The organism is Hydrogenophaga sp. OTU3427, from assembly GCF_038440225.1.
Lineage (GTDB): Bacteria > Pseudomonadota > Gammaproteobacteria > Burkholderiales > Burkholderiaceae_C > Hydrogenophaga.
In genome coordinates this window covers 109727-160114 of the sequence record NZ_JASATI010000007.1, presented here as the reverse complement: position 1 = coordinate 160114, position 50388 = coordinate 109727, and the positions used below count along the sequence as shown (strand labels likewise).

46 protein-coding genes (1 of these 46 running past the window's edge) are annotated in these 50388 nt (G+C 69.4%); 23 read left to right on the top strand and 23 right to left on the bottom strand.

Annotated elements, in window-relative coordinates; translation table 11 throughout:
- Positions 1–146 precede the first annotated feature (146 nt).
- A complete protein-coding gene (locus tag AAHB17_RS06755; RefSeq protein ID WP_342129743.1) occupies positions 147–3785 on the top strand; it encodes an EAL domain-containing protein in 3639 nt (1212 codons plus the stop codon).
- Between the two features lie 95 nt (positions 3786–3880).
- Complete coding sequence (locus AAHB17_RS06750) at positions 3881–4447, top strand: cyclic nucleotide-binding domain-containing protein (protein WP_342129742.1); 567 nt, start codon at positions 3881–3883, stop codon at positions 4445–4447.
- Positions 4448–4492: 45 nt separating this feature from the next.
- Here AAHB17_RS06750 and AAHB17_RS06745 read toward each other — a convergent pair whose 3' ends face one another.
- The 5 genes from AAHB17_RS06745 to modA all read right to left on the bottom strand — a co-directional run bounded on the left by AAHB17_RS06745 (position 4493) and on the right by modA (position 9111).
- Positions 4493–5317 (bottom strand): substrate-binding domain-containing protein, encoded by an 825-nt coding sequence (locus tag AAHB17_RS06745; protein WP_342129741.1) that lies wholly within the window; start codon positions 5315–5317, stop codon positions 4493–4495.
- 176 nt (positions 5318–5493) lie between these two features.
- Positions 5494–6567: an XdhC family protein gene (locus AAHB17_RS06740; protein ID WP_342129740.1), complete on the bottom strand. Its 1074-nt coding sequence runs from the start codon at positions 6565–6567 to the stop codon at positions 5494–5496.
- 12 nt (positions 6568–6579) lie between these two features.
- A complete protein-coding gene (modC, locus tag AAHB17_RS06735) occupies positions 6580–7662 on the bottom strand; it encodes a molybdenum ABC transporter ATP-binding protein (protein ID WP_342129739.1) in 1083 nt (360 codons plus the stop codon).
- A complete protein-coding gene (gene modB / locus AAHB17_RS06730; RefSeq protein ID WP_342129738.1) occupies positions 7659–8345 on the bottom strand; it encodes a molybdate ABC transporter permease subunit in 687 nt (228 codons plus the stop codon). The genes modC and modB overlap by 4 nt, the downstream gene beginning before the upstream one ends.
- 4 nt (positions 8346–8349) lie before the next feature.
- A complete protein-coding gene (modA, locus tag AAHB17_RS06725; RefSeq protein ID WP_342129737.1) occupies positions 8350–9111 on the bottom strand; it encodes a molybdate ABC transporter substrate-binding protein in 762 nt (253 codons plus the stop codon).
- 44 nt (positions 9112–9155) lie between these two features.
- Here modA and AAHB17_RS06720 point away from each other — a divergent pair, with 44 nt between their 5' ends.
- Positions 9156–9935 carry a TOBE domain-containing protein gene (locus AAHB17_RS06720; protein ID WP_342129736.1) on the top strand — a complete coding sequence of 260 codons (780 nt, stop codon included), beginning with the start codon at positions 9156–9158 and terminating at the stop codon, positions 9933–9935.
- 76 nt (positions 9936–10011) lie between these two features.
- Positions 10012–10842: a TIGR00266 family protein gene (locus AAHB17_RS06715; RefSeq protein WP_342129735.1), complete on the top strand. Its 831-nt coding sequence runs from the start codon at positions 10012–10014 to the stop codon at positions 10840–10842.
- Positions 10843–10855: 13 nt separating this feature from the next.
- Here AAHB17_RS06715 and AAHB17_RS06710 read toward each other — a convergent pair whose 3' ends face one another.
- From AAHB17_RS06710 to AAHB17_RS06690, 5 genes are read right to left on the bottom strand one after another with little or no spacing between them, the layout of a single operon-like run.
- Complete coding sequence (locus AAHB17_RS06710; RefSeq protein WP_342129734.1) at positions 10856–11863, bottom strand: SLAC1 anion channel family protein; 1008 nt, start codon at positions 11861–11863, stop codon at positions 10856–10858.
- A 14-nt stretch (positions 11864–11877) separates the two neighbouring features.
- A complete protein-coding gene (locus AAHB17_RS06705; RefSeq protein WP_342129733.1) occupies positions 11878–13239 on the bottom strand; it encodes a TolC family protein in 1362 nt (453 codons plus the stop codon).
- A gap of 44 nt (positions 13240–13283) precedes the next feature.
- Positions 13284–13493, bottom strand: a complete 210-nt coding sequence (locus tag AAHB17_RS06700; protein WP_342129732.1) for a YgaP family membrane protein — start codon at positions 13491–13493, stop codon at positions 13284–13286.
- Between the two features lie 38 nt (positions 13494–13531).
- Positions 13532–16774, bottom strand: coding sequence for an efflux RND transporter permease subunit (locus AAHB17_RS06695; protein ID WP_342129731.1), 3243 nt, complete (start codon positions 16772–16774; stop codon positions 13532–13534).
- A 12-nt stretch (positions 16775–16786) separates the two neighbouring features.
- Positions 16787–17866, bottom strand: a complete 1080-nt coding sequence (locus tag AAHB17_RS06690) for an efflux RND transporter periplasmic adaptor subunit (RefSeq protein ID WP_342129730.1) — start codon at positions 17864–17866, stop codon at positions 16787–16789.
- A gap of 114 nt (positions 17867–17980) precedes the next feature.
- Here AAHB17_RS06690 and AAHB17_RS06685 point away from each other — a divergent pair, with 114 nt between their 5' ends.
- The 6 genes from AAHB17_RS06685 (at position 17981) to nadC (ending at position 23037) form a co-directional block, all read left to right on the top strand.
- Positions 17981–18349 carry an ArsR/SmtB family transcription factor gene (locus AAHB17_RS06685; protein WP_342129729.1) on the top strand — a complete coding sequence of 123 codons (369 nt, stop codon included), beginning with the start codon at positions 17981–17983 and terminating at the stop codon, positions 18347–18349.
- Between the two features lie 35 nt (positions 18350–18384).
- Positions 18385–19269 (top strand): NUDIX hydrolase, encoded by an 885-nt coding sequence (locus AAHB17_RS06680; protein ID WP_342129728.1) that lies wholly within the window; start codon positions 18385–18387, stop codon positions 19267–19269.
- A 79-nt stretch (positions 19270–19348) separates the two neighbouring features.
- The gene (locus tag AAHB17_RS06675) at positions 19349–21013 is read left to right on the top strand and encodes a response regulator (RefSeq protein ID WP_342129727.1); all 1665 of its coding nucleotides are present in this window, start codon (positions 19349–19351) and stop codon (positions 21011–21013) included.
- A gap of 62 nt (positions 21014–21075) precedes the next feature.
- On the top strand, positions 21076–21936 hold the full coding sequence (locus AAHB17_RS06670) for a DUF2189 domain-containing protein (RefSeq protein WP_342129726.1): 861 nt from the start codon (positions 21076–21078) through the stop codon (positions 21934–21936).
- On the top strand, positions 21936–22145 hold the full coding sequence (locus AAHB17_RS06665; protein ID WP_342129725.1) for a DUF2788 domain-containing protein: 210 nt from the start codon (positions 21936–21938) through the stop codon (positions 22143–22145). Before AAHB17_RS06670 ends, AAHB17_RS06665 begins: the two co-directional genes overlap by 1 nt.
- A 28-nt stretch (positions 22146–22173) precedes the next feature.
- Positions 22174–23037: a carboxylating nicotinate-nucleotide diphosphorylase gene (gene nadC, locus AAHB17_RS06660; RefSeq protein ID WP_342129724.1), complete on the top strand. Its 864-nt coding sequence runs from the start codon at positions 22174–22176 to the stop codon at positions 23035–23037.
- A gap of 122 nt (positions 23038–23159) precedes the next feature.
- Here the strand turns inward: nadC and AAHB17_RS06655 are convergent, their stop codons facing one another.
- The 3 genes from AAHB17_RS06655 to AAHB17_RS06645 are packed head-to-tail and all read right to left on the bottom strand — an operon-like array spanning position 23160 to position 25995.
- The gene (locus AAHB17_RS06655) at positions 23160–23924 is read right to left on the bottom strand and encodes a class II glutamine amidotransferase (RefSeq protein WP_342129723.1); all 765 of its coding nucleotides are present in this window, start codon (positions 23922–23924) and stop codon (positions 23160–23162) included.
- Positions 23925–23926: 2 nt separating this feature from the next.
- Positions 23927–25411, bottom strand: coding sequence for a DHA2 family efflux MFS transporter permease subunit (locus AAHB17_RS06650; protein WP_342129722.1), 1485 nt, complete (start codon positions 25409–25411; stop codon positions 23927–23929).
- The gene (locus AAHB17_RS06645; protein WP_342129721.1) at positions 25408–25995 is read right to left on the bottom strand and encodes a DUF2799 domain-containing protein; all 588 of its coding nucleotides are present in this window, start codon (positions 25993–25995) and stop codon (positions 25408–25410) included. Before AAHB17_RS06645 ends, AAHB17_RS06650 begins: the two co-directional genes overlap by 4 nt.
- A 129-nt stretch (positions 25996–26124) precedes the next feature.
- Between AAHB17_RS06645 and pyrF the strand changes: the two genes are divergently transcribed.
- Positions 26125–26949 (top strand): orotidine-5'-phosphate decarboxylase, encoded by an 825-nt coding sequence (gene pyrF, locus AAHB17_RS06640; RefSeq protein WP_342129720.1) that lies wholly within the window; start codon positions 26125–26127, stop codon positions 26947–26949.
- 129 nt (positions 26950–27078) lie between these two features.
- Here the strand turns inward: pyrF and AAHB17_RS06635 are convergent, their stop codons facing one another.
- From AAHB17_RS06635 to sucC, 7 genes are all read right to left on the bottom strand, one after another.
- A complete protein-coding gene (locus AAHB17_RS06635; protein WP_342129719.1) occupies positions 27079–29463 on the bottom strand; it encodes a GspE/PulE family protein in 2385 nt (794 codons plus the stop codon).
- A gap of 9 nt (positions 29464–29472) precedes the next feature.
- A complete protein-coding gene (locus AAHB17_RS06630) occupies positions 29473–30252 on the bottom strand; it encodes a 3',5'-cyclic-nucleotide phosphodiesterase (protein ID WP_342129718.1) in 780 nt (259 codons plus the stop codon).
- A 32-nt stretch (positions 30253–30284) separates the two neighbouring features.
- Positions 30285–30896, bottom strand: a complete 612-nt coding sequence (locus AAHB17_RS06625) for an FHA domain-containing protein (protein ID WP_342129717.1) — start codon at positions 30894–30896, stop codon at positions 30285–30287.
- Between the two features lie 38 nt (positions 30897–30934).
- Entirely contained in the window at positions 30935–31723 is a 789-nt protein-coding gene (locus tag AAHB17_RS06620) for a Stp1/IreP family PP2C-type Ser/Thr phosphatase (RefSeq protein ID WP_342129716.1), read from the bottom strand.
- Positions 31724–31796: 73 nt separating this feature from the next.
- Complete coding sequence (locus tag AAHB17_RS06615) at positions 31797–32546, bottom strand: TerC family protein (protein ID WP_342129715.1); 750 nt, start codon at positions 32544–32546, stop codon at positions 31797–31799.
- Positions 32547–32680: 134 nt separating this feature from the next.
- Positions 32681–33574 carry a succinate--CoA ligase subunit alpha gene (sucD, locus tag AAHB17_RS06610; protein ID WP_342129714.1) on the bottom strand — a complete coding sequence of 298 codons (894 nt, stop codon included), beginning with the start codon at positions 33572–33574 and terminating at the stop codon, positions 32681–32683.
- An 11-nt stretch (positions 33575–33585) separates the two neighbouring features.
- Positions 33586–34746 carry an ADP-forming succinate--CoA ligase subunit beta gene (gene sucC, locus AAHB17_RS06605; protein WP_342129713.1) on the bottom strand — a complete coding sequence of 387 codons (1161 nt, stop codon included), beginning with the start codon at positions 34744–34746 and terminating at the stop codon, positions 33586–33588.
- A gap of 205 nt (positions 34747–34951) precedes the next feature.
- Between sucC and argC the strand changes: the two genes are divergently transcribed.
- Positions 34952–35863 carry an N-acetyl-gamma-glutamyl-phosphate reductase gene (gene argC / locus AAHB17_RS06600; RefSeq protein WP_342129712.1) on the top strand — a complete coding sequence of 304 codons (912 nt, stop codon included), beginning with the start codon at positions 34952–34954 and terminating at the stop codon, positions 35861–35863.
- 285 nt (positions 35864–36148) lie between these two features.
- Here argC and AAHB17_RS06595 read toward each other — a convergent pair whose 3' ends face one another.
- Both AAHB17_RS06595 and AAHB17_RS06590 read right to left on the bottom strand, forming a co-directional pair.
- A complete protein-coding gene (locus tag AAHB17_RS06595) occupies positions 36149–37063 on the bottom strand; it encodes an MBL fold metallo-hydrolase (RefSeq protein WP_342129711.1) in 915 nt (304 codons plus the stop codon).
- Positions 37064–37117: 54 nt separating this feature from the next.
- Positions 37118–37843, bottom strand: coding sequence for an FFLEELY motif protein (locus AAHB17_RS06590; RefSeq protein WP_342129710.1), 726 nt, complete (start codon positions 37841–37843; stop codon positions 37118–37120).
- 84 nt (positions 37844–37927) lie between these two features.
- Here AAHB17_RS06590 and AAHB17_RS06585 point away from each other — a divergent pair, with 84 nt between their 5' ends.
- Genes AAHB17_RS06585 through AAHB17_RS06575 form a run of 3 tightly spaced genes read left to right on the top strand, consistent with a single transcriptional unit; the run spans position 37928 to position 40984 of the window.
- On the top strand, positions 37928–38434 hold the full coding sequence (locus tag AAHB17_RS06585; RefSeq protein WP_342129709.1) for a hypothetical protein: 507 nt from the start codon (positions 37928–37930) through the stop codon (positions 38432–38434).
- A gap of 22 nt (positions 38435–38456) precedes the next feature.
- On the top strand, positions 38457–40073 hold the full coding sequence (locus tag AAHB17_RS06580) for a GMC family oxidoreductase (RefSeq protein WP_342129708.1): 1617 nt from the start codon (positions 38457–38459) through the stop codon (positions 40071–40073).
- A complete protein-coding gene (locus AAHB17_RS06575; RefSeq protein WP_342129707.1) occupies positions 40070–40984 on the top strand; it encodes an esterase/lipase family protein in 915 nt (304 codons plus the stop codon). Before AAHB17_RS06580 ends, AAHB17_RS06575 begins: the two co-directional genes overlap by 4 nt.
- Positions 40985–40987: 3 nt before the next feature.
- Here AAHB17_RS06575 and hppD read toward each other — a convergent pair whose 3' ends face one another.
- On the bottom strand, positions 40988–42103 hold the full coding sequence (gene hppD / locus AAHB17_RS06570) for a 4-hydroxyphenylpyruvate dioxygenase (RefSeq protein WP_342129706.1): 1116 nt from the start codon (positions 42101–42103) through the stop codon (positions 40988–40990).
- Between the two features lie 109 nt (positions 42104–42212).
- Between hppD and AAHB17_RS06565 the strand changes: the two genes are divergently transcribed.
- The 8 genes from AAHB17_RS06565 to gmhB all read left to right on the top strand — a co-directional run.
- A complete protein-coding gene (locus AAHB17_RS06565; RefSeq protein ID WP_342129705.1) occupies positions 42213–42692 on the top strand; it encodes an Lrp/AsnC family transcriptional regulator in 480 nt (159 codons plus the stop codon).
- A 64-nt stretch (positions 42693–42756) separates the two neighbouring features.
- On the top strand, positions 42757–43470 hold the full coding sequence (locus AAHB17_RS06560) for a GNAT family N-acetyltransferase (RefSeq protein ID WP_342129704.1): 714 nt from the start codon (positions 42757–42759) through the stop codon (positions 43468–43470).
- 88 nt (positions 43471–43558) lie between these two features.
- Positions 43559–44425, top strand: coding sequence for an HlyC/CorC family transporter (locus AAHB17_RS06555; RefSeq protein WP_342129703.1), 867 nt, complete (start codon positions 43559–43561; stop codon positions 44423–44425).
- Entirely contained in the window at positions 44425–46068 is a 1644-nt protein-coding gene (lnt, locus tag AAHB17_RS06550) for an apolipoprotein N-acyltransferase (protein ID WP_342129702.1), read from the top strand. The genes AAHB17_RS06555 and lnt overlap by 1 nt, the downstream gene beginning before the upstream one ends.
- 76 nt (positions 46069–46144) lie before the next feature.
- Complete coding sequence (locus AAHB17_RS06545) at positions 46145–46597, top strand: potassium channel family protein (RefSeq protein ID WP_342129701.1); 453 nt, start codon at positions 46145–46147, stop codon at positions 46595–46597.
- 114 nt (positions 46598–46711) lie between these two features.
- The gene (gene glyQ, locus AAHB17_RS06540; protein WP_342129700.1) at positions 46712–47617 is read left to right on the top strand and encodes a glycine--tRNA ligase subunit alpha; all 906 of its coding nucleotides are present in this window, start codon (positions 46712–46714) and stop codon (positions 47615–47617) included.
- A 10-nt stretch (positions 47618–47627) separates the two neighbouring features.
- A complete protein-coding gene (gene glyS, locus AAHB17_RS06535; protein WP_342129699.1) occupies positions 47628–49751 on the top strand; it encodes a glycine--tRNA ligase subunit beta in 2124 nt (707 codons plus the stop codon).
- Between the two features lie 107 nt (positions 49752–49858).
- A protein-coding gene (gene gmhB, locus AAHB17_RS06530; RefSeq protein ID WP_342129698.1) for a D-glycero-beta-D-manno-heptose 1,7-bisphosphate 7-phosphatase crosses the window boundary here: on the top strand, positions 49859–50388 show its 5' portion. 55 nt of this gene lie beyond the right edge of the window; only the first 530 of its 585 coding nucleotides appear in the window; it begins with the start codon at positions 49859–49861; its stop codon lies beyond the right edge, outside the window.

Below are 50388 nucleotides of genomic sequence, written 5' to 3'. Positions count from 1 at the left end.
TCAGGCTGCCAGCCACCGCGCCGACCGTGGCCAAGGCCACCCCCAAGGACGCCGACGGCGGCGGCGAATGGGAGTCGTTCTGATGTGAGGCGTGTGCCCAGGCCGCCGCGCCCGGCGCGGGCCGACCTGGGGTACATTGCGCCGGCATGTCCCGTTTGGCCACCTTCCTTCTTTTGCCCGGGCGCTGGCTGCGGCGCACCGTGTGGCTGCTTGTCGGGGTGGCCGGTGTTGTCTCGTCCACGGTGCGGGCCGCCGATGTGGCCGAGCCGGCGGTGGCGCCGGGGCCACGGGTGCTGCTGCTGGCGTCCTACGGTTTTGGGCGCATCGGTATCGAGGCTTACATCACGGCCTTCCAGCGGCGCCTGACCCAGCTGGGCCTGCCGCCTGCCCAGCTGCACGTGGAGTACCTGGGCCTGGAGGACGTGCCCCGACCCGATGTGGTGCCGCTGCGCAAGGCGCTTCTGGAATCCCATCTCCGACGCCATCCTCCCGACCTGCTGGTGGTGATGCAGCAGCCGGCGATGGATTTTGTGCTGAATCAGTTGCCCGAGTTGGTGGCGCGCACGCCGGTGCTGGCGGTGCTCGCACGCTGGCCCCAGGGCCAGGCGCTGCCTCCCCGGGGCGTGCTGTTCCAGCTGGACACGGTCGACGCCGCGGGCACGTTGGCCCAGGCCATGGCCCTGTTCCCCGACACGCGGCGGGTGCTGGCCGTGGTGGGCCATGGCGAGCAGGACCGGCTGTTCCAGCGCCAGATCGAGGCCGCTGCCCAGGCCTGGAGCGAGCGGGTCGAGTTCAGCTACACCGACCAGCTCAGCGTCGCCGAGGTGGAGGACCGCGTCACCCGCTTGTCGCCCGGCACGCTGTTGCTCATGGGCAGCGCCGTGGTCGACCGCGATGGTCACCCGGTCGTGATGCTGGAGTGGGCGTCGCGGTTGTCGCAACTGTCCCGCGTGCCCATGCTGAGCCTGTTCCGCGAAGTCACGCCGACCCGCATGCTGGGCGGATCGGTGGTCGAGTTCGACGCCGAGGCGCGCCGCGCCGCCGAGCGCGTGTGGTCCACCCTCGGCGAACGCGCGCCCTGGCCCGCACCCCAGGAGCTCATGCCGCTGCGGGCCACTCCCATCTACAACTGGGCCGAAATCGAGCGCTGGGGTGCCCGCCCGGAGCGCCTGCCCGCGCACACCCAGTGGGTCAACCGCCCGCTGTCCCTGTGGGACGAGCACCGCAGCGCCGTGGCCGCGGCCGCCGCCGTGCTGCTCACGCTGCTGCTGGCCGTGACCGTGCTGGTGCGCCAGAACGGGCAGCGCCGGGCGGCCGAGCAGGCGGCCCGCCAGAGCGAGGCGCGCCAGCGGGTGCTGACCGACTATGCCCCCGACGGGCTGCTGGTGCTGGACACCGAGACCGGCTTTTTCATCGACGCCAACCCGGCGGCCCTGGCCCTGTTCGAAGCCCGGCGCGACCAGATCGTGGGTGCGCGCCCGGTCGACCTCTACCTGCCCGACCAGCCCGTGGACGACGCCAGCCCGGAGGCCATTGCCCGCAACAACGCCCGTGTCATGGCCGGTGAACGCCTGCAGCTGCGCCGCTGGATCAAGACCGTCGGCGGCACGCGCAAGATCTGCCGCGTCGATCTGGTGCGCCTGCCGGATGAGCATCGGCGGCTGGTGCGCAGCAGCTTCACCGACATCACCGAACTCATGCGCGAGCGCGAGGCCCTGCGCGTCAGCGAGGAGCGCTGGCACTTCGCGCTCGAAGGCGCGGGCACTGGCGTCTGGGACCTGGACCTGCAGACGCTGGAAAGCCCGGTGTCGCGCCGTTTCTGCGAGATCCTCGGCTACACGCTGGACGAGTACGTCGCCCGGCGCGACGCCTGGCGGCTGCTGGTCCACCCGGAGGACCTACCGCGCATCGAACAGCGCATGCGCGACTACCTGGACGGGCGCAGCCCGCGCTACGACAGCGAATACCGCATGCGCTGCAAGGACGGCAGCTGGAAGTGGGTGCAGACCCTGGGCATGGTGGCGGCACGCGACGAACACGGCAAGCCGTTGCGGGTGGTTGGCACCATGACCGACATCTCCGAACGCCGGCAGGCCGAGGCGTCGCTGCAGTTGGCGTCCATGGTCTACCGCTACAGCGCCGAATGCATGATGGTGGGTGACGTCAACGGCGTGCTGGTGGCCGTCAACCATGCCTTCGTGGAATTGCTGGGCTACAGCGAGGCACAGGCCATCGGCACCAACGTGCGCCGCCTCTGGGTCAAGGAGCGCTGCCACGCGGCGCTGCAGGCCCTGGACCGCCAGATGCGCCTGGGCGGCAGCTGGCGCGGCAACCTGTGGGTGCGCGCCCGGTCGGGCGCGGCGCTGGAGGTGCAGATGAGCGCCTCCACCATCGTCGCCGACAGCCCGACCCAGACCCGCTACGTGGCGCTGTTCTCCGACGTCACCGAACAGCGCGCGGCCCAGCACCGCATCTGGGAGCAGGCCAACTTCGACGACCTGACCGGCCTGCCCAACCGCCGCCAGCTCAGCGCCCGCATCGAGACCCTGTTGCAGGCCGATGGCGCGCAGCTCTGCGTGCTGGGCATCGACCTCGACCACTTCAAGACCGTCAACGACACGCTGGGGCGCGAGGTGGCCGACCGGCTGCTGTGCGAGGCGGCGCAGCGCCTGCGCCGCATGCTGCGTGGCGACGATCTGGCCGCCCGCCTGGGGGCCGATGAGTTCGTGGTGGTGCTGGGCACGGCCACCGACGACGAGCAGACCCGGCATTTCGCCGGCCAGGTGGTGGAGGCCATGCGCGAGCCTTTTGTGCTGGGCGAGCACCGCATTTTCCTCAGCGCCAGCGTGGGCGTGGCCCTGGCGCCCTTGCATGGCCGGCAGGCCGAGGACCTGCTGCGCCATGCCGGCCAGGCGCTGGGCAGCGCGAAGGAGCAGGGGCGGGACCGCTTCAGCGTCTACACCGCCGACCTGCAGGCCCTGGCCGACCGCCGCATGCTGGTGGCGCGCGACCTGCGCGAGGCCGTGCAGCACGGGCAGCTGCAACTGGTCTACCAGCCCATCGTGGCGCTGGCCAGCGGCGAGGTCCACAAGGCCGAGGCGTTGCTGCGCTGGAGCCACCCCAACCACCCCAGCATAGGCCCGGCCGAATTCATCCCCATCGCCGAACAGTCCGGCCTGATCGTGCCCATCGGCGACTGGGTGTTCGCGCGCGCCGTGGAGCAGGTCGCGCGCTGGCAGCGCACGCTGGATCCTGGCTTCCAGCTCAGCATCAACCGGTCGCCGGCCCAGTTCAACGGCAGCCGCAACGAGGACGACCACCTGATGGAGACACTGCTGGCCCATGGCGTGGCCGGCAGTGGCGTGGTGATGGAAATCACCGAGGGCCTGCTGCTCGACGGCAACGAGCGCATCCGCGACAACCTGGGCCGCCTGCGCGCGGCCGGCATCGGCGTGTCCATCGACGACTTCGGCACCGGCTACTCCTCGCTGGCCTACGTGCAGAAGTTCGCGATCGACTTCATCAAGATCGACCGCGGTTTCGTGCGCCACATCACCGACAACCGCAAGGACCTGGCCCTGTGCGAGGCCATCATCGCCATGGCGCACAAGCTCGACATCCGGGTGGTGGCCGAGGGCATAGAAACGCAGGAGCAGGTTCGGCTGCTGCGCGAGGCCGGCTGCGACTATGGGCAGGGCTACTGGTACTCGCGGCCGCTGCCGGCCGAGGACTTCGAACGCTGGTGCCGCGAACGGCCGGTGCCCCAGAGCCTGTTTACGATCTGAAGGACCCCGCCGGGACCTTGAACAGGCGGCGGGCGCGCAGTGGTATTGGAAACGGGTGGTGGAAAAGCGGTGAGAATGTCCACAGGAACACCGCCATGTCCACCGACGATTTTTCCGAACTGGCCCTGCACGAGCGGGCCGCCCGCCTGCTGATCACGCCGTCCGCGCTCGAGGAATTGAGCCTGGAGGACGCGGCCCAGGTGGTCGGCTACATGAGCCTGCGCGGCATCGAGGCCGGCACGGTGTTCGTGCGCGAGGGCCAGACCGAGGGCAGTGACCACATGCTGCTGGTGCTTGAGGGCGACCTGTCGGTGGAGAACAGTTCGTTGCAGGACGACGACGACCACCTGGTGGTGCGCCTGCTGGGGCCGGGCAGCCTGATCGGCGAGCTGGGCCTGCTCGACGGCGGGCCCCGTTCGGCCAGTTGCATCGCGCACAGCGACCTGCTGGTGGCGGTGCTCGCGCGCGAGCATTTCCTGCAATTGCTCAGCGACGAACCGCGGGTCGGTGCGCGGCTGCTGCTGGCCATGTCCAAGCGCATGGCCGACACCCTGCGCGAGACCACCCGCAAACTCAAGCTGTTCGCGCAGATGAACAAGGTGCTGAGCGAGGAGCTGTCCCGGGTGGCCCGGGCCGAGGACGAGGACTGGCCTCGGGGCTGACGGGCCGCCGCGCTGCTCGGCGGCAGGGGGCGCCGGCCCACCCGGTCATTTCACCGCGTTCGGGAAGAACAGCTGCTCGCCGCCGATCCGGTAGCTGGCAATCGCCATCTGGCCGGCGGGCGACACCACCCAGTCGACAAAACGCTTGCCTTCGGCGGTGCGCACGTGCGGGTGTTTGGCCGCGCTCACCAGCATCACACCGTACTGGTTGAACAGGCGCCGGTCGCCTTCGACCAGCACCGCCAGATCGGCCCGGTTCTTGAAGTTCAGCCAGGTGCCACGGTCGGCCAGCACGTAGGCGCCGCTGGAGGCGCCGATGTTGAGCGCCGGGCCCATGCCGCAGCCACACTCCTTGTAGCCGCTGCCCTTGCGGGCCTCGTTGTCGGTCATCTTCCAGAAGCGCAACTCGGCCGCGTGGGTGCCGCTCTTGTCGCCGCGCGAGATGAAGGGCGCGTTGGCCGCCGCCACCATTTTCAGCGCGGCGACGATGTCGTTGCCTTTGGTGCCCGCCGGGTCGGCCTTGGGGCCGATCAGGATGAAGTCGTTGTACATGACCTCGATGCGGCGGTCGGCAAATCCGTCGGCCACGAACTTCTCCTCGGCCACCTTGTCGTGCACGAAGAGCACATCGGCGTCGCCGCGGCGAGCCATGTCGATGGCTTGGCCGGTGCCCAGGGCCACCACCTTGATGTCGATGCCGCTCGTTTTCTTGAACTCGGGCAGCAGGTGGCCGAACAGGCCGGACTGCTCGGTGGACGTGGTGGATGCCACCACGATGGACTGCGCCTGGGCGGCCCAGGCGGCCAGGCTCAGGCCGGCGGCCAGCAGCAGGCGGGACAGTGGTTGGGGGACCGGGGGGCACAGGGACATGCAAGGGCTCCGTCGAGGCAGGTGGACAGCAGCCGCGATGCTAGCGGCGTCTGGCCGCGCGCGCGAGTGGGGATGGCGAGCTATGCATGGGGATGCATAAGCGCGGATCGCAGGCATCGCGTCCGCTGCGCTGGTGGATGGCGTGCTCCCGGGCGGCAAGTCCCGGGGTGGTCAGGTCACAACACGCCGCAGACCGGTCCGGTGCCCCCGGCGCTGGCGGGGTCGAGGCGGTCCTTGGCTTGGGCCACGGCCATGTCGCGTGGCAGCGGGACGCCGTTTTTCACCGCCAGGATCTCGGCCATCACGCTCACCGCGATTTCGGGTGGCGTCTTGCTGCCGATGTAGATGCCGATGGGCCCGCGCAGGCGCGCCAGCGTCTCGTCGCTGAGGTCGAAGTGGACCTTCATGCGTTCGTGGCGGGCCTCGTTGTTGCGGCGCGAGCCGATGGCGCCGATGTAGAAGGCCTCGGTCTCCAGCGCTTCGAGCAGGGCCAGGTCGTCGAGCTTGGGGTCGTGGGTGAGGGCCACCACACAGCTGCGGCGGTCGGGCCGGAAGGCCTTGACCACGTCGTCGGGCATGTCGGACAGGACCACAGCGCGCGGCACCGACCAGGCACCCCGGTACTCCTCGCGCGGATCGCAGACCGTGACCGAAAAACCGCTGAACAGCGCCATGGTGGCCAGGTATTCGGTGAGCTGGCCGGCGCCGATCAGCAGCATGCGGAACTCGGGGCCGAAGGTGTTGGACAGCTGCTGGGCATCGAGTTGCAGGCCATCGCCGGCCTGCGCCGCCTGCAACTGGGCGTGGCCATCGGCCAGGCGCACGGTGCGGCGCAGCATCTCGCCGGCCTCCAGGCGCTCCACCATGGCCTGCAACACCGCGCCGTCGGGGTCAAACTCCAGCAGCAGTTCCAGCGTGCCGCCGCAGGGCAGGCCGAAGCGGTGGGCCTCGTCGGCGCTGATGCCGTACTTGACCTGCTGCGGCGGGCCGGCGGGAATGGCATGGGGTTCGCCGTCGCGGACCGCTGCCTGGCTCTGGTAGGCGCGTGTGTAGCGGTGGATCAGGTCGTCCTCGATGCAGCCGCCCGAGACCGATCCCACGACCTGCCCGGTGTCGGACAGGGCCATGATGGAGCCCACCGGGCGCGGCGACGAGCCCCAGGTGCGCACCACCGTCACCAGCATGGCGCGCTGGCCGGCCAGGCGCCAGTCGCGCAGGGTGCGCAACACAAACAGATCGAGGTTTTCCATGGGCTTATTGTCTCAGCGTGCGAGCGCGGCCGACTTGACCTGCACCCAGACCGCGCTGCCCACGGCCAGGCCCAGCGTCTGCAGCGCGCGCGTGGTGACGCGCGATTGCAGGGCGGTGGCGCCACATTGCACCTGCACCAGCACCTGCGAGGGGTGGGGCCCCGGGTGGAGCGCCGTGATGTGGCCTGCCCAGTGGTTCTGGATGCTGGTGTCGCGCGGCTCGTGCAGGGTCAGACTGACGTCGCGCGCCAGCACCCGCACCCGCACCGCCTGCCCGAGGGGCAGGCCGTCGTCGCGCATCCACAGGCCGCCGCTGTCGAAGGCCACGCGCACCAGGTGGTGGTCGGCATCGCGGTCGGCCAGCCGGCCCATCAGCAGCACGCCGTTGTCGTCGCCGCCTTGCGGTCCCAGCGTGGACAGGACGGTGTCCACCGGGCCGGTCTGGCGCACGCGGCCGGCCTCCAGCACCACCACGGTGTTGGCCAGGCGGGCCACCTCGTCGGCCGAGTGCGAGACGTAGAGCATGGGGATGGCCAGCTCGTCGCGCAGGCGCTCCAGCCAGGGCAGGATCTCCTGCTTGCGCGCCGCGTCCAGCGAGGCCATGGGCTCGTCGAGCAGCAGCAGGCCGGGCTGCGTGACCAGGGCACGCGCCATGGCCACGCGCTGGCGCTCGCCGCCCGAGAGCTGGTGCGTGCGCTGGTGCAGCAGCCGCTCTATGCCCAGCAGCGCAACGGCCTGGTCCAGCGCCCGGACCTGTGCCGCCGTGGGCCGGCGCGGCAGGCCAAAGCGCAGGTTGCCGGCCACGTCCAGGTGGTCGAACAGGCTGGCCTCCTGGAACACATAGCCCAGCGGCCGTTGCCAGGTCGGCACGAAGTGGCCACTGGCCTCGTCCTGCCAGCAGCTGTCGCCCAGCCGGACCTCGCCGGACGGCGCGCGCTCCAGCCCCGCCACGCAGCGCAGCACCGTGGTCTTGCCCGAGCCCGAGGGCCCGAACAGCGCCGTCACGCCCGAGGCCGGCAGGTCCAGCGCCACGTCCAGCGCGAAGCGGCCGCGGTCCAGCCGCAGGCGCACATGGAAGCGGTCGGACAGGCTCACGGCGCGCTCCGGCGCTGGCGCCTGTCGGCCAGGTTCAGCGCCAGCAAGACCACAAAGGCGAACACCAGCATGCCGGCCGCCAGGGTGTGGGCCTGGGCGTATTCCATGGCCTCCACGTGGCCGTAGATCTGGGTAGAGATCACCCGCGTCTGGCCCGGGATGTTGCCGCCGATCATGAGCACCACGCCGAACTCGCCCACGGTGTGCGCGAAGCTGAGGACGGCGGCGGTGAAGAAGCCGGGCCGCGCCAGCGGCAGCGCGACACGGAAGAAGGCGGCCAGCGGGCGCACCCGCAGCGTGGCCGCCACCTCCATCGGCCGCCGCCCCATGGCCTCGAAGGCGTGGCGCAGAGGCTGCACCGCGAAAGGCAGCGAATACACCACCGAACCGATCACCAGACCGGTGAAGCTGAACGACAGCGTGCCCAGGCCCAGCGCCTGGGTGAGCTGGCCCAGCGGGCCGTGAGGCCCCAGCGCCACCAGCAGGTAGAAGCCCAGCACCGTGGGTGGCAGCACCAGCGGCAGCGCCACCAACGCGCCGATGACGGTGCGCCAGCGCGACGGGGTGTGCGCCAGCCACCACGCCAGCGGCGTGGCCAGCACCAGCAGCACGGTGGTGGTCAGCGTGGCCAGGGCGGCGGTCAGGCGTACCGCCTGCCAGGTGTCGGCGTCCAGTGTGGGCATGGGGTCAGAACTCGTAACCCGAGGCGCGCATGATGTGGCGCGCGATGTCCCCCCGCAAGTAGGACAGCAGCGCCTTGGCCGCCGCGTTGTCGGCGCCGCGCGCCAGCAGCTGGGCTTCTTGCTGGATGGGCTCGTGCAGCTGCCGCGGCACCACCCAGCCCGAGCCGCCGGTGAGCGCGCCGTTGGCGTACACCTGTGACAGCGCCACGAAGCCCGCCGTGGCATTGCCCGAGGCGACGAACTGGTGCGCCTGCGCGATGTTGGTGCCCAGCACGAAACGCGGGCGCAGCGTCTCCAGCAGGCCCAGCCTGGCCAGCGCCTGCTCGGCGGCCAGGCCATAGGGCGCGAGCTTGGGGTCGGCGATGGCCAGCTTGGCGATGGCCGGGCCCTTGAGCACCGCGCCCTGCGCGTCCACGAGGCCGGGCTGGGCGCTCCACAGCACCAGGCGGCCGGTGGCGTAGACGAAGCGCGAGCCCTTCACGCCCAGGCCATCGGCCTCGACCTTGCCCGGTGTCGTGGCGTCGGCGGCCAGGAAGACGTCGAAGGGCGCGCCGTTGCGGATCTGCGCGTGGAACGCCCCCGTGGCGCCAAAGGCCAGAACGGGCTTGTGGCCGGTGTCCTTCTCGAAGGCCTCGGCGATCTGGCGCATGGGCGCGCTGAAGTTGGCGGCCACGGCCACCTGCACCTGGGTCGCCTGGGCGGCGGACCAGCACAGCGCACACACGAGGCCGATGAGGGCGGTCCAGGACAGGTGCCGGGTGGTCATGTCTTCGCTATTCGATTTGAGAATAGCGCCTAGTATAGACACCCATGACGGCACCCCCCCGCGTTCAACTGGCCCAGGCCCTGGGCGACCAGAGCACCGACAAGCGGATGGAGATCCTGCGCCTGGTGGGCGACAGCGGCTCCATCTCCGAGGCCGGCCGCCGCGCCGGTGTCAGCTACAAGGCCGCCTGGCAGGCGGTCGACACCCTGAGCAACCTGGCGGGCACCGACCTGGTGGAGCGCGCGGTGGGCGGCGCCGGGGGCGGTGGGGCGCGGCTGTCGGCGGCCGGCCGGCAGTTGTTGCACGCGGCGGACCGGATGGCCGCCGCGCGCCAACGGGTGCTGGCCGAGCTGGCGCAGGCCCCGGACGGGCAGGGCGCCCCGCCGGGCTGGGAAGCCCTGGGCCTGCGCACCAGCATGCGCAACCAGCTGCCCTGTGGGGTGGCCGCGTTGCGACCCGAGCGTGGCGCGGTCAGCGTGCGCCTGCTCACCCCCGACGGTGCGGCCCTGTGGTCGCGGGTCACGCGCGAAAGCGTCCAGCTGCTGGGCCTGGCCAAAGGCTTGGCGGTGCTGGCCTTGTTCAAGGCCACGGCGGTGGCCATCGTGCCGCGACCGGGTGATGCCCTGGCCGTGGACACCAACGTGCTGCCGGGCGAGGTCGTGCGCGTGGGGCGCGTCAGCGGTGGCGGCAGCGAGGTTGCGTTGCGCCTGCCCGGCGGTTTGCGGGTGGTGGGTTTTTGCGACGCTGGCGCGGCCTTGCGCGTGGGTGATGCGGCGTTCGCGCGGCTCGACGCCTCGGCGGTGGTGATCGCCTTGCGCGGCTGATCGGCGGCGGGCGGAAAACGCCGCACAATGCGGCGCAGGTGGCGGGCGGTCCGCCCATTTTCACAGGAGCACACAGATGGCCATGGACGTGATCGACTACCGCATCGTGGGCGATGACATGCAGTTGGTGGAGGTCGAGCTGGACCCGGGCGAGTCCGCCATCGGCGAGGCCGGCTCCATGCTCTACATGGAGGCCGGCATCGACATGGACACCGTGTTCGGCGACGGTTCCGCCCAGGAGGGCGGCCTGCTGGGCAAGCTGTTCGGCGCCGGCAAGCGCCTGATCACCGGCGAGTCGCTGTTCACCACGGTCTACCGCAACAGCGCGTCCGGCAAACGCAAGCTCGCGTTTGCCGCGCCCTACACCGGCAAGATCCTGCCCATGCCGCTGGACCAGTTGGGCGGTACGCTGATCTGCCAGAAAGACGCCTTCCTCTGCGCGGCCAAGGGGGTGAGCCTGGGCATCCACTTCCAGCGCAAGCTGGGCGTGGGGTTTTTTGGTGGCGAGGGCTTCATCATGCAGCGCTTGCAGGGCGATGGCCTGGCCTTTGTGCATGCGGGGGGCACCGTGATCGAGCGCCAGCTGGCGCCGGGCGAGACTCTGAGGGTGGACACCGGCTGTGTGGTCGCGCACACCGCCGACGTGTCCTTCGACATCCAGTACGTGGGCAAGATCAAGACCGCGCTGTTCGGCGGCGAAGGCCTGTTCCTCGCGCAGCTGCAGGGGCCCGGCCGGGTGTGGATTCAAAGCCTGCCCTTCTCGCGCCTGGCCTCGCGCATCTTTGCGGCCGCGCCCCAGCGCGGCGGCGCGCGCGAGGAGGGCTCGGTGCTGGGTGGCCTGGGTGCGGGTCTGCTGGGCGGCAGCCTGCTCGGCGGCCTCGGGGGCGACGGCGACAGCGGCGACTGAGTCTGGGCTGGGTTCAGCCGGCGGGCACGGCCACGTTGGCCGGGGCCGGCTCGGGCACCAGCAGGCTGCCCCGGCGCAGGCCCTGCACCGTGCCCAGGGCCAGGCCGGCGATGACGATGGAGGTCAGCGCCAGCAGCAGCAGGCCCAGCGTCCCGAAGGCCGGCGAAGCCCCCTCCGACAGGCGCAGCGTGAGCGCGGTGAAGGCGGCCAGCGGGAAGGACAGGCCCCAGAAGGCGATGGAAAAGGGCTGGGCCAGCACACGCTTGAGCACGCTGGCCGACCAGCAGAGGAAAAACAGACCCAGGCCCCACAGCGCCCAGCCCAACGGCGCGGGCGCACCCAATTGCAGCAGACCCAGGCCGATGACCGAGGGCGGCGCGATGGTGATGAACGTGGACGCCAGCATGCGCTCGGGCCACATGCCGATCTGGCCCAGGCGCACCACCAGCAGGGTCAGGGTGACCGGCCACAGGACCACGCCCACACCGAACTGCGCCGCCGCCCATGCGGGCATGCCCAGCGCCACGCCCGCCAGGGGTGTGAGCACGTTGCCGACGATGGGGATGAACAGCACCGGCGTGATACCGGCCCACACCATGCCACCCTCGCGATTGCCCTGGAGCCAGCGCGTCATCACCCACACGGTGACGCCAAAGTGGGCGACCGCGCCCAGCATCCACACCGCCTGCGCCAGCCGGGAGGGGCCGGCCAGCGTGGTGGCCACCGTGGCCAGCAGCAGCACCGAGGCCGGTACCGCCGCCACGAAGGCGTGGCGCACCGGGTGCCGCAGGTCCTCGGCCACGGCGTCGGGGTGGTGTTGCTGGCGCAGCAGCGACAGCACCCCCAGCAGCGCGAACACCCCCAGCGCCAGCACGCCCACGCCCAGGGCGATGGCGCCGGCCGCCTCCCCCATCGCAGGCACCGCGCGCGACCAGGCCAGCGACAGGCCACACAGGCCCATCACGGTGGCGAACCAGCCGGGCACGAGGTGTTGGAGCGGAGGTGACGGCGTGTGGGTCATGGCAGGAAGGTGCTTCAGTGGGGCGTCAGGGCCGCCTCGTCCAGTCCGCCGGCCAGGCTGAGCAGGCGCAGGCGTTCCAGAGTGAGGGTGCTTCGCCATTGTGTCAGCGCCAGGGCGGCGCCCGCGGCCTCGCTTTCGGCGTCGAGCAGCTCCAGCGTGGTGCGGTGGCCGACCTGGCGGCCCAGGCGGGTGGCGTCCAGCCGCGCGATGCTGGCGCGCTGAGCCGCCGCCAGCGCCTCCAGGCGGGCCTGCCCGGCGTCCAGCCGCAGCCACGTGGCGCGCGCCTGTTGGGTCAACTGCTGCTGGGAGCGGTCCAGCTCGGCCTGGGCCTGGGCCAGCTGACCACCCAGTTCCAGCGCACGCGCCGCGCGCTGGCCGCCGGTGTAGAGCGGCAGGTTGACCTGCACTCCCGCCATGTACTGGGTGCCCGACATCGCCGACGATCCGGAAGCCCCGCTGCCCGGGCCGTGACCGCTCAGGTGGTCGCGGCCGAGCTGGGCCACCAGGTCCACCGTGGCGCTGGCGCCACGGTCGGCCTTGCGCAGTTCCTGCTCGGCCTGGGCCACCGCCAAGGCCTGCTGGCGCAGCGACGGGTTGTGCCGCAGCACGCGGTCCAGCCAGCCGTCGAGCCCGCCCAGTGGCGCACCCGTGGTGTCGGTTGCCAGCGCGACCTTGTCCAGTTCGGCGTCGGGCCAGCCGGTGCTGTCGGCCAGGGCCCGGCGGGCGAGCTGCAGATCGACCTCGGCGGCCAGCACCCGCGCGCGCAGGCCTTGCGCCCGGGCCGTGGCCTCATGGGTGTCGGTGATGGGCTGGTCGCCGAGCTTGAACCGGTCCTGCGCCTCGACCAGGGCCTTGTCCACCGCCGCCTGTTGCTGGCGCAGCAGCTGCAAGGCGGCGGCTGCCAGTGCCACGGCGTGGTGGCGTTCTGCGGTCTTGAGCATCAGCTGCTGTTCGGTGGCCAGCCACACCAGATCGCCGGCTTCGCCCGCGAGTTCGAGCTGGCGGCCTTGCGCCTGGCGCTCGGGGCTGTAGATCGGCAGGCGTGCGCCCACGCTCCAGCGGTAGCCCAGGCCGGCGTCCACAGCACTGCGGAAGGACGCGCCCTCGACCTGGCCCAGGCCAGGCGCGCCGAAGCTGGCCCCGTCCATGCGGCTGTCTGCCCCCATGAGGCCGGCACTGGCGGTGGCGCCCACCGTGGGGCGCCACAAGGTCTGGGCCAGCTGGCGACGGGCCTGGCCGGTCTGGCGCGCGGCCTGGGCCACGGCCACGTCGGGGTCGTGTTGGCGCGCAGCCTGCCAGGCCTGCGCCAGCGTGCCGGCCGTGGCCAGCCCGCCCCAGGTCAGCAGCAGTGCTGCACCCAGTGTTTTGATGTGCATGAGCGGCTCCAGTTCAGGTGGCGCCGAAGTCGGCGCAGGGGGACTCAATCCGCGCGTTTCAGGCCGAGTTTGGCCAGGATGGATTCCATCAGGCACCATTTCGTCAGGCCACTCTGCAGCAGGTTGATGCCGACAAAGGCGGTGAAGGCCAGGAACCACTGGCTCACGAACAGCGGGCTGCCGGGGATGCCCAGGGCCAGTGAGAGGAGGATGAAGGTGCCGGCGATGACACGAACGGTTTGCCAGGTGGTCATGAGAGTGCTCCTAAAAAAGGCAGGTTGGAAAAAACGGATCAGGCCTGGGCCAGGGCCGCGTGTTGTTGGCGGTAGGCCGCGTAGTACAGCGTGGGGATCACCACCAGGGTGAGCACGGTGGAGACGAAGATGCCGAAGATCAGCGAGATGGCCAGGCCATTGAAGATCGGGTCGTCGAGGATGAAAAACGCGCCCGCCATGGCGGCCAGGCCCGTCAGCATGATGGGCTGGGCGCGGGTGATGGCGGACTGCACGATGGCGGTCTTGAAGGGCACGCCCTCGCGCAGCTGCAGGTGGATGAAGTCGACCAGCAGGATGGAGTTGCGCACGATGATGCCGGCGAGCGCGATCATGCCGATCATGCTGGTGGCGGTGTACTGCGACTGCAGCAGCGCGTGGCCGGGCATGACGCCAATGAGGGTCAGCGGGATGGGCGCCATGATGATCAGCGGCGTGAGGTAGCTGCCGAACTGCGCCACCACCAGCAGGTAGATCAGCACCAGGCCGACGGCGTAGGCGGCGCCCATGTCGCGGAAGGTCTCATAGGTCACCTGCCACTCGCCGTCCCATTTGATGGCGTAGCCGCGCCAGGGGTCGGTGGGCTGGCGGATGAAGAACTCCTGCAGCGTGCCGCCATCGGGCGTTTTCAGGCCGGCGATCTCGCTGCGCATCTGGAACATGCCATAGAGCGGGCTGTCGATCTGGCCGGCCATGTCGGCAACGACGAAGTTCACCGGCAGCAAGTCCTTGTGGTAGATCGGCTGCTCGCGCTCGCGCTCGCTGTCGCTGACGCTCACCAGCTCGCGGATCGGGACCAGCTTGCCCGCGCTGCTGCGCACGCCGAGCTGCAGCAGGGCGTCGAGGTCGCCGTGGCGTTCGGGCGGCAGCTGGATGTAGGCCGGCGCGGGGTACTTGCTGCCATCGTGCAGGTAGGTGCCGGCCTCGCCGGCGAGCCCGGCGCGCAGGGTGCTGACGATGGCGGCCTGGGGCACGCCCAGCAGACCGGCCTTGCGGCGGTCCACCACCAGCAGCTTGCGCGGCGCCGCGGCGATGCTGCTGTCGTCCACGTCCACCACGTTGGCGGTTTTCTCGAACACGGCGCGCACGGCCCGGGCCACAGCGCGGCGACCCTCGGCCTCGGGGCCATAGATCTCGGCCACGATGGGCGAGAGCACTGGCGGGCCAGGCGGCACCTCCACCACTTTCACGTTGGCGCCAAAACGCGCGCCGATCTTCTGCAGCTCGGGCCGCACGCGGGTGGCGATGGCGTGGCTCTGGGCCTGGCGCTGGTGTTTGTCGACCAGGTTGACCTGGATGTCGCCCACGGCGCCGCCCGAGCGCAGGTCGTACTGGCGCACCAGGCCGTTGAAGTTGATCGGTGCGGCGGTGCCGGCGTAGGCCTGGTAGTCGGTCACCTCGGGCACGGTGGCCAGGTGGGCACCGAGCTCGCGCAGGACGGCGGCGGTCTGTTCCACCGGGGTGCCTGCCGGCATGTCCACCACCACCTGGAACTCCGACTTGTTGTCGAAGGGCAGCATCTTGAGCAGCACCAGGCCGGTGGCCGGCAGCACCAGGGACAGGGCGATCAGGCCGGCGATGCCCAGGCCCAGGAACTTCCGGTTGCGGCCACCGCGCTGGTCGTCGAGCAGGGGTTTGAAGACACGCTCGAACAGCGGTGCCAGCTTGGCGCTGATGCCGCTGTGGACCGGCGCGGCCTGTGTGCCGTCGCTGCTCGGCAGGGCCTTCATCCACAGCCGCGACAGCCAGGGCGTGACGACAAAGGCGATGACCAGCGACAGCAGCATGCCCATGCTGGCGTTGATGGGGATGGGGCTCATGTAGGGGCCCATCAGGCCGCTCACAAAGGCCATGGGCAACAGGGCCGCGATCACGGTCAGCGTGGCCAGGATGGTGGGACCGCCCACCTCGTCCACCGCGCCGGGGATGATCTCGGCCAGGGTCTTGCCCGGAAACAGCTGCTGGTGGCGGTGGATGTTCTCCACCACCACGATGGCGTCGTCCACCAGGATGCCGATGGAGAAGATCAGCGCGAACAGCGAGACGCGGTTGAGCGTGAAGCCCCAGGCCCAGGAGGCGAACAGGGTGACGGTGAGCGTGAGGATGACGGCGGTGCCGACGATGGCGGCCTCGCGTTTGCCCAGGGCGATGAAGACCAGGGCGACCACCGAGGCGGTGGCGAACAGCAGCTTCTGGATCAGCTTCTGTGCCTTGTCGTTGGCGGTGGCGCCGTAGTTGCGTGTCTCGGCCACCTGCACCGTCTCGGGGATGACGGTGTTGCGCAGTTCGTCCACGCGCCGCATCACCGCGTTGGCGACGTCGATGGCGTTTTCACCCGGCTTCTTGGTGATGGCCAGGGTGACGGCGGCGTGTTCGCCACCGCCGGCCTGGGCCGAGAGGCCGTGCCAGACCAGCGAGGTGGCGGGCAGCGCGCCGTCCCGCACCTCGGCCACGTCCCTGAGGAACACCGGTTTGCCGTCGCGCACGGCCACCACCAGTTCGGCCACCTCGCTGGCGCGAGACAGGTACGGGCCGGCCTCGATGGCGACGCTGCGGTTGCCCCCCAGCAGCTCGCCCACCGGCAGACCCAGGTTGGCGGACTGCAGGGTCTGGCGCAGGTCCTGAACGGTGACACCGCTGCCTGCCATGCGGGCGGGATCGATCAACACCTGCACCGCGCGGCCGGGGCCGCCGATGCTGCGGATCTCGCGCGTGCCGGACACACGCTTGAGATCGGCCTCGATGCTGTGCGCCACGCGCTCCAGGTCGAAGCTGCTGCCGTCCGGGTCCTTGCTGTAGAGGGTGAGCGTGACGATGGGCACGTCGTCGATGCCCTTGGGCTTGATGATGGGGTCGAGCACGCCCAGGCCACGCGGCAGCCAGTCGGCGTTGGCGCGTATGGTGTCGTGCAGGCGCACCAGGGCCTCGGTGCGGGGCACGCCGACCTTGAACTGCACCGTCAGCACCGCCATGCCGGGGTGCGACACCGACATGATGTGTTCGACGCCGGCGATCTGCGACAGCACCTGCTCGCCGGGGATGGCGACCATCTGCTCGACATCGCGCACCGCCGCGCCAGGGAAGGGCACGATGACGTTGGCCATGGTCACGTTGATCTGCGGTTCTTCCTCGCGCGGCGTGACCAGCACGGCGAAGAAGCCCAGCAGCAGCGCCACCAGGGCCAGCAGGGGGGTGATCTGGGCGCTCTGGAACAGTGCCGCGATGCGGCCCGAGACGCCCAGGGGGGGAGGTGATGTCGTCATGGGTGCTCCTGTTCAGCGTGCGCGCGCGGCGGCCTGCGGATCGGTGGCCACGGCCTCGCCCTGGCTCACGCCGCTGAGCACCTCGACGCGGTCGCCCGTGGTCTGGCCCAGGCGCACCTGGCGCAGGCGCGCCCTGCCCTGGGCGTCCACCACGTAGACGCCCGTCATCTCGCTGCGGCGCAGCACCGCGCTGGCGGGCACGAACAGGCGTGGCGCCGCAGTGTTCGCGGGGCCGGCGGCGGGCAGCCACACACGTGCAAACATGCCGGGCGCCGCGCCCTTGAGCTGGGCCGGCAAGGCCACGCGCAGCTGTGCGGTGTGGGTGGCGGCGTCCACCGTGGGCAGCAGCTGCACCTGCTGGGCGGCTTGTGGGCCTTTGAGGTCGGCCAGGCCGGGCAGCTCGTAGCGCAGGCCCTGGAGGGCGCCGTTGCTGCCGACGCGCAGGCCGGCCAGCAGCGTCTGGGGCACGGCCGCCGTCACGCGCAGGGCCGAGGGGTCGTGCAGCGTGATCAGCGGACGGCCCGGCATGGCCATGTCGCCCAGCGTCACCGGCACCTCGCTCACCACACCGGCGTAGGGGGCGTTCAGCACAAAAAAGCCGGACTGGGTCTGCGCCGCGCGGGTCTGCGCCTGCAGCGCGTTGACCTGGGCCTGGGCCGCGCGGTACTGCGCCTGTGCGCGGTCCAGCGCGCCCTGGCTGATGTACTGCTTCTCGAACAGCTGCTTCTGGCGCTCGTACTCGGTGCCGGCCACGTTCAGCGCCGCTTGTGCCGCGTCCACCTGGGCGGCGCTGCCGGCCACGTTTTGCTGGGCCGCGCGGGCGTCGATGCGCAGCAGTTCCTGCCCGGCCTTGACGGTATCGCCGGCCTGGACCCGCAGCGCCACGATGGCGCCCGGCACCTGGGCCGACAGCGTGGTCTGGCGCACCGCCTCGACCACCGCGTCGAGCGAGACGGCCTCACCGCTTCCACCTTGCACCTGGACCGGCGCGGTCGCCAGCGGCACCGGCGTGGCCGCCAGGGCCTGCGGTGGCGTCAACAGCCAGGCCAGGGCCAGCAGGGCGGTGGGAACCGTCAGGGGAGGAGTGCGCATGGGGTGCTCCGTGGGCTGTGTTCGATTTAGCATCGATACATAATTGATTGCTTAATTGCGCAATGATACAATGAATGCCGGGCCTGCTGCAAGGCCTGCCACGAGGTTTCCCCGATGTTCAATGTTCAGCCCAGCGATGCCGCGTCCCCCAAGGCGCACCTGCCGCCCGAAGCGATTGCGGAGGTGGCGACCTATTTCCAGGCACTGTCCGAGCCCACGCGACTGCACCTGCTCAACTGGCTGCGCGAGGGCGAACACAACGTGGGCGAGCTGGCGCAGCGCTGTGGTTTTTCCGCCGCCAACATCTCGCGCCACCTGGCGGTGCTGATGCAGCAGGGCCTGGTGGCCCGCGAGGCACGGGGCACCAGCGTCTACTACCGCATCGCCGACGACACGGTCTATGCGCTGTGCGACCTGGTGTGTGGTCACATCAGCCGCCGCTTCGACCGCAGCGCCGCGCGCCGCAAAGCCTTCGGCGTCTGAAACCGCCCGGTCCGCACTGGGCCGACAATCGGGGCATGGCCCTCGACATCCACCTCACCGCCCTGGACGGCGCGCCCCTGCTTTCCGCCACCGTCATGCTCCTGCGCGATGCCCCGGAGGGGCTGGAGGTGCTGATGATGCGGCGCCATGGCGACTCGGCCGATCTGGGGGGCGTCTACGTGTTTCCGGGCGGCAAGCTGGACCCGCTGGACCTCGGCGCCCGGGCCGAGTGGCTGGACCGCGAGGCTTCGCTGCTGCAGGCCGAACTGGCCGAACCCGGCCTGGCCGTCGACACCGCGGTGGGTCTGTACCTTGCGGCGCTGCGCGAAACCCTGGAGGAATGTGGCCTGTTGCCCGGGGTGGTGCTCGCTGACGGCGTGGTGGCCGGCCTGCGCCAGCAGCTCGCGGCAGGCCAGCCGCTGGCCGCCTGCCTCTGGGCCCTGGGCCTGCGTGCGCCCACCACCAGCCTCGTACCCTGGTCGCGCTGGATCACGCCGCGCCTGGCCTCGGTCTCGCGCCGGCGCTTCGACACCCGTTTCTTCGTCGCCCGCGCGCCGGCCGGCCAGCAGGCCCGGCACGACGACCACGAGGCCACCGAAGCCGTCTGGCTGACGCCGCGCGAGGCCTTGCTGCGTTTCTGGGATGGCGCCATCGACCTGGCGCCGCCACAGATCATGTGCCTCATGGAGTTGGGGCAACACGGCGACGTCGACGCCGCCCTGCGGCTGGCCCGTGACCGTGGCCCGACGCTGGTGCAGCCCGAACCCTTTGACGATGAGGGGTCTCGCGTGATCTGCTACCCCGGCGACACGCGCCACAGCGTGCGTCAGCCGGCCTGGTCGGGGCCCACGCGGCTGGTCCACCGCAACGGCCGTTTCGAGCCCGAGGGCGGGCTGGCCGCCTTGCTGCCGCGCCCGTGAGCCGGGGCCTCTCGATTGCCTTCACGGGCCGGCGCGGGGTACAGTGCGCTCGACACAACAACCAGACGCGCCGGTTCCCATGAGCAAGCTGTCGCACGACTTCCGAGATGGCACGGCCCTGGTGGTGGATGGCAACCCGGTGTCGCGCTCCATCATGGTGTCGCAGCTGCGCGAGCTGGGCATACGCCAGGTGTCGCAGGCCTCGCGCATCGCCGACGCTCGGCGGCACCTCGAATTTCGCACCTTCGACGTGGTGGTCTGCGAGCAGCACTTTCCCAACGACAACGCGACCGGGCAGGACCTGCTCGACGACCTGCGCCGCAGCGGCCTGCTGCCCTTCGCCACCATCTTCGTGATGGTCACCGGCGAGGCGTCCTACTCCAAGGTGGCCGAGGCAGCCGAATCGGCGCTCGACTCCTACCTGCTCAAGCCCTACACCGCCGCCCAGCTGGACGACCGGCTGCGGCTGTCGCGTCGGCGCAAGGCCTCGCTGCAGGCGATTTTCTCGGCCATCGAAAAGCAAGCTTTCGCCGACGCCGCACGGCTGTGCATGGAGCGCTTCGACGCCAAGGGCGACTATTGGCTGTACGCCGCGCGGGTGGGGGCCGAGTTGCTGTTGCGGCTGGAGCAGTTCGACGGCGCGCGGCGCCTGTACGAAGCCGTCATCGAATCCAAGGCCGTGCCCTGGGCGCGCCTGGGCGTGGCCCGGGTGCAGCTCGAATCGGGCCAGGTGCAGACCGCCGCCACCACGCTGGAGGGCTTGATCAGCGCCGATCCCGGTTACGCCGACGCCTACGACGTGATGGGGCGCGCGCAGATCGAACTGGGCAACTTCGACAGCGCGCTGGTGTCCTACAAGATGGCCACCGACATGACGCCGGCGTCCATCGGTCGCCTGCAGCGCCTGGGCATGCTCGCCCATTACTGTGGCGACGCCAAGATGGCCGAGGACATGCTCTCGCGCGCCGTGCGCCTGGGCCTGGACTCCAAGATGTTCGACGCGCAGTCGCTGGTGCTGCTGGCCTACATGCGCCTGGCCAGCCAGGACCGCAAAGGCCTGCAGCGTTGCCTGGACGACCTGCGCAACATGGCCGACCGCTTCGACAAGTCGGTGCGCCTGCGGCGCCTGGTGCAGGTGGTCGAGGTGCTGATGCAGCTGCTGGACCACCAGACCGCGCGGGTGCTGGAGCTGGTGCGCGTCATGATGGCCACGGTGGGCGACGACAGCTTCGACTTCGAGGCCGCCTGCAATCTGTTGACCCTGCTGTCGCTGCTGGCGCAGCAGGCGATACAGATCGACGAGGTGGACGAGAACGTGCAGCGCATCGGCCTGCGTTTCTGCACCTCCAAGGCGCTGACCGAGCTGCTGGCCAAGGCGGCGACAGCGCACCCGCCCTACGCGGAACGCCTGTCGGAAACCCTCACCACGGTCCTGCACATGATCGAGAAGGCCATGCGTCAGAGCCTGGCCGGCAACCCGCGCGCGGCCGTGCTGGAGCTGCGTGACGACGCACTGCGGACGCAGAACGCCAAGGTCATCGAATCGGCCTGGGGCGTGCTCAAGCGCTACGAGGCCCGCATCGACGACGCGCCAGCGCTGGGAACCGAGATCCAGGGGCTGCGCATGCGCTATGCCTCGTTTGCCTCGCGCCCCGTCATTGGCGACAAGAACCTGCGCCAGTCGGGAGGCGTGAGCCTGCGCATGATGGACATCCCGGACAACGAAGCGCCGCCGGTGGGCTGAGAAGGTGTGAACGCCACAAGGGCCACGTTCGCGGGCGGCAAGGGGGATTGACTACACTCCCGATGTCCATCCCCGCCGCCATGAGCCACGCCACGCCCGCCTCCCATTCCCTGCCACCCGTGCGGCGCCTCGACGTGCTGCACCCCTTGCGCTGGCTGGCCCTCGGCTGGCGCGACATGGCACGCGCCGGTGTCATCAGCTTTGCCCACGGGCTGGCCCTGAGCCTGTTCGGCGCACTCATCATGCTGGTGGCGCGCGACCGGTTCTGGCTCATGGCCGGCGCCCTGTCGGGCTTCATGGTCGTGGCCCCCGTGCTGGCCACCAGCCTGTACGCGCTGAGCCGGGCCATCGAACGAGGTGAACCCACCGGCTGGCCGGTGGTGGTGCGCACCTGGCTGAGCTGGCAGCGCAGCCACCAGGACAAGCTGGGCAACGACTACTGGTGCCTGGTGCAGTTCGGCTCCCTGTTGGCCCTCGCCGCCACCGGCTGGGTGCTGACCTCGGCCGCCCTGATCACCTTGCTGGCGCCGGTGCCCATCCACACGCCGCTGGACTTCGTCCGCCACGTTGTGCTGGACGATGGCGGCTGGCTGTTCGAAGCCTGGCTGGCCCTGGGCGGCCTCATGGCGGCGCCCATCTTCGCCTCCAGCGTGGTGGCCATGCCCTTGCTGCTGGACCGGCGCGTGGGCCTGCGCCAGGCGGTGCTGACCAGTTGGCAATGTGTGCTCGTCAACCCACTGCCCATGGCCTTGTGGGCGGGCCTCATCATGGGCTTCACCCTGCTGGGCCTGGCCTCGCTGCTGCTGGGCCTCATCGCGGTCATGCCCATGCTGGGCCACGCCAGCTGGCACGCCTACCGCGACCTGGTGGACGTGTCGGGGCTGCCCTCGCGCGACGCCGCCGCCCGCGAAGGTGCACGCTGATGTTCGGCTACACCGAGGCGCAGATCGCCAGCTTCGGCCTCACCTTCGGGGTGGGCGCCTTCATGCTCTACATGCTGTTCATCATTGCGCAGCTGGCGTGGGAGTCCAAGGCCGGCAAGTTCGGCACCTTCGTGCTCTTTCTGGGTCTGGCCTTCGGCATGGTGGGGTTTGCCGCCAAGTTCGTCATCCAGTGGGTGCTCGAGCGCTGATTTCTTTTTCCTTTAGCTGAGTTTTGTCATGACTTCTACCACCGACACCGACCTCGCTTCCGCCGTCGCCGAGAACGTGGACCGCGCCCTCGCCGAGGACGTGGGCTCCGGCGACCTGACCGCTGGCCTCATCGACCCCGCTACCCAGGCCGTCGCCACCATCATCTGCCGCGAGGCGGCCGTGATCTGTGGCCAGCCCTGGGTCGCCGAGGTGCTGCGCCGCGTCGCGCCCTCGGCCCGGGCCCAGTGGTTCGTGCCCGAAGGCGGCCGCTGCGAGCCCAACCAGAAGATCGTCCAGATCAGCGGCAGCGCGCGCGAGCTGCTGACCGCCGAGCGCACCTGCCTGAACTTCCTGCAGACCCTGAGTGCCGTGGCCACCAAGACCGCGCAGTTCGTGGCTCAGGTGCAGGGCACCAACGCCGCCATCGTCGACCTGCGCAAGACGCTGCCGGGCCTGCGCGTGGCCCAGAAGTACGCGGTGCGCTGCGGCGGCGGCAAGAACCACCGCATGGGCCTGTTCGACGCCGTGCTGATCAAGGAAAACCACATCGCCGCCGCCGGTGGCCTGCGCCAGGCCGTGGAGGCCGCGCGCCGCGTGGCCGACCGCGCCAGCTTCATCCAGGTCGAGGTCGAGACCCTGGCCCAGCTGCAGGCGGCGCTGGACATCGGCGTCAACATGCTGCTGCTGGACAACATGCCGCTGGAACGCATCCGCGAGGCGGTGCGCATCACCGCCGGCCGCGCCAGCCTGGAGGCCTCGGGCGGCGTCAGCCTGGAGAGCGTGCGCGCCCTGGCCGAGACCGGCGTGGACCGCATCTCGGTCGGCACCCTGACCAAGGACGTGAAGGCGATCGATTTCTCGATGCGCTTCAGCGACAAGCCGGTGGAGTGAGTCTGACCCGGGAACACCGCAGATCCGGCTCTGCCGGTGTTGCCCCCTTGAGAGGGGGATGTGGCCACAGGCGGTCTCGCCCAAGGGCGATCCCGGGGCAGTGGGCAAGCGACGGGGGGTCTTCAGCCCTGCGGCAACCCGTCGACAAACACCTTGAGCTCGCCGGGCTGGAACGCCGTCCACTGCTCGTTGGTGGTCAAGGGTGTGGTCACGATGACGGCCGCGCGGTCGCCGGGCTGGTTGACCTCGGCGAAGTTCACCGTCCAGTCGTGGTCGGCCAGGGTGGCCTGGGCGAAGGGGTGCTGGCGCACCAGGTAGTGCAGGTTGGTGGAGCAATGCGCCCACAGGGCCTCGCCATTGGAGAGCAGGAAGTTGAAGTTGCCGAAGCGTGCCACCTGAGGCACGAGCTCGCGCAGGGTCAGTGTCAGCTCGGCCACGCTGGGGGTGCCGGCATGCGACTTGGCCAGCTCCTGCATCAGCCAGCAGAAGGCGCGCTCGCTGTCGGTGCTGCCCACCGGCAGGTAATGGGTGTGCAGGCGCGGGAAGTAGTCCTTGAGGTCGCCGTTGTGGGCGAACACCCAGTGCCGGCCCCACAGTTCGCGCACGAAGGGGTGGGCGTTTTCCAGGACGACCTCGCCGATGGTGGCCTTGCGCACGTGGGCAATGATGTTCTTGCTCTTGAGCGGGTAGGTCTGCAGGAAGCTGGCCATGCGCGAGTTGGCCGCGCTTTCGTGGTCGACGAAGTGCCGCAGGCCCCGGCCTTCGAAGAAGGCGATGCCCCAGCCGTCGGCGTGTTCGCCGGTGTTGCCGCCGCGCTGGCAGAAGCCGGTGAAGCTGAAGGTGGCGTCGGTGGGTGTCGCGCAGTTGAGTCCGAGCAGTTGGCACATGGTCAATTCCCTGAAGCCTTGGGTCGCAGCCGCCAGGCCGCCAGCATGGCCAGCGCGCAGGCCGCGGCCAGCATCAAGAATACATCGTTGAAGGCGTCCAGCCGCGCGGCGCCGTGCTGGGCGTCGTGCAGCGCCACGCCGTGGGCCGACAGCCGCCATTGCAGTGCCACCCCGCACAGGCTGACGCCGGCCGCGCCGCCCAGCATGCGCACGAAGCTGATGGTGCTGGAGCCTTGCGAGATGGTGGCGTGGGGCAGGCCACGCATGGCGCCCAGGTTGAGCGAGGGCAGGATGAAGCCCAGCCCGACGCGGCCCAGCACCGAAAACACGATCAGCCAGTGCACCGGCGCTTGCAGACCCAGGGTGATCATCAACGCGAAGGAGGCCGCCAGCATGAGCAGCCCGGCGCTCACCAGGCGGTGGGCCGGCTGGTGGTCGGCCAGGTGACCCACCGTGGGGATGGTCACGGCCAGGGCGATGCCGGCCGGCAGCAGGATGCTGCCCACGAAGGAGGGCGACAGCCCCAGCGCAATCTGCATGTAGACCGGCAGCAGGTAGGTGGAGCCGAACAGCGCCGCGCCGTAGATGCCCGACACCAGGCAGCCCATGGCGAACTGCTGGTGGCGGAACAGGCGCAGGTCCATCAGCGGCTGGGTACCGGCGCCGCCGCCCCCGCCGCGCCGCTGCAGCCGCCGCTGCCAGGCCAGAAAGGCCAGGAGCAGCACGCCGGCCGCGCCCAGCAGCGTGGCCGCCCAGGCCGGATGCGGGCCTTGCAGCTCGACCAGACCATTGAGCAGGCAGACCGTGCCCACCGTGGCCATGGCCAGGCCCAGCCAGTCGATGGCGCTGCTGTCCTGGCCGGCCGCCACACCGCCCGGCGCGCCCGTGGGCACGTAGCGCCGCGCCAGCCACAGCGAGGCCAGGCAGAAGGGCACGACCATGAAAAAGATGGAACGCCAGCCGAACAGGTCCACCAGCACGCCGCCCAGGCTGGGCCCCAGGGCCGGCGCCAGCACCACCCCGGTGCCGAACAAGCCGCTGGCGCGGCCCTGCTCGTGCGGCTGGAAGGCGCGCAGGATGATGATGGCCGGGATGGGCTGCACCACACCGGCGGCCAGGCCTTCGAGCACGCGCGCCAGCAGCACCAGCGGGTAGTCGTTGGCCAGCCCGCCGAGCACGCCGCCGCCCAGCAGCAGCCACATGCAGCCGTTGTAGACCCCCCGGTAGCCAAAGCGCGACAGCAGCCAGGGCGTGGTGAGCATGGAGGTGGTCGACGCCGCCATGAAGCCGGAGGTCACCCACTGCGCGCGGTCCTGGCCGAGCACGAAATGGCGGCTGAGGTCGGGGATGGCGACGTTGACGATGGTGGACGACATCACCGAGGCCACCGTGCCCACCATCACCGCCAGCAAGAGCAGCCAGCGGTAGCGTGCGCCGTGCTGCGCCTGCAACGCGGCCAGCGAGCCGGGAGCTGGGGTCTGGTTCATCGGATCAAGACCCCCTGACGCCAGTCCTGCATCAGCCGGTCGACCCGGCGCTCCTGGTCGTTCAGGTCGTCGCGCAGCCGGTCGCGGCGGCGGTCCAGCTCGCGGATGGCCTGGCGGATGCGGCTGCGTTCGCGGTCGCTCAGGCCACTCTGGCGCAGGCTGCGTTCGTGCTGATCGATCTCGTTGTCCACGCCGTCGACGGCCGAGCGCAGGCGCCAGACCTCGTAGGTGGCGGCATGGAAGCGGCGGAAGGCCGGGTCGATCTGGGGCGGGCAGACGCCGAGGTAGGCCTGGCCGGCGCGGCCCACCCGCAGGGCGTTGTCGAGCTGGCAGTAGCTCTGCAGCCCTTCGGAGCGGCCCAGCCAGTAGCGGTCGGCGTTGGGCGTGACGCCGTGTTCGGCGCAGGCCTTGCGGTGTTCGTCGAGCCGGTCCATGGCGCGGCCTTGCCGGCCGTCCGCCTGGCCGATGGCGCGCCAGTCGGCGCTGCGGCATTCCTGCTCGTTGAGGGTGGCGCAGCCACTGAGCAGCAGGCCGGCCACGCAGGTGGCCACCAGGGCCAGGCGGGGCGTGAGGTGTGGGGACATGGTCGGTTCCTTTCGGCCGTGGTGCCGACGGCCGGTAGGGCGCATCGTCGGAATCGGGGCGGTGGGGCTTCGACCATATCAAAACCGGCGGCCCACCACGGCGCCGAGGCCCCTCCCTACAATATTGGCATGAACTTCACCGACATGCTGCGCGTTGCCGGCCAGCAGAACCAGTCCATGCTGTGTGTGGGCCTGGACCCGGAGCCGGCCCGTTTTCCCCATGCCTGGCGCGGTGACGCCCAGCGCATCTACGACTTTTGCGCCGCCATCGTGGACGCCACCGCCGACCTGGTGGTCGCCTTCAAGCCCCAGATCGCCTACTTCGCCGCCCACCGCGCCGAGGAGCAGCTCGAACGCCTGATGGCCCACATGCGGGTGCAGGCGCCCCAGGTGCCCATCATCCTGGACGCCAAGCGCGGCGACATCGGCAGCACCGCCGAGCAGTACGCGCGCGAGGCCTTCGAGCGCTACGGTGCCGACGCCGTGACGCTCTCGCCTTTCATGGGTTTCGACTCGGTCCAGCCTTACCTGCAGTACCCGGGCAAGGGCGCCTTCCTGCTGTGCCGCACCTCCAACCCCGGGGGCGACGACCTGCAGAACCAGCGCCTGGCCAGCATCGACGGCCAGCCGCTGCTGTACGAACACGTGGCACGCCTGGCCCAGGGCCCGTGGAACCTCAACGGCCAGCTTGGCCTGGTGGTGGGCGCCACCTACCCGGCCGAAATCGAGCGTGTGCGCGCCATCGCGCCCACCGTGCCGCTGCTGATCCCGGGGGTGGGAGCGCAGGGCGGTGACGCGCTGGCCACGGTGCGCGCCGGCTGGCGGCCCGACGGCCCCATCATCGTCAACTCCTCGCGCGCCATCCTGTATGCGTCGGCCGGCGAGGACTTCGCCCAGGCCGCGCGCCGCGAGGCCATCAAGACGCGCGACCTGCTGCAGGCCGCGCGGCCTTGATCCAAGGGCACCGCGTGGGGGGCGAAGGCCGCCGCGCCGGGCCGCCCCAAGCAAGGCCGGCCCCCTTGGGGGGCAGCGACCCGCGCAGCGGCCGAACCCGAAGGGTGCGGAACGCAAGGGGGCCTCAGTTCACTTGATGCAGACGGACCGCACCTGCTTCAGGTCGGTCAGGCCCATCAAGACCTTTTCCATGCCGTCCATCTTGAGGGTGTGCATGCCGCTGGCCAGGGCCGCGGTCAGCAGATCGGCCACACGGGCGCGCTCCTGCACCAGGCGCTTGACGGTGTCGTCGGCGACCAGCAGTTCGTGCAGGCCGACCCGGCCCTTGTAGCCGCTGCCGTTGCAGCGTTCGCATCCCACGGCGTGGTGCATGCGCAGCCGCCCATCGGCACCCCCGTATTCGGCCCGCCAGCGTGCCAGCAGGCGTTGCTCGGCCGCCGGCGCGTCGTCGCGCCACTCGGGCGTGTGGCGCAGGTCCAGTGAAAATTCCTGCACGAAGGCCCGCAGCTCGTCGTCGTCGGGTTCGTGGACCTGCTTGCAGTCGCACAGGCGCTTGGCCAGGCGCTGCGCCAGGATGCCCAGCAGGGCATCGGCGAAATTGAACGGGTCCATGCCCATGTCGAGCAGGCGCACCACCGATTCGGGGGCCGAGTTGGTGTGCAGCGTGGAGAACACCAGGTGCCCGGTTAGCGAGGCCTCGATGCCCATGGACACGGTTTCCAGGTCGCGCGACTCACCGACCATGATGATGTCGGGGTCGGCACGCAGGAAGGCACGCATCACCAGCGCGAAATCGATGCCGGCCTTTTTGTTGACCTGTACCTGGCGCAGGCCCTTCTGGGTGATCTCGACCGGGTCCTCGGCGGTCCAGATCTTGGTCTCGGGCGTGTTCAGGTGCTTGAGGATGGAGTGCAGCGTGGTCGTCTTGCCCGAGCCGGTGGGGCCGCAGACGTAGAACAGGCCGTAGGGCTGCTCGATGGTGGGGATCAGGCGGTCTTGGTTGTGCCGGGTCAGGCCCAGCCGTTCCAGCGGGATCGGGTCGCCCGCGGCCAGGATGCGCATGACCACGTCCTCGACGCCACCGGCCGAGGGCAGGGTGGCGACACGAAGCTCGATGTCCAGCGGGCCGAAGCGCTTGAACTTGATCTTGCCGTCCTGTGGCTTGCGGCGCTCGGAGATGTCGAGGTCGCACATGATCTTGAGCCGCGTGACCATGGCTGCCCGGTACTGCGCCGGCACCTCGGTGTAGGGCGTGAGCGTGCCGTCGATGCGAAAGCGGATGCCGGTCTTGGCCTTGCCGGGCAAGGGTTCGATGTGGATGTCGGAGGCGCCCTGGCGGTGGGCGTCGACGATGATCTTGTTGACGAACTTGACCAGTTCGTTGTCTGCCGCCGCCGATACCGCGCTGTCGTCCTCGTCGCCCTCGGACTCGCCGGCGGGCAACATGTCGGCCAGCATGTCGTCGATGGAGCCGCCGCTGTCGGCGCCGTAGAGCTGGTTCAGCGTCTGGAGGAACTCGGCCTGCGTGGTGACCATGTACCGGATGCGGCCGGCCCGGGGAAAGATCTGCGGCACCATGCGGGCGCTGCGGGTGGCTTCCGGGTCCAGGCACATCACGGCCAGTCCGTCGGGGCCGTCTTCCAGCGGCAGCCAGCGTTGTTCGATGATGAATTCGCGCTTGAGCGGCGCGTGCAGCGCCTCGATGCGCAGCCGGTTGGCCTGGAACGGGGCGTGAGGCACGCCAAAAAAGTGCGACAGGGCCGCGCCGATCTGCGCCGCGCCGATGCCGTGGCTCTGTTGCAGCACCTGCTCCACGCCCTGGCCTTGGGCGCGCGCGGTGTGCACCGCCTGCGCCAGCTGGTCCAGGCTCAGCAGGCCGGCCTGCACCAGCCCGTCGTAGCGGGGTGCCACGTGGTGGGCAGGGGTGGGCGTTGGCGGGGCCGTCACCGGGGCGGGTGGCGACGGCGGGTCGCGGCGCTTGCGCAAGGCGATGGCCAGCGTCTCGCAGAGCTGGCCGGCCCCTTCGACCTCCATGGCGCCAAAAGGCCGGTCGTCGCGGTTGTTGATCAGCTGCAGCACGCCGTGCAGTTCGCCCTCGTCCTCGATCGGTACCACCAGCATCTGCTTGCTGCGGTACCCCGTGCGGCGGTCGACCTCGCTCAGGAAACTGAGTTCTGGCGAGATCGCCAGCAGCTCCTGGGTGTCGTTGACGTCGGCGATGTTCAGGCGCTGCCGGTACTGGGCCACAAAGCCGGCGATGCTGCGCCCGTTGATGGGCAGCTTGAGGTCGCGGCTGGTGTTCAGCCCGGTCTTCACGCGCGAGACGATGGACTGGCCGTCGGGGCTGACGGCGTACAGCGTGAGCCGGTCGGCGTTGAACAGCCGGCAGATGTCGACGCTGGCGTCAAGCATGATCTGCTCGACGCGGTCGGTGTTGTGGATGCGGTTGCTGACCTGCTGCAGATGGCGCAGGAACAGCGCCTCCAGCGTGTGGGTGGGGGCGGTGCTTGCCATGGGCTGGGTCTACAGCTGGAAGACCTGGCCGACGGTCAGCCAGTGCAGGTCGTGGCGGTGGGCGAGGTCCAGCGCCTCGACCTCGGCAAAAATGGCCTCGGTCTCGGCGGGCTTGGTGTGGGTGATGTAGATCGGGTAGCGGCCTTCGGGCCGGTAGCGGATCTGCGCCAGTTCCTCGGCCAGTGTCTGCGGCGCCAGGTGCAGCGCGCGTTTGGCCAGCACCGCCTCGCGTTGGCTGAAGGCGGTCTCGATCACCAGCATGGCCACCGGCAGCTGATTGACCCGCTGCCAGAACAGGGGGTTGCGCTCGGTGTCGCCGCTGAACACCCACTGCCCGCGTTCGCCGGTGATGGCGTAGCCCACCGCCGGCACGGTGTGCACGGCGGGCAGCACCTCCACCGACTTGCCGGCCACGCTGAGCTGCTGGCCGACCTCGATGGCCTGGAAACGCACGAAGGGCGCCTCGGGGCTGGGGATGACGCTGAAATCGGGCCAGATCAGGTGGTTGAACACATGCGCCTTGAGCGCCTGTATGGTGGGTGCCAGCGCGTGCACCGTGAGGGCCTGCGAGCGCTCGCCCGCCACCGCATCCAGCATCAGCGGCAGCGCGGCGATGTGGTCCAGGTGCGAGTGCGTCAGCAGCACATGGTCGATGCGGCGAAGCTCGTCCAGCGTGAGGTCGCCCACGCCGGTGCCGGCGTCCACCAGCAGGTCGTCGTCGACCAGGAAGGAGGTGGTCCGGCAGTCCTTGCCGATCGCGCCAGAGCAGCCCAGAACTCGGATGTGCATCGTGTGGCGCGCCTTGGGTGGGGTGGGTGGGTTCAGTGCAGGCGAAAGCGCATGCGGGTGCCGGCCAGTTCGATGACGTCGCCGGACTTGAGCGTGATCGGTTCGTGCCCCACCGGTTCGCCGTTGAGCGTGGGCACCGCCTCGCCGTCGACCAGGGCCAGGGCGTAGCCGTGGTTGCGGCGCGTGATGGAGGCCACCGCCACGCCGGGTTTGCCCAGGGTGGTCACCACCTTGGTCACCGGCACCTCGCGCCCGGCGGCCGGGCCGCTGAGCACCTCGATGGTGGCGGCCGGAGCCTCGTGGGCGCCATCGCCCGCTGGTTTGGTGTGGAGGGTGGCCGCCGCCGGCGTTTCCTGGGTTTCGCCCACGAAGCGGATCTTGTACTTGCCGATCTCGATCTGGTCCCCGTTGGCCAGCGCATGTCGGCGCACCGCCTTGCCGTTGACGTAGGTGCCGTTGGTGCTGTTGAGGTCCTCGATCAGCGTCTGTTCACCCTCGATCACGAAGGCCGCGTGCTCGCCGCTGACGGCCAGGTTGTCGATCACCAGATCGTTGTAGGGGCGACGCCCCAGCGTGGTCCGCTCCTTGGTGAGCTGGACCTCCTTGATCACGACACCGTCTATCGAGACGACCATCTTCGGCATGAAGCGCTCCAAAGGGTTCCGCAGGCGGGGCGGCCGGCTCAGTGTCCCCACAAGCGGGACAACAGGCCGCGCTTGTGGCCGCCCGCTGCGCGCACCAGAATGACCGAGATATTATCCTTGCCGCCCGCTTCATTGGCGGCATCAATCAGATTGCGTCCCAGTTGCGCCAGGCTGTCCTGCATTGTGTGGTGGCGCAAGCACACCATCAGGCCCTCGTGGCGCAGCATGTCGGTCAGGCCGTCGGAACACAGCAGGAACAGATCGCCCGGCAACACCGCATGGTCGCCGACGTCGAGCGTGACTTCTTCTTCCACCCCCAGGGCCCGCGTTACCAGGTTGCGGTGGGGCGCGTTTTCGGCCTGTTGCGGGCTGAGCATGCCGGCGTCCACCTGCTCCTGCAGCAAGGAATGGTCGCGGGTGAGCAGGTCGAGCCGCCCTTCGCGCCAGCGGTAGCAGCGCGAATCCCCGACGTGGCCGACCAGCGCCCGTGTGCCGGAAAACACCGCCATCACCAGGGTGGTGCCCATGCCGGTGAACTGGCTGTTGTCGATGGAGGCCTGGTAGACGGCCTGGTTGGCGCGGTCGACGCTGAGCCGCATGGCCAGGCCGATCTCACGCGGGCTGGCCTGGTGGTGTGCCAGCAGCCAACCGCCCAGGGCCGTGGTCACGGCGCCGGTGGCCATGGCGCTGGCGACTTCGCCGGCCTGGTAGCCGCCCATGCCGTCGGCCAGCACGGCCAGGCCCAGCTCCGGCTCACAGCCGACGGTGTCTTCGTTGTTGCTGCGCAGCCGCCCGGTGTCGGTGAGGCTGAAGAACTCATACACCATGGCGCGTCAGTGGCGGCGTGTCGCGGGCGACCGGCTCAACGGGGGTCGCGCCATCGACGTCAATGGCCGCCGCTCACTCTGCACCGGTGTCGGCGGGATTCTTCTTGCGCATCCACATGCCGGCGGCCAGCACCAGCAGCGCACCGGCCACGCCAGCACCGTACTGCAGGCTGCTGACCACGGAGGGCAGTGCGCCTTCGCGCGCGGCGGGCACCGTGTAGCCCGCGATGTGCGGCAGCACCGCCGGGTCGGTCACGGCCATGGTGCCGGCGATCCAGCCCAGCAGCATGCCGCCGAGCACGATGATGGTGGGGAAACGCTCCATCAGCTTGATCACCAGCTGGCTGCCCCAGACGATGATGGGGATGCTGACCAGCAGACCGAAGATCACCAGCGGGATCTTGTGGTCGCCACCGGCGCTTTCGGCCGCGCCTGCGATGGCGATCACGTTGTCCACGCTCATCACCAGGTCGGCCACGATCACGGTCTTGACGGCGGCCCACAGCTTGTCGCTGGACTGGATGTTGCCGTGTTCGTCTTCGTCGTCGGGCACCAGCAGCTTGACGCCGATCCACAGCAGCAAGGCCGCGCCCACCAGCTTGAGGTAGGGGATGGTCAGGAGCGCCAGCGCGAAGACGATCAGGATGACGCGCAGGATGATGGCGCCCGCCGTGCCCCACAGGATGCCTTTCTTGCGCTGCTCCGGCGGCAGTTTTCGGCAGGCCAGCGCGATCACCACCGCGTTGTCGCCCCCCAGCAGGATGTCGATCATGATGATCTGGCCCACGGCGAGCCAGAACGCTGCTGTCATAAATTCTTCCACGGTCAGTCCCTGCCTTGGTGGGCCACACGGCGGTGGCGAAAAATCAAAAGCCGGATTGTCGCTGAGACAACCCGGCTCGGTCATTGTGGTTTACCGCAGGGGCCACGGCGGCCCCTGCGCGACCACGGGGGGCCTTACAGCATGGCCTTGAGCAGCTTGGCCATCTCGGACGGGTTGCGCGTGACCTTGAAGCCACACTCTTCCATCACTGCCAGCTTGGCGTCGGCGGTGTCGGCACCGCCCGAGATCAGCGCGCCGGCGTGGCCCATGCGCTTGCCCGGGGGGGCGGTCACGCCAGCGATGAAGCCGACGATGGGTTTCTTCATGTTGGCCTTGCACCACATGGCGGCTTCGGCTTCGTCGGGGCCGCCGATCTCGCCGATCATTATCACGGCGTCGGTGTCCGGATCGTCGTTGAAGGCCTTCATCACGTCGATGTGCTTGAGACCGTTGATCGGGTCGCCACCGATGCCGACGGCGCTGGACTGGCCCAGGCCGATTTCCGTCAGCTGAGCCACGGCTTCATAGGTCAGCGTGCCGGAGCGCGAGACCACGCCGATGCGGCCCTTGCGGTGGATGTGACCGGGCATGATGCCGATCTTGATCTCGTCGGGCGTGATCAGGCCAGGGCAGTTCGGGCCCAGCAGCAGGGTCTTCTTGCCACCGGCGGCTTCCTTGGCCTTCATCTTGTTGCGCACCATCAGCATGTCCTTGACCGGAATGCCTTCGGTGATGCAGATGGCCAGGTCCAGGTCGGCTTCAACGGCTTCCCAGATGGCGGCGGCAGCGCCGGCGGGCGGCACGTAGATCACCGACACGGTGGCGCCGGTTTCGGTGGCGGCTTCCTTGACGGAGGAGTAGATCGGGATGTTGAAGATCGACTCGCCGGCCTTCTTCGGGTTCACGCCGGCCACGAAGCAGTTCTTGCCGTTCGCGTATTCCTGGCACTTCTCGGTGTGGAACTGGCCGGTCTTGCCGGTGATGCCTTGCGTGATGACTTTGGTGTCTTTGTTGATGTAGATCGACATGACGGTGTTCCTTACTTGACGGCTGCAACGACTTTTTGGGCCGCTTCGGCCATCGTGTCGGCGCTGATGATGGGCAGGCCGCTTTCGGCCAGCATCTTCTTGCCCAGCTCTTCGTTGGTGCCCTTCATGCGCACGACCAGGGGCACGGACAGGTTCACGGCCTTGCAGGCGGTGATCACGCCGGTGGCGATGGTGTCGCACTTCATGATGCCGCCGAAGATGTTGACCAGGATCGCCTTGACCTTGTCGTTCTTGAGCATGATCTTGAAGGCTTCGGTGACCTTCTCGGGAGTGGCGCCGCCGCCCACGTCCAGGAAGTTGGCCGGCTCGGCGCCGAACAGCTTGATGGTGTCCATGGTGGCCATGGCCAGGCCGGCACCGTTGACCAGGCAGCCGATGTTGCCGTCCAGGCTGATGTAGGCGAGGTCGAACTTGGAGGCCTCGATTTCAGCCGGGTCTTCCTCGTCCAGGTCGCGCAGGGCCACGATGTTGGGCAGGCGGAACAGGGCGTTGGCGTCGAAGTTGAACTTGGCGTCCAGGGCGGTGACGTTGCCCTTGCTGTCGCGGTTCAGCGGGTTGATCTCGACCAGCGAGGCGTCGGTGTCCATGTAGCACTTGTAGAGCTTCTGGAACACGTCCATGGCCTGCGCGGTGGAGTCGGCCGGCATGCCGATGCCGTCGGCGATTTCCTTGGCTTGCGCGTCGGTCAGGCCCACCAGCGGGTCGACGAAGACCTTGATGATCTTCTCGGGCGTGCTGTGCGCCACTTCCTCGATGTCCATGCCGCCTTCGCTGGAGGCGATGAAGGCCACCTTCTGGCTGGCACGGTCGGTCACGACCGACACGTAGTATTCCTTCTGGATGTCGGCGCCGTCTTCGATGTAGAGGCGGCGCACCTTCTGGCCTTCGGGGCCGGTCTGGTGGGTCTTGAGCTGCATGCCCAGGATCTCGCCAGCCAGGCGCTTGACGTCGTCGATCGACTTGGCAACCTTCACGCCGCCGCCCTTGCCACGGCCACCGGCGTGGATCTGGGCCTTGACCACCCACACGGGGCCGCCCAGTTTTTGTGCGGCTTCCAAGGCTTCTTGCACCGTGAAGGCCGGAATGCCGCGCGGCACGGGCACACCAAATTGACGCAAGATTTCCTTGCCTTGGTACTCGTGAATCTTCATGAGGTCTCTTTCAGGAGTGGGAGGAGGGCTTCTGACCCGGCTGATGGATAGGCGGCCGGAAACCCGGCCTTGGCGATCGCAACCGCGAACTGTATCATGTTGCAATGCATCAAAACGGGGCGTTCGTCGGCTCGTAATGCATAATTATCAACTTCATTCCTGAAACAAAACTGACGCTCCTGAAGGCGTCCAAGCGAGCCCCCTCATGCCTTCCGTGTTCATCGACGGCGAAGCCGGCACCACCGGCCTGCAAATCCGCGAGCGTCTGGCGCTGATGCCCCAGGTGCAGCTGCTGAGCATCGCCCCCGAGCGACGCAAGGACCCCGAAGCCAAGCGCGAGCTGATGGCCGCGGCCGATCTGGTGGTGTTGTGCCTGCACGATGACGCCGCGCGCGAGTCGGTCGCCATGATCGATGCCTTGCCGGGCCACAAGCCCAAGATCATCGATGCCTCGACCGCCCACCGCGTGACGCCGGGCTGGGTCTATGGTTTCCCCGAGCTGACCCGCACGCAGGCGGCCGCCGTGGTGGCCGCCGACCGCGTGGCCAACCCCGGCTGCTACGCCACCGGTGCCATCGCGCTGATCCGCCCGCTCATCGATGCCGGGCTGATCGCGCCCGACATGCCGCTGTCGCTGCCCTCGGTGAGTGGCTACTCGGGCGGCGGCCGCAGCATGATCGAGGCCTATGAGAAGGGCGAGGCGCCGGCCTACGAGGCCTACGCGCTCACGCTGACCCACAAGCACCTGCCCGAGATCATGGCCAACACCGGCCTGACGCGCCGACCCATCTTCATTCCCGCGGTGGGCAACTTCAAGCAGGGCATGCTGGTGCAGCTGCCGCTGCACCTGGACACCCTGCCGGGTGCCCCCAAGGCCGCGCAGTTGCACGATGCCCTGGCCGCGCACTACGCCGGCAGCGAATGGGTGACGGTGGAGCCCGCCACCGAGTCGGGCAAGCTCGATGCGCTGGCGCTGCAGGACACCAACAAGATGGAGCTGCGCGTGTTTGCCAACGAGGCCCACCGCCACGCGGTGCTGATCGCGCGCCTGGACAACCTGGGCAAGGGCGCCAGCGGCGCCGCGGTGCAGAACCTGAAGCTCATGCTCGGGCTGTGAGCCCGCACGCCGCCCCTCAGCGCCTGTTCAATGTCTTTTTAGAGATCGCGTTGTGACGCAATCGGGATGAGTTGACGGCACAGACCCTTGCATGGACTCATGCCCATGCAAGGGGATGGGTGGGCAAGTCGCCCGATTTCGTCACAACCCGAAGGGCAAGTGCTTTTTCGGGCGGTCTGCGGCGTTGCAAAGCCTCGACGGGCCACCGGCCCGTCTGCGTTTTGCGCCTGGCAGCCCATCCCGAAAAAGCACTTGCGCGACGCCAAAAAGACATTGAACAGGCTCTCAGGCGTTCTCGATCCAATCGCCCTGGCGCGCCGCCGCGCCGCTGCGCACCAGGTCGTCCAGCAGGGGCAGCAGCCAGCGGTCAAAGTCGCCGCCGCCCATGCGGCCGTGCAGGTTCTGCATGTAGCTGGTGCCCTGGGCCCAGGCGCAGAAATCCGCCAGCGGCAGCCGCTGCAGCTCCAGCAGTTTGAACTTGAGCAGCACCTTGGCCGCGTGGCGCCGGTGCTTGTCGGGGGTGTCGGTGAACTGCGCCAGCCGCGCCCGGGCGCGCGCCAGGGCGCCAGCCACGTCGGAGAAGACGCGGCCGTGGCCAGGGATCACCGTCGATGGGGCCAGTCCTTCGATCAGGTCCAGCGTGGCCCCCACCTCGTGGAAGGCATCGTCGCCCTCCAGCTCGGGAAACACCACGCCAAAACCGTTTTCCCACAAGGCGTCGGCCGACACCAGCAGCCGGTGATCGGGCTGGAACAGGACCACCGAATGGGGGTCGTGGCCCGGCGCTGCGTGCACCTGCCAGGTGAGGCCACCCAGGGTCAGCGTGGTGTCGGGCAGCAGCACGCCGTTGATGGCGAAGCGCGGGCAGGTCTGGCCGGTGGGGCCATAGGTCAGGTGGTCCTCGTTCCAGTCGCGCACGGCGTGGGCCAGGCCGGGCGGTATCAGCGTCTGCAGCGCCGGGTAGGCGGCTTGCAGCGCGGCGTTGCCGCCACAGTGGTCGCTGTGCAGGTGGGTGTTGAGCAGGTGGTCCAGCGGCCGCGCACCCAGTGCCGCGCGCACCAGGGCCACGGTTTGTTCGGCGTGGACGGCGTAGCCCGAGTCGATCAGCGCGGTGCCGTGCGGGCCCTGGAACAGGATGTTGTTGGCCGACAGCCAGCCGCGTTCGAACACGGTGATGCCGGTGGGCAGGGAAATGGTCATGGCGTGTTTGTACGCGATCGCGGGGCGCCGCACTGACACGCAGGCGATTGGCGTTCAGCCACCGATCTGCCGTGCCAGTCTGGCCGTGGCATCGGGGGCATCGAAGAGATCGCCTATCCAGGCCGATTCGCGTTCGGCGATGGCGCCGAGGAAGGCCTCGGTGTGCCGGCCCATCTGGCCAAAGGCATCGAAGCCCTTTTCCAGAAAGCCTTGCAGCGCGCCCAGGCCGGCCGCCTGTGCGGCGCCGCGCATCATGCGCAAGCCCAGGCGCAGGCTGGCCTTGCGGGTCAGCGCCTGCAGCTCCCGTCCCATGTGCTGCACCACCTGGAGCTGCTGCTCGCGCAGCGCCCGTTCGCCGGTCTGGCGCCACGCCAGCACATAGCGCTCCGCCGCTGGCCGCGGCGCCATCCGGGCCCAATGTGCGGCCAAGGTGGCGTCCAACTGTTCGGTCAGCGCGTGCAGTTCGGCCATGTCGACCGCCAGTTCGGCCACCGGCGCCGGGAACAGGCGCTCGATGGCGCCGGCAATGCGCGCGAACTGCGCGTCGCGTTGCCGGAAGTCGTGGTCGCCATACAGCTCGTCGAGGAAAAACCGCGTGGCCGGGCCACAACGCGGGTCGCACATCAGATCGGCGTAGGTGGCCTCGAAGCGCCGCGCCTGCAGCACCTTGACCTCGCGCACGGCCTGCGCCGCATCGCCGCTGCGCGCCTGCTCGCGCAGGTGCGCCACCCGCGCCAGGTGGGCGCGTATCTGTTCGGCGGGTGGGGCGGCGGGCTTCATGGAAACCACGAGTCTATCTAGGCGTGGCTGCCTAGCGGGTGGCCGTGGCGCTGTGCCATATTGGCGGGTGAACGAGGGAAATCGATGCGACGCAGAGGATTGTTGACGCTGGGCCTGGGCGCGGCGGTGGGGCTGGCCCTGGTCGGCGGCGGCCTGGCGCTGCAGCAGCCGGTCCTGGTGGCGGGGCGTCTGGCGGCACCGGCCCGCGGGCTGTTCGTGGCCGTGGGGCGCGCGGTGCTGGCCGGCAGCCTGCCGACCGAGCCCGCCGCGCAGGCGCAGGCGCTGCTGGCCTGGCTGGGCCGGCTGGACGACAGCATCGCGGCGCTGCCGCCGCACACCCAGGCCGAGCTGGGGCAACTGCTCGCCGTGCTGGTCAGCGCGCCGGGCCGCTGGACCCTGGCCGGGTTGCGTACCGACTGGCCTCAGGCGAGCGTGGCCGAGGTGCAGGCGGCGCTGGAGGCCATGCGGCACAGCCGCCTGGCCCTGCGCCAGCAGGCCTACTTTGCTTTGCGCGACCTCAGCGCCGCGGCCTATTTCGCCGCGCCCGAAACCTGGTTCGCGCTGGGCTATCCCGGCCCCATGGACCTTTGAACACCCGATACCGCCCCCGAACATGAGCCGACAACCCGATCCGTTTCGCGAAGGCATGGCCGCTGGCTGGCGGGTGCTGGGCGCCGACATCGCGCCCGTGCCCGAGGCGCTGAGCTGTGACGTGGTGGTCGTGGGCAGCGGCGCCGGTGGCGGCGTCAGCGCCGAGCTGCTGGCGCGTGCCGGGCTGGATGTCATCGTGCTCGAAGACGGTCCGCTGCGCACCAGCCGCGACTTCCACCAGCGTGAGAGCGAGGCCTACCCGGCGCTCTACCAGGAAGCCACCGCGCGCAAGACCACCGACAAGGGCATCAACATCCTGCAGGGCCGCTGCGTGGGTGGCTCCACCACGGTCAACTGGACCAGCTCCTTCCGCACGCCCGACGAGACCCTGGCCTTCTGGCGCGAGCGCTACGGCCTGGCCGACCTGATGCCCGAGGCCATGGCGCCCTACTTCGAACAGGCCGAGCGTCGCCTGCATATCGACAACTGGCATGTGGCGCCGAATGAGAACAACGACCTGCTGCGCCGCGCGGCCATCCGGCTGGGCATCTCTTCAGGCGTGATCCGCCGCAACGTGAAGGGCTGCTGGAACCTGGGCTCGTGTGGCCTGGGCTGCCCCACCAACGCCAAGCAGTCCATGCTGGTGACCACCTTGCCGGTGGCGCTGCAGCGCGGCGCCCGCCTGCTGGTGCAGACCCGTGCCGAACGCTTCGAGCTGGGCGATGGCCAGGTGCGGGGCTTGCACGCCCTGGCCTGGGGCAACGCGCACGGCGACCAGGTGGCGCCGCGTCCGCTGCGCATCCGTGCACGCCACTACATCGTGGCCGGTGGCGGCATCAACTCGCCGGCCCTCTTGCTGCGTTCACAGGCACCCGATCCACACGGCCTGCTCGGCCGGCGCACCTTCCTGCATCCCGTGGTGCTGAGTTCGGCCGTGATGCCCGAGCTGGTGCAGGGCTGGAGCGGCGCGCCGCAGACGGTGTATTCCGACCACTTCCTGCACACCCAGGCCATCGACGGTCCGCTGGGCTACAAGCTGGAGGTGCCCCCGATCCATCCGGTCATCATGGCCGCGTCCCTGCCCGGTTATGGCCAGGCCCAGGCCGACCTGCTGCGCGAGCTGCCCCGCACCCACGTGCTGCTGGCGCTGCTGCGCGACGGCTTCGCGCCGCAGTCGCCGGGCGGCACGGTGAGCCTGCGCGGCGATGGCAGTCCGGCACTCGACTACCCGCTCGATGACTTCCTGATGGAAGGCGCCCGCCGCGCCCTGCTGCAAATGGCCGAGCTGCAGTTCGCGGCCGGCGCACAGGAGGTGATGCCGGTGCACGAGATGGGCCAGCGCCACCGGCGCTGGCCCGAGGCCCGCGCCGCCATCGAGGCCCTGCCCATGCAGGCACTGAGCACCCGTGTGGTCAGCGCCCACGTCATGGGCGGGTGCGCCATGGCGGCCGATGCGGCGCGTGGCGTGGTGCGCCCGGACGGCCAGCACTGGCAACTGGACAACCTCTCGGTGCACGACGGCTCGCTGTTTCCCACCAGCATCGGCGCCAACCCGCAGCTTTCCATCTACGGCCTGGTCAACCGCCTCACGCAGGGCCTGGTCCAGCGCCTGGGCGGCCGCGCGGAGGCGCTCGCATGACGCCGCGGTCCTCGGCCCTGGCGCGGCTGCAACAAGCGACCGTGGTGGGGCTGTGGCTGCTGCTGGCCGGCAGCTTGTGGTGGTGGCGCGACCGTCCGGGCGTGGCGGTGCTGGTGGTGGCGCTGATCGTGACCGGCCATGCCTGGGTGCTGGCGCTGGAATTCGCGCTGGCCGCCTGGCACAACCGGCGCGACCCCGCGCCCACCGCCGGCCTGGGCACCTTGCTGCGGGCCTGGTGGGTGGAGAGCCACATCGCGCCGCTGGTGTTTGGCTGGCTGCAGCCCTTTGCCTGGCGGCGCTGGCCCGACACGGCCGAGCCCGGCGCCGCCGTGCCAGGACAGCGCGGGGTGGTGCTGGTCCATGGTTTTGTGTGCAACCGCGGGCTGTGGACGCCCTGGCTGCGCGAGCTGCGCCGACGCCAGGTGCCCTACGCCACGGTCAACCTGGAGCCGGTGTTTGGCTCCATCGACGACTACGCGCCCCTGATCGACGACGCCGTGCGGCGCGCCACCGATGCCACCGGCCTGCCACCGCTGCTGGTGGGCCACAGCATGGGCGGTCTGGCCATCCGCGCCTGGCTGCGCGCCGCTGGCCCCGACGCGGCGCAGCGTGTGCACCACATCGTCACCTTGGGCACGCCCCACCGCGGCACCTGGCTCGCCCGCTGGAGCCGACTCACCAACGGTCGGCAGATGCGGGTGGACGGTCCCTGGCTGCGGCAACTGGCCGCCGATGAATCACCGGCGCTGGGCCAGCGCTTCATCTGCTGGTACTCCCACGCCGACAACATCGTGTTCCCCGCCAGCACCGCCACCCTGGCCGGTGCCGACAACCGCCACGTGGCGGGTGTCCCCCACGTGGCGCTGGCGTTTCACCCGCAGGTGATGGCGGAGACGCTCAAGCTGCTTTGAACGTCAAGCCTGAAGCACACCTCGGCGGACTTGGTCCAGCTCGATGGTTTCAAAAAGCGCCTTGAAGTTGCCCTCGCCAAAGCCCTCATTGCCCTTGCGCTGGATGAACTCGAAGAAGATGGGGCCGAGCTGGTTTTCGCTGAAGATCTGCAGCAGCAGTTCGCCCGGCGCGCCATCGACCAGGATGTTGCGGGCCTTGAGCGCCGCCACATCTTCGCCGTGGCCGGGGATGCGCTTGTCCAGCAGTTCGTAGTAGGTTTCGCTGGTGTCCAGCAGCTTGACGCCGGCCATCTGCAGCGCGTCCACCGAGTCGTAGAGGTTGCCCGAGCTCAGCGCGATGTGCTGGATACCCTCGCCGTGGTAGCGGTCCAGGTACTCCTGCACCTGGCCGGCCTTCTCGGTGCCTTCCTCGTTGATGGGGATGCGGATCTTGCCGCAGGGGCTGGTCATGGCCTTGCTCTTGATGCCGGTCTGCTGGCCTTCGAAGTCGAAGTAGCGCACCTCGCGGAAGTTGAACAGGCGCTCGTAGAAGCCGGCCCACTCGGCCATGCGGCCACGGTGCACGTTGTGGGTCAGGTGGTCGATCAGTTGCAGGCCATGGCCCACGGGGTTGAGCGCGTCGGCCGCCGGCACGCCGGGCAGGGGATAGAAGTCGACGTCGTAGAAGCCGATGTTGCCGATCTCGCCGTCCTTGGCCCCGTTCTTGCCGCGCCAGCGGTCCACCAGGTAGATCAGGCTGTCGCCGATGCCCTTGATGGCCGGGATGTTGAGTTCGCCCGGGCCGGCCTGGCCGGCGTAGCCCCAGGCGCCCAGCGACAGGGCGCGTTCGTAGGCCGCCTTGGCGTCCTGCACGCGGAAGGCGATGGCGCAGATGCTGGGGCCGTGCTGGCGCGCGAAGCGTTGGGCAAAGCTGTCGGGCTCGGCGTTGAGGATGAAGTTGATGCCGCCCTGGCGGTACAGCGTCACGTTCTTGTGGCGGTGGCGGGCCACGGCGGTGAAGCCCATGCGCTCGAACAGCTCGCCCATGGCGACCGGGTCGGGGGCGGCGTACTCGATGAACTCGAAACCGTCGGTGCCCATGGGGTTGTCCCAGGTGGCGGTGGTGGGCAGGGCGCTCATGGCTGTCTCCAAAAAAGTGTGCGACGCGCAACTGTAGGATCGCGCGCCCTCAGTTTTCCTGCATTCAAAAGCACCGAATGGGGGAAATTTGCAGGAAAATTGCGTCATCATGGAAAACGTCGCACTCGACAAGCTTGATCGCCTGATTTTGCGCAACCTGCAGGCCGACGGCCGCGCCACCTACGACCAGATCGGCGAGGCCGTCAACCTCTCGCCCAGCGCGGTGCTGCGCCGGGTCAAACGGCTGGAGGACAGCGGCGTGATCGACCGCTACGTGGCCCTGGTCCGGCCCGAACGGGTGGGCCTGGGCCTGATCGCCTACCTCAACGTGCGGCTGGAAAAACACACCGAAAGCCACAAACGCAACCCCATGGACCTGTTCCGCGCCAGCGTGCTGACCTGGCCCGAGGTGGTGGAATGCGCCGCCCTCACCGGCGAGATGGATTACCTGCTGCGCCTGGTGGTGGCTGACATGGCGCATTACAGCCGTTTCATCATGGACACCCTGCTCAAGCATCCCAGCGTGCAGGACTGCAAGACCAGTTTCGTGCTCGACCACGTGAAGGCGACCACGGCGGTGCCGGTGTGACCGTTGGTCGGGGCGCGGGACGGGAAGGGCTTGAGAAACTAGGGAAAACCCGTACATTTGCCGCATGCTTGATCCGTCTGCCCTCCTGAAGGCGTCCCTCGATGTGGGTCGCGACCTGTTCCGGGCCTCGCCCGGGACCACCGGTGCGCGGTCGGGCAGCGTGCCCATCCGTTCCCTGGGCCCCAGCCACCGCGAACGCATCGCGCAGCACCTGCTCGCGCTGGACGAACGCGACCGCTACCTGCGTTTTGGCTACCCCGCCAACGATGCGCAGGTCCGCCGCTATGCCGATGGCCTCAATTTCGACCGCGACGACATCTTCGGCATCTACAACCGCAAGCTCGAACTGCTGGCCATGGCCCACCTGGCCTTCTCGGTCGACCCGCAGTTCAACACCTGCGCCGAATTCGGCGTCAGCGTGGCGCAGAAGGCGCGTGGGCGCGGCTACGGTGGCCGCCTGTTCGACCGCGCCGTGATCCATGCCCGCAACGAGGGCGTGACGCAGATCTTCATCCACGCGCTGAGCGAAAACACCACCATGCTCAAGATCGCGCGCAAGGCCGGCGCGGTGATCGAGCGCGATGGCAGCGAAAGCGAGGCCCACCTGCGCCTGCCCGAGGCCGATTTCGAGTCGCGCGTGAGCGAACTGGTGGACGAGCAGCTGGCCCGCACCGACTACCACCTGAAAGCGCAGGCGCGGCAGTTTTGGTCCATGCTGGGCACGCTGCAGGACATCCGCCAGGGCGTGCGCGACGCCCGCGAAAAAGCCTCGCCCTGACCGGGCGGCACGGCCTGCCGCCGGGTGGCCAGCGTGTTGTCATGGGCTTGGGGTATGCTTTGTTACAGCACAACTACCCCGTCACACAGTGTCCGACCCCTATCCCAGTCCGGCGCCTCACCGCAGCGTGAGGCACGAAGACAAACGCGGATTTCTCCAGAAGCTGGCCGAGTTCATCCATCCGGGACCCGATTCCAAGGATGAACTGATCGAAACCCTGGCCGAGGCCGAGGACAACAACATCATCAACGCCGAATCGCGCGTCATGCTCGAAGGTGTGATCCGCATGGCCGACATGACGGCCGGCGACGTGATGGTGGCGGCGCCGCGCATGGATGTGCTGGACATCCACGCGCCGTTCGACGAGCTGCTGCACGTGGTGATCGACACCGCGCACTCGCGTTTCCCGGTGTTCGAGGGCGAGCGCGAAAACATCATCGGCATCCTGCTCGCCAAGGATCTGCTCAAGCTGCAGCGCGCGCCCGAACTCAACCTGCGGGCCCTGCTGCGCCCGGCCACCTTCGTGCCCGAGACCAAGGGCCTGAACGACCTGCTGCGCGACTTCCGCGGTAACCGCAACCACCTGGCCATCGTCATCGACGAGTTCGGCCGCGTGGCCGGCCTGCTCACCATCGAGGACGTGCTGGAGGAAATCGTCGGCGAGATCGAGGACGAGTTCGACATCGCCGAGGACGACGGCGACATCTTTGCCCTGGCCGATGGCAGCTGGCGTGTCAGCGGCGACACCGCCATCGAGCGCATCAACGAATCCTTCGGGCTGCAGCTCCCCGATACCGATTTCGACACCATCGGCGGCATGATCGCCCACGCCATGGGCCACGTGCCCAAGCGCGGCGAAGTCCATCACCTGGACGGCCTGCGGTTTGTGGTCATGCACACCAAGGGCGGGGCAGTGAAGTGGTTCAAGGTCGTCACCGAATCCGCTGAAACCTGATGCGCGCCGGCGCGCCGCGTCCCTTGTTCTGGTGGGTCTTGTGTGTGCTGGCGGGGCTGGCGCAGGCCGCCGCACTCGCCTGGCCCTGGCCGCCCCTGGAGAGCTGGGGCTTGCGTACCGGCCAGCCGGTGGGCGGGCTGCAGGTGCTGGGCCTGGCCGCGCTGGTGCTGGCCCTGCGCTGCGCCCCCACGGCGAGGGCGGCTTTCGGGCTCGCCTGGCTGGGCGCCACCGCCTGGTTGTGCGGCAGCTTCTGGTGGCTGTTCATTTCCATGCACACCTATGGCGGGCTGGCCGCACCGCTGGCCGCCGTGGCCGTGCTGGCGCTGGCCAGCGCCCTGTCCCTGTACTACGCGTTGGCCGGTGGCCTGTGGTGGCGTTGGCGGCACCGTGGCGTGTTCGTGCAGGCGCTGGCCTTTGCCGCCGTGTGGACCCTGGCCGAGCTGGCGCGTGCTGTCCTGTTCACCGGTTTTCCCTGGGGCGCGGGGGGCTACGCGCATGTGGACACACTGGCCGCGCTGGCCCCCTGGGTGGGGGTCTATGGCATGGGCGCGCTGGCCTCGGCGCTGGCCGTGCTGCTGGCGGCCTGGCTGCCCCCGCGCGTGGGGCGGCCCGGTGGGGTCTGGCGCTGGACATTGCTGGTGGCGCTGCTGGCCTGGTGGCTCCCACCGCAGGTGGCCCGCGAGTGGGGCACACCGGCGGGCACGCTGCACGTCCGTCTGCTGCAGGGCAACATCGCGCAGGACGAAAAATTCGCCGGCGACAGCGGCGTGCCCCAGGCCCTGGCCTGGTACGGCGACGAGCTGCGCCGGGCCGTGGCCGATCCCCAGCCCCGGTTGGTGGTGGCGCCCGAGACCGCCATTCCCCTGCTGCCGCAGCAGTTGCCCGCGCGGTTCTGGAGCGACCTCTGGGCGCCCGCCGCCGCCGGGCCGTCGGCCGTGCTCGCGGGCCTGCCGCTGGGCCGCCTCGAGGCGGGCTACACCAACTCGGCCTGGGGCTGGACACCCGAGCGTGCCGGCGCCGCGCTGCCGGCGCTGCGGCAGGTCACGCCCGAAGCCGACACCCCCCTGGCCGCCACCGATGGCCTGTACCGCTACGACAAGCACCACCTCGTGCCGTTTGGCGAATTCGTCCCGCCGCTGTTTCGCTGGTTCGTGGACCTCATGAACATCCCGCTGGGCGACTTCAACCGGGGCACCCTGGCCCAGCCCACGCTGGATTGGGCCGGCCAGCGCCTGGCGCCCAACATTTGTTACGAGGACCTGTTCGGCGAGGAGATCGCGGCCGGTTTTGCCGACCCGGCGCGGGCGCCGACGGTGCTGGTCAACCTCAGCAACATCGCGTGGTTCGGCGACAGCATCGCCATCGACCAGCACCTGCAAATCTCGCGCCTGCGGGCACTGGAACTGGCCCGGCCCATGCTGCGCGCCACCAACACCGGCGCCACGGCCGTCATCGACCACCAGGGCCGCGTCACCCACCAGCTGCCACGCCTGACCCGGGGCGCGCTGGACGCCGAGGTGGCGGGGCGGGAGGGCCTCACGCCCTACGCGCGCTGGTCGTCGCGTTGGGGCTTGTGGCCGGTGCTGTGGGGGGCGCTGGGGGTGCTGGCCGTGTTGTGGGGCAGGGGGCGCCGCCCGGCCTGACCCCGGCGGGACCGTGCCCGGCGCGCGGACTTGTGTATCGTCGGGTGCTGCCGGTTTTCGCGGAGACAGCTTGCCCATGTACCCCGTTGTTGTTGCCTGTGTGCTGCTGGTGGTGGCCACCACGGTGTTGCACTACGAAGTCCTGCGCGGGCTCAACACCCGCTTGCCGGGCCTGCCGGTGCCCCACCGGCTCAAGCTGCTGGTCGTGATCCTGGGCGCCTTCGTGGCCCACGCCATTGAAATCGCGCTGTACGGCGTGGCCCTCTACAGCCTGGTGCGCTGGACGGGTGCCGGCAGTCTCGTGGGCACGGCGGGTTTCTCGCTCGCCAATTGCATCTATTTCTCGGCCGAAACCTACACCTCGCTGGGTTTTGGCGACCTGACGCCTGTCGGCCCCATCCGCCTGCTGGCTGGCGCAGAGGCGCTCAACGGCCTGCTGCTGATCGGCTGGTCCGCGTCCTTCACCTACATCGCCATGGAACGCTTCTGGGGCGGCCCGGACGACACCGCCCCGCCGCCGCAACCCTGACCGGAGCGCCGGTCCCGGCGGGGGCCCGACCGGCCAGTAAAATCGGACGGTTTGCGCGGCCCCGCCACGCTTGTCCGTTTCCGGTCCTGACGCTCCAGGCGGAGCGCCCACCCCATGCTGACCTTCCAACAAATCATTCTCAAACTGCAGGCCTACTGGGACGCCCAGGGCTGCGCGCTGCTCCAACCCTACGACATGGAAGTGGGTGCAGGCACCAGCCACACCGCCACCTTCCTGCGCGCCATCGGCCCCGAGCCCTGGAAGGCCGCCTACGTGCAGCCCAGCCGCCGCCCCAAGGACGGCCGCTACGGCGAGAACCCCAACCGGTATCAGCAGTATTACCAGTACCAGGTGGTGCTCAAGCCTGCGCCAGCGAACATCCTGGAGCTGTACCTGGGTTCGTTGGAGGCGTTGGGCTTTGATCTGAAGAAGAACGACATCCGTTTCGTCGAAGACGACTGGGAAAACCCGACGCTCGGCGCCTGGGGCCTGGGCTGGGAGGTCTGGCTCAACGGCATGGAAGTCACCCAGTTCACTTACTTCCAGCAGGTCGGCGGCATTGATTGCAAACCCGCCACGGGCGAAATCACCTACGGCCTGGAGCGCTTGGCCATGTACATCCAAGGCGTCGAAAACTTCAAAGACCTCATCTGGACCGAAGGCCTCACCTATGGCGATGTGTACCTTCAAAATGAGATTGAGCAGTCGGCCTACAACTTCGAACACTCCGACGCCGACTTCCTGTTCACCGCCTTCGGCGCCCACGAGAAGCAGGCCAAGCACCTGATGGAGCAGCAACTGGCGCTGCCGGCCTACGAGCAGGTGCTCAAGTGCGCGCACAGCTTCAACCTGCTGGACGCGCGCGGGGCGATCAGCGTGACCGAACGCGCCGCCTACATCGGGCGCATCCGCAACCTGGCACGCAGCGTGGCGCAAAGCTACTACGAGAGCCGCGAACGCCTGGGTTTCCCCATGGCGCCGCGCGAGTGGGTGGAACAGATGGCCAAGAAGGCGGCGTGAGAGCACAAGAATGACAACCGAAAACCTGCTTGTTGAACTGTTTGTCGAAGAGCTGCCGCCCAAGGCGCTCAAGAAGCTGGGCGACGCCTTTGCCGGCGTGCTGTTCGAGCAACTCAAGGCCCAGGGTCTGGCCGGCGCCGATGCGGTGCTGACCTCGTTCGCCTCGCCGCGCCGCCTGGCTGCGCATGTCACCGGTGTTGCCGCGCGCGCCGCCGACAAGGCCGTGTCGCAAAAGCTCATGCCGGTCAGCGTCGGCCTGGACGCCAACGGCGCACCGACACCCGCCCTGCTCAAGCGTCTGGGCGCGCTGGGCGCTGACGCTTCGGCGGTGGCGAGCCTCAAGCGCGCGCCCGACGGCAAGGCCGAGGCGCTTTTTTACGACAGCGTTCAGCCGGGCGTCGATCTGACCGCCGGTCTGCAGAAGGCGCTGGACGAAGCGATTGCCAAGCTGCCGATCCCGAAGGTCATGAGCTACCAGCTCGAAACCGATTGCGAACTGCCGGGCTGGACCAGCGTGAACTTCGTGCGCCCGGCGCACGGCCTGGTCGCGCTGCACGGCGCCGACGTGGTGCCGGTCAAGGCGCTGGGCCTGAAGGCTGGCAACGCGACCCACGGCCACCGTTTTGAAGCTGCCGTGGACCCGGTCGTGCTGGCCGACGCCGACGCCTATGCCGCCACGCTGGCCAAAGACGGCGCGGTGATCGCCTCGTTCGCCGAACGCCGCGCCGACATCGTGCGCCAGCTGGCCGCGGCTGCGGCCCAGGTGGGTGGCGGCTGCCGGCCCATCGACGACGAGGCCCTGCTGGACGAGGTGACCGCGCTGGTCGAGCGGCCGAACGTGCTGATCTGTCAGTTCGAGAAAGAATTCCTCGACGTGCCTCAGGAGTGCCTCATCCTCACGATGAAAGCCAACCAGAAGTACTTCCCGTTGCTGGACGCCGCCGGCAAGCTGACCAACCGCTTCCTGGTCGTCAGCAACATCAGCCCCGCCGACGCCAGCGCCGTCATCCAGGGCAACGAGCGTGTGGTGCGCCCGCGCCTGGCCGACGCCAAGTTCTTCTTCGATCAGGACCGCAAGCGCCCGCTCGAATCGCGCGTGCTGGGCCTGGCCAAGGTGGTCTACCACAACAAGCTGGGCACCCAGGGTGAGCGCACCGAGCGCGTGAGCGCCATCGCCCGCGCGATTGCGCAGCAGCTGGGCGGCGACGCCCTGGCCCGCCAGGCCGACCAGGCCGCGCTGCTGGCCAAGGCCGACCTGCTGACCGACATGGTGGGCGAGTTCCCCGAGTTGCAGGGCATCATGGGCGGCTATTACGCCCGCCATGACGGCCTGGGCGAGGACATCGCCCACGCCATCGAAGACCACTACAAACCCCGCTTCGCCGGCGACGAACTGCCGCGCAACATCGTGGGGGTGGTGGTGGCCCTGGCCGACAAGCTCGAGACCCTGGTCGGCATGTTCGGCATCGGCAACCTGCCCACTGGCGACAAGGACCCGTTTGCCCTGCGCCGCCACGCGCTGGGGGTGGTGCGCATGCTGGTCGAGAAGGACCTGCCGCTGGAACTCGACGCGCTGCTGCGCAGCGCCGTGCCGGCCTTCGGCGACAAGATCAGCGATGCCTCGGCCGCCCTGGGCGATTTCATCTACGACCGCCTCAGCGGCAGCCTGCGCGAGCAGGGTGCCAGCGCCCAGGAAGTGGACGCCGTGCTGGCCCTGCGCCCGCAGCGCCTGGCCGACGTGGCCCAGCGCCTGGCGGCCGTGCGCGCCTTTGCCGCCCTGCCCGAAGCCCCCGCGCTGGCCGCAGCCAACAAGCGTGTCGGCAACATCCTCAAGAAGGCCGAGGGCGAGGTGACCGCTCAGGTCAACGAGGCTCTGCTCGTCGAGCCGGCCGAGAAGGCCCTCAACGACAGCCTCAAGACCGTGGTCCCCCAGGCCAACGCCGCTTTTGTGGCCGGTGACCTGACCGCCAGCCTGCAGGCCCTGGCCGCGCTGAAGGCCCCGGTCGACGCCTTCTTCGACGGTGTCATGGTCAACGCCGAGGACGCCGCGCTCAAGGCCAACCGCCTGGGCCTGCTGGCGACGCTCCACGCCGCCATGAACCGGGTGGCCGACTTGTCCCGCCTGGCTTCCTGAACATGAGCCCCCTCGCTCCACCGCTGCGCGGGTCGCTGCCCCCCAAGGGGGGGCGGCCTGGCTTGGGGCGGCCCGGCGCGGCGGCCCTCAACCCAAGGAGTGCGTGAATGGGTGGCACCGTCAAACTCATCGTCCTGGACCGCGACGGTTCGTTGGGCCAGATCAGCGAGGACTACGTGCGCTCGCCCGAGGACTGGTCGCCCCAGGCTGGCGCGCTCGAAGCCGTGGCCCGGCTCAACCAGGGCGGCTGGCGGGTGGTGGTGGCGTCCAACCAGTCGGGGCTGGGCCGTGGCCTGTTCGACATGGCCACGCTCAACGCTGTGCACGCGCGCATGCACAAGCTGCTGGCGGGCGCGGGCGCACGGGTGGACGCGGTGTTTGTCTGCCCCCACGCGCCCGAGGACGGCTGCGCCTGCCGCAAGCCCGAACCCGGCCTGCTGCTGCAGATTGGCCAGCGCTATGCCGTGCCCCTGGCCGATGTCCCGGTGGCGGGCGATTCGCTCAACGACGTGCGCGCCGCCGCAGCCGCGGGCTGCCAGCCCCACCTGTTGCTGTGTGGCCAGTTGAGCGCCCATGCCGGCGCCGGCGGCCTGCCCTTGCCACCCTTGCCCGAAGGCACGCTGGTGCACAAGGACCT

Coding starts and splice junctions, on each gene's coding strand:
- AAHB17_RS06695 (WP_342129731.1), bottom strand. CDS start 16,774: ATGACGACATCACCTCCCCCCCTGGGCGTCTCGGGCCGCATCGCGGCA.
- AAHB17_RS06595 (WP_342129711.1), bottom strand. CDS start 37,063: ATGACCATTTCCCTGCCCACCGGCATCACCGTGTTCGAACGCGGCTGG.
- AAHB17_RS06705 (WP_342129733.1), bottom strand. CDS start 13,239: ATGCACATCAAAACACTGGGTGCAGCACTGCTGCTGACCTGGGGCGGG.
- AAHB17_RS06750 (WP_342129742.1), top strand. CDS start 3,881: ATGTCCACCGACGATTTTTCCGAACTGGCCCTGCACGAGCGGGCCGCC.
- argC (WP_342129712.1), top strand. CDS start 34,952: ATGCCTTCCGTGTTCATCGACGGCGAAGCCGGCACCACCGGCCTGCAA.
- AAHB17_RS06715 (WP_342129735.1), top strand. CDS start 10,012: ATGGCCATGGACGTGATCGACTACCGCATCGTGGGCGATGACATGCAG.
- pyrF (WP_342129720.1), top strand. CDS start 26,125: ATGAACTTCACCGACATGCTGCGCGTTGCCGGCCAGCAGAACCAGTCC.
- AAHB17_RS06575 (WP_342129707.1), top strand. CDS start 40,070: ATGACGCCGCGGTCCTCGGCCCTGGCGCGGCTGCAACAAGCGACCGTG.
- AAHB17_RS06745 (WP_342129741.1), bottom strand. CDS start 5,317: ATGTCCCTGTGCCCCCCGGTCCCCCAACCACTGTCCCGCCTGCTGCTG.
- sucD (WP_342129714.1), bottom strand. CDS start 33,574: ATGTCGATCTACATCAACAAAGACACCAAAGTCATCACGCAAGGCATC.
- modA (WP_342129737.1), bottom strand. CDS start 9,111: ATGACCACCCGGCACCTGTCCTGGACCGCCCTCATCGGCCTCGTGTGT.
- modB (WP_342129738.1), bottom strand. CDS start 8,345: ATGCCCACACTGGACGCCGACACCTGGCAGGCGGTACGCCTGACCGCC.
- AAHB17_RS06585 (WP_342129709.1), top strand. CDS start 37,928: ATGCGACGCAGAGGATTGTTGACGCTGGGCCTGGGCGCGGCGGTGGGG.
- glyS (WP_342129699.1), top strand. CDS start 47,628: ATGACAACCGAAAACCTGCTTGTTGAACTGTTTGTCGAAGAGCTGCCG.
- glyQ (WP_342129700.1), top strand. CDS start 46,712: ATGCTGACCTTCCAACAAATCATTCTCAAACTGCAGGCCTACTGGGAC.
- AAHB17_RS06665 (WP_342129725.1), top strand. CDS start 21,936: ATGTTCGGCTACACCGAGGCGCAGATCGCCAGCTTCGGCCTCACCTTC.
- AAHB17_RS06650 (WP_342129722.1), bottom strand. CDS start 25,411: ATGAACCAGACCCCAGCTCCCGGCTCGCTGGCCGCGTTGCAGGCGCAG.
- AAHB17_RS06655 (WP_342129723.1), bottom strand. CDS start 23,924: ATGTGCCAACTGCTCGGACTCAACTGCGCGACACCCACCGACGCCACC.
- hppD (WP_342129706.1), bottom strand. CDS start 42,103: ATGAGCGCCCTGCCCACCACCGCCACCTGGGACAACCCCATGGGCACC.
- AAHB17_RS06635 (WP_342129719.1), bottom strand. CDS start 29,463: ATGGCAAGCACCGCCCCCACCCACACGCTGGAGGCGCTGTTCCTGCGC.
- AAHB17_RS06625 (WP_342129717.1), bottom strand. CDS start 30,896: ATGCCGAAGATGGTCGTCTCGATAGACGGTGTCGTGATCAAGGAGGTC.
- AAHB17_RS06675 (WP_342129727.1), top strand. CDS start 19,349: ATGAGCAAGCTGTCGCACGACTTCCGAGATGGCACGGCCCTGGTGGTG.
- AAHB17_RS06590 (WP_342129710.1), bottom strand. CDS start 37,843: ATGAAGCCCGCCGCCCCACCCGCCGAACAGATACGCGCCCACCTGGCG.
- AAHB17_RS06740 (WP_342129740.1), bottom strand. CDS start 6,567: ATGGAAAACCTCGATCTGTTTGTGTTGCGCACCCTGCGCGACTGGCGC.
- AAHB17_RS06720 (WP_342129736.1), top strand. CDS start 9,156: ATGACGGCACCCCCCCGCGTTCAACTGGCCCAGGCCCTGGGCGACCAG.
- AAHB17_RS06565 (WP_342129705.1), top strand. CDS start 42,213: ATGGAAAACGTCGCACTCGACAAGCTTGATCGCCTGATTTTGCGCAAC.
- AAHB17_RS06710 (WP_342129734.1), bottom strand. CDS start 11,863: ATGACCCACACGCCGTCACCTCCGCTCCAACACCTCGTGCCCGGCTGG.
- AAHB17_RS06685 (WP_342129729.1), top strand. CDS start 17,981: ATGTTCAATGTTCAGCCCAGCGATGCCGCGTCCCCCAAGGCGCACCTG.
- AAHB17_RS06645 (WP_342129721.1), bottom strand. CDS start 25,995: ATGTCCCCACACCTCACGCCCCGCCTGGCCCTGGTGGCCACCTGCGTG.
- AAHB17_RS06755 (WP_342129743.1), top strand. CDS start 147: ATGTCCCGTTTGGCCACCTTCCTTCTTTTGCCCGGGCGCTGGCTGCGG.
- AAHB17_RS06700 (WP_342129732.1), bottom strand. CDS start 13,493: ATGACCACCTGGCAAACCGTTCGTGTCATCGCCGGCACCTTCATCCTC.
- AAHB17_RS06580 (WP_342129708.1), top strand. CDS start 38,457: ATGAGCCGACAACCCGATCCGTTTCGCGAAGGCATGGCCGCTGGCTGG.
- sucC (WP_342129713.1), bottom strand. CDS start 34,746: ATGAAGATTCACGAGTACCAAGGCAAGGAAATCTTGCGTCAATTTGGT.
- AAHB17_RS06690 (WP_342129730.1), bottom strand. CDS start 17,866: ATGCGCACTCCTCCCCTGACGGTTCCCACCGCCCTGCTGGCCCTGGCC.
- lnt (WP_342129702.1), top strand. CDS start 44,425: ATGCGCGCCGGCGCGCCGCGTCCCTTGTTCTGGTGGGTCTTGTGTGTG.
- AAHB17_RS06680 (WP_342129728.1), top strand. CDS start 18,385: ATGGCCCTCGACATCCACCTCACCGCCCTGGACGGCGCGCCCCTGCTT.
- AAHB17_RS06630 (WP_342129718.1), bottom strand. CDS start 30,252: ATGCACATCCGAGTTCTGGGCTGCTCTGGCGCGATCGGCAAGGACTGC.
- AAHB17_RS06560 (WP_342129704.1), top strand. CDS start 42,757: ATGCTTGATCCGTCTGCCCTCCTGAAGGCGTCCCTCGATGTGGGTCGC.
- AAHB17_RS06545 (WP_342129701.1), top strand. CDS start 46,145: ATGTACCCCGTTGTTGTTGCCTGTGTGCTGCTGGTGGTGGCCACCACG.
- AAHB17_RS06670 (WP_342129726.1), top strand. CDS start 21,076: ATGTCCATCCCCGCCGCCATGAGCCACGCCACGCCCGCCTCCCATTCC.
- AAHB17_RS06620 (WP_342129716.1), bottom strand. CDS start 31,723: ATGGTGTATGAGTTCTTCAGCCTCACCGACACCGGGCGGCTGCGCAGC.
- nadC (WP_342129724.1), top strand. CDS start 22,174: ATGACTTCTACCACCGACACCGACCTCGCTTCCGCCGTCGCCGAGAAC.